Annotated in this window: 50 protein-coding genes and 1 other RNA gene (1 of these 51 running past the window's edge); 31 read left to right on the top strand and 20 right to left on the bottom strand. The window is 51.9% G+C overall.

Annotated features, from left to right (window positions below):
- Positions 1-74: 74 nt before the first annotated feature.
- The 3 genes from rplQ to carA all read left to right on the top strand — a co-directional run bounded on the left by rplQ (position 75) and on the right by carA (position 2,824).
- Entirely contained in the window at positions 75-563 is a 489-nt protein-coding gene (gene rplQ / locus ACTJIK_RS11145) for a 50S ribosomal protein L17 (RefSeq protein ID WP_440646437.1), read from the top strand.
- Positions 564-802: 239 nt separating this feature from the next.
- On the top strand, positions 803-1,609 hold the full coding sequence (locus ACTJIK_RS11150) for a hypothetical protein (RefSeq protein WP_440646438.1): 807 nt from the start codon (positions 803-805) through the stop codon (positions 1,607-1,609).
- Positions 1,610-1,705: 96 nt separating this feature from the next.
- A complete protein-coding gene (gene carA, locus ACTJIK_RS11155; protein WP_440646439.1) occupies positions 1,706-2,824 on the top strand; it encodes a glutamine-hydrolyzing carbamoyl-phosphate synthase small subunit in 1,119 nt (372 codons plus the stop codon).
- A gap of 825 nt (positions 2,825-3,649) precedes the next feature.
- On the opposite strand, the gene ACTJIK_RS11160 is transcribed toward carA, so the two are convergent.
- Together ACTJIK_RS11160 and ACTJIK_RS11165 are read right to left on the bottom strand one after the other, a co-directional pair.
- Positions 3,650-4,846: a pyridoxal phosphate-dependent aminotransferase gene (locus ACTJIK_RS11160; protein WP_440646440.1), complete on the bottom strand. Its 1,197-nt coding sequence runs from the start codon at positions 4,844-4,846 to the stop codon at positions 3,650-3,652.
- Between the two features lie 114 nt (positions 4,847-4,960).
- Positions 4,961-5,362 (bottom strand): DUF1573 domain-containing protein, encoded by a 402-nt coding sequence (locus ACTJIK_RS11165; RefSeq protein WP_440646441.1) that lies wholly within the window; start codon positions 5,360-5,362, stop codon positions 4,961-4,963.
- A 218-nt stretch (positions 5,363-5,580) separates the two neighbouring features.
- Between ACTJIK_RS11165 and ACTJIK_RS11170 the strand changes: the two genes are divergently transcribed.
- From ACTJIK_RS11170 to ACTJIK_RS11190, 5 genes are all read left to right on the top strand, one after another.
- Positions 5,581-7,956: an alpha-ketoacid dehydrogenase subunit alpha/beta gene (locus ACTJIK_RS11170; RefSeq protein WP_440646442.1), complete on the top strand. Its 2,376-nt coding sequence runs from the start codon at positions 5,581-5,583 to the stop codon at positions 7,954-7,956.
- Between the two features lie 104 nt (positions 7,957-8,060).
- The gene (locus ACTJIK_RS11175) at positions 8,061-8,996 is read left to right on the top strand and encodes a DnaJ C-terminal domain-containing protein (protein WP_440646443.1); all 936 of its coding nucleotides are present in this window, start codon (positions 8,061-8,063) and stop codon (positions 8,994-8,996) included.
- Between the two features lie 18 nt (positions 8,997-9,014).
- On the top strand, positions 9,015-9,359 hold the full coding sequence (locus ACTJIK_RS11180) for a hypothetical protein (protein WP_440646444.1): 345 nt from the start codon (positions 9,015-9,017) through the stop codon (positions 9,357-9,359).
- 599 nt (positions 9,360-9,958) lie between these two features.
- The gene (locus ACTJIK_RS11185) at positions 9,959-10,120 is read left to right on the top strand and encodes a hypothetical protein (protein ID WP_346318838.1); all 162 of its coding nucleotides are present in this window, start codon (positions 9,959-9,961) and stop codon (positions 10,118-10,120) included.
- 146 nt (positions 10,121-10,266) lie between these two features.
- A complete protein-coding gene (locus tag ACTJIK_RS11190) occupies positions 10,267-11,220 on the top strand; it encodes a D-2-hydroxyacid dehydrogenase (RefSeq protein ID WP_440646445.1) in 954 nt (317 codons plus the stop codon).
- A 62-nt stretch (positions 11,221-11,282) separates the two neighbouring features.
- On the opposite strand, the gene ACTJIK_RS11195 is transcribed toward ACTJIK_RS11190, so the two are convergent.
- A complete protein-coding gene (locus tag ACTJIK_RS11195) occupies positions 11,283-11,993 on the bottom strand; it encodes a YebC/PmpR family DNA-binding transcriptional regulator (RefSeq protein ID WP_440646446.1) in 711 nt (236 codons plus the stop codon).
- 142 nt (positions 11,994-12,135) lie between these two features.
- The gene (locus ACTJIK_RS11200) at positions 12,136-13,584 is read right to left on the bottom strand and encodes an amino acid permease (protein WP_440646447.1); all 1,449 of its coding nucleotides are present in this window, start codon (positions 13,582-13,584) and stop codon (positions 12,136-12,138) included.
- Positions 13,585-13,845: 261 nt separating this feature from the next.
- Between ACTJIK_RS11200 and ACTJIK_RS11205 the strand changes: the two genes are divergently transcribed.
- The 3 genes from ACTJIK_RS11205 (at position 13,846) to ACTJIK_RS11215 (ending at position 17,365) form a co-directional block, all read left to right on the top strand.
- Positions 13,846-15,228, top strand: a complete 1,383-nt coding sequence (locus ACTJIK_RS11205) for a dicarboxylate/amino acid:cation symporter (RefSeq protein ID WP_440646448.1) — start codon at positions 13,846-13,848, stop codon at positions 15,226-15,228.
- An 81-nt stretch (positions 15,229-15,309) separates the two neighbouring features.
- On the top strand, positions 15,310-16,011 hold the full coding sequence (locus tag ACTJIK_RS11210; RefSeq protein ID WP_440646449.1) for a DedA family protein: 702 nt from the start codon (positions 15,310-15,312) through the stop codon (positions 16,009-16,011).
- Between the two features lie 103 nt (positions 16,012-16,114).
- A complete protein-coding gene (locus ACTJIK_RS11215; protein ID WP_440646450.1) occupies positions 16,115-17,365 on the top strand; it encodes an MFS transporter in 1,251 nt (416 codons plus the stop codon).
- A 2-nt stretch (positions 17,366-17,367) separates the two neighbouring features.
- Here ACTJIK_RS11215 and ACTJIK_RS11220 read toward each other — a convergent pair whose 3' ends face one another.
- From ACTJIK_RS11220 to ACTJIK_RS11235, 4 genes are all read right to left on the bottom strand, one after another.
- Positions 17,368-17,832 carry a MarR family winged helix-turn-helix transcriptional regulator gene (locus ACTJIK_RS11220; RefSeq protein WP_440646451.1) on the bottom strand — a complete coding sequence of 155 codons (465 nt, stop codon included), beginning with the start codon at positions 17,830-17,832 and terminating at the stop codon, positions 17,368-17,370.
- Between the two features lie 79 nt (positions 17,833-17,911).
- Positions 17,912-18,493 (bottom strand): YceI family protein, encoded by a 582-nt coding sequence (locus ACTJIK_RS11225; RefSeq protein ID WP_440646452.1) that lies wholly within the window; start codon positions 18,491-18,493, stop codon positions 17,912-17,914.
- Between the two features lie 190 nt (positions 18,494-18,683).
- A complete protein-coding gene (gene mdh, locus ACTJIK_RS11230) occupies positions 18,684-19,622 on the bottom strand; it encodes a malate dehydrogenase (protein WP_440646453.1) in 939 nt (312 codons plus the stop codon).
- Positions 19,623-19,741: 119 nt separating this feature from the next.
- Positions 19,742-20,239, bottom strand: a complete 498-nt coding sequence (locus tag ACTJIK_RS11235; protein ID WP_440646454.1) for a peroxiredoxin family protein — start codon at positions 20,237-20,239, stop codon at positions 19,742-19,744.
- A 162-nt stretch (positions 20,240-20,401) separates the two neighbouring features.
- On the opposite strand from ACTJIK_RS11235, the gene efp reads away from it, so the two are divergent.
- The 3 genes from efp (at position 20,402) to accC (ending at position 22,928) form a co-directional block, all read left to right on the top strand.
- On the top strand, positions 20,402-20,968 hold the full coding sequence (efp, locus tag ACTJIK_RS11240) for an elongation factor P (protein ID WP_440646455.1): 567 nt from the start codon (positions 20,402-20,404) through the stop codon (positions 20,966-20,968).
- A gap of 60 nt (positions 20,969-21,028) precedes the next feature.
- Positions 21,029-21,514, top strand: a complete 486-nt coding sequence (gene accB, locus ACTJIK_RS11245; RefSeq protein WP_440646456.1) for an acetyl-CoA carboxylase biotin carboxyl carrier protein — start codon at positions 21,029-21,031, stop codon at positions 21,512-21,514.
- Between the two features lie 76 nt (positions 21,515-21,590).
- Positions 21,591-22,928: an acetyl-CoA carboxylase biotin carboxylase subunit gene (gene accC / locus ACTJIK_RS11250; RefSeq protein WP_440646457.1), complete on the top strand. Its 1,338-nt coding sequence runs from the start codon at positions 21,591-21,593 to the stop codon at positions 22,926-22,928.
- 281 nt (positions 22,929-23,209) lie between these two features.
- On the opposite strand, the gene ACTJIK_RS11255 is transcribed toward accC, so the two are convergent.
- The 3 genes from ACTJIK_RS11255 to ACTJIK_RS11265 all read right to left on the bottom strand — a co-directional run bounded on the left by ACTJIK_RS11255 (position 23,210) and on the right by ACTJIK_RS11265 (position 27,883).
- Entirely contained in the window at positions 23,210-23,860 is a 651-nt protein-coding gene (locus ACTJIK_RS11255) for a hypothetical protein (protein ID WP_440646458.1), read from the bottom strand.
- 176 nt (positions 23,861-24,036) lie between these two features.
- Positions 24,037-25,548 carry a TlpA family protein disulfide reductase gene (locus ACTJIK_RS11260; protein ID WP_440646459.1) on the bottom strand — a complete coding sequence of 504 codons (1,512 nt, stop codon included), beginning with the start codon at positions 25,546-25,548 and terminating at the stop codon, positions 24,037-24,039.
- 139 nt (positions 25,549-25,687) lie between these two features.
- Positions 25,688-27,883 carry a glutamine synthetase III family protein gene (locus ACTJIK_RS11265; RefSeq protein WP_440646460.1) on the bottom strand — a complete coding sequence of 732 codons (2,196 nt, stop codon included), beginning with the start codon at positions 27,881-27,883 and terminating at the stop codon, positions 25,688-25,690.
- Between the two features lie 259 nt (positions 27,884-28,142).
- Here ACTJIK_RS11265 and purL point away from each other — a divergent pair, with 259 nt between their 5' ends.
- On the top strand, positions 28,143-30,362 hold the full coding sequence (gene purL, locus ACTJIK_RS11270) for a phosphoribosylformylglycinamidine synthase subunit PurL (RefSeq protein ID WP_440646461.1): 2,220 nt from the start codon (positions 28,143-28,145) through the stop codon (positions 30,360-30,362).
- Between the two features lie 148 nt (positions 30,363-30,510).
- On the opposite strand, the gene ACTJIK_RS11275 is transcribed toward purL, so the two are convergent.
- From ACTJIK_RS11275 to ACTJIK_RS11285, 3 genes are all read right to left on the bottom strand, one after another.
- Positions 30,511-31,566 carry a PepSY-associated TM helix domain-containing protein gene (locus ACTJIK_RS11275; RefSeq protein WP_440646462.1) on the bottom strand — a complete coding sequence of 352 codons (1,056 nt, stop codon included), beginning with the start codon at positions 31,564-31,566 and terminating at the stop codon, positions 30,511-30,513.
- A gap of 2 nt (positions 31,567-31,568) precedes the next feature.
- Complete coding sequence (locus tag ACTJIK_RS11280) at positions 31,569-33,920, bottom strand: TonB-dependent receptor (protein ID WP_440646463.1); 2,352 nt, start codon at positions 33,918-33,920, stop codon at positions 31,569-31,571.
- A 618-nt stretch (positions 33,921-34,538) separates the two neighbouring features.
- A complete protein-coding gene (locus tag ACTJIK_RS11285) occupies positions 34,539-35,780 on the bottom strand; it encodes an aminotransferase class I/II-fold pyridoxal phosphate-dependent enzyme (protein WP_440646464.1) in 1,242 nt (413 codons plus the stop codon).
- Positions 35,781-35,916: 136 nt separating this feature from the next.
- Here ACTJIK_RS11285 and pafA point away from each other — a divergent pair, with 136 nt between their 5' ends.
- From pafA to ACTJIK_RS11310, 5 genes are all read left to right on the top strand, one after another.
- Entirely contained in the window at positions 35,917-37,593 is a 1,677-nt protein-coding gene (gene pafA, locus ACTJIK_RS11290; protein WP_440646465.1) for an alkaline phosphatase PafA, read from the top strand.
- 133 nt (positions 37,594-37,726) lie between these two features.
- Positions 37,727-38,500, top strand: a complete 774-nt coding sequence (locus tag ACTJIK_RS11295; protein WP_440646466.1) for an enoyl-CoA hydratase/isomerase family protein — start codon at positions 37,727-37,729, stop codon at positions 38,498-38,500.
- 58 nt (positions 38,501-38,558) lie between these two features.
- Positions 38,559-39,221 carry a hypothetical protein gene (locus ACTJIK_RS11300; protein ID WP_440646467.1) on the top strand — a complete coding sequence of 221 codons (663 nt, stop codon included), beginning with the start codon at positions 38,559-38,561 and terminating at the stop codon, positions 39,219-39,221.
- A 167-nt stretch (positions 39,222-39,388) separates the two neighbouring features.
- Positions 39,389-39,610, top strand: a complete 222-nt coding sequence (locus ACTJIK_RS11305; protein ID WP_440646468.1) for a hypothetical protein — start codon at positions 39,389-39,391, stop codon at positions 39,608-39,610.
- Positions 39,611-39,722: 112 nt separating this feature from the next.
- Positions 39,723-40,151 (top strand): DUF6169 family protein, encoded by a 429-nt coding sequence (locus ACTJIK_RS11310; RefSeq protein WP_440646469.1) that lies wholly within the window; start codon positions 39,723-39,725, stop codon positions 40,149-40,151.
- Positions 40,152-40,222: 71 nt separating this feature from the next.
- Here the strand turns inward: ACTJIK_RS11310 and ACTJIK_RS11315 are convergent, their stop codons facing one another.
- Positions 40,223-40,573: a hypothetical protein gene (locus ACTJIK_RS11315; protein ID WP_440646470.1), complete on the bottom strand. Its 351-nt coding sequence runs from the start codon at positions 40,571-40,573 to the stop codon at positions 40,223-40,225.
- Between the two features lie 195 nt (positions 40,574-40,768).
- Here ACTJIK_RS11315 and ACTJIK_RS11320 point away from each other — a divergent pair, with 195 nt between their 5' ends.
- The 3 genes from ACTJIK_RS11320 (at position 40,769) to ACTJIK_RS11330 (ending at position 43,907) form a co-directional block, all read left to right on the top strand.
- A complete protein-coding gene (locus ACTJIK_RS11320) occupies positions 40,769-42,199 on the top strand; it encodes a tetratricopeptide repeat protein (protein ID WP_440646471.1) in 1,431 nt (476 codons plus the stop codon).
- A gap of 162 nt (positions 42,200-42,361) precedes the next feature.
- Positions 42,362-43,126, top strand: coding sequence for a phosphosulfolactate synthase (locus tag ACTJIK_RS11325; RefSeq protein ID WP_440646472.1), 765 nt, complete (start codon positions 42,362-42,364; stop codon positions 43,124-43,126).
- 58 nt (positions 43,127-43,184) lie between these two features.
- On the top strand, positions 43,185-43,907 hold the full coding sequence (locus tag ACTJIK_RS11330) for a shikimate dehydrogenase family protein (RefSeq protein ID WP_440646473.1): 723 nt from the start codon (positions 43,185-43,187) through the stop codon (positions 43,905-43,907).
- A 3-nt stretch (positions 43,908-43,910) separates the two neighbouring features.
- On the opposite strand, the gene ACTJIK_RS11335 is transcribed toward ACTJIK_RS11330, so the two are convergent.
- The gene (locus tag ACTJIK_RS11335; RefSeq protein ID WP_440646474.1) at positions 43,911-44,711 is read right to left on the bottom strand and encodes a class I SAM-dependent methyltransferase; all 801 of its coding nucleotides are present in this window, start codon (positions 44,709-44,711) and stop codon (positions 43,911-43,913) included.
- Between the two features lie 170 nt (positions 44,712-44,881).
- On the opposite strand from ACTJIK_RS11335, the gene ACTJIK_RS11340 reads away from it, so the two are divergent.
- The 6 genes from ACTJIK_RS11340 to ACTJIK_RS11365 all read left to right on the top strand — a co-directional run bounded on the left by ACTJIK_RS11340 (position 44,882) and on the right by ACTJIK_RS11365 (position 50,544).
- Positions 44,882-45,589 carry a hypothetical protein gene (locus ACTJIK_RS11340; protein ID WP_440646475.1) on the top strand — a complete coding sequence of 236 codons (708 nt, stop codon included), beginning with the start codon at positions 44,882-44,884 and terminating at the stop codon, positions 45,587-45,589.
- A gap of 52 nt (positions 45,590-45,641) precedes the next feature.
- Positions 45,642-45,741, top strand: an RNA gene (gene ffs, locus ACTJIK_RS11345) — signal recognition particle sRNA small type.
- A gap of 138 nt (positions 45,742-45,879) precedes the next feature.
- The gene (gene fsa / locus ACTJIK_RS11350) at positions 45,880-46,530 is read left to right on the top strand and encodes a fructose-6-phosphate aldolase (RefSeq protein WP_440646476.1); all 651 of its coding nucleotides are present in this window, start codon (positions 45,880-45,882) and stop codon (positions 46,528-46,530) included.
- Positions 46,531-46,804: 274 nt separating this feature from the next.
- A complete protein-coding gene (gene glpK / locus ACTJIK_RS11355) occupies positions 46,805-48,301 on the top strand; it encodes a glycerol kinase GlpK (RefSeq protein WP_440646477.1) in 1,497 nt (498 codons plus the stop codon).
- Between the two features lie 27 nt (positions 48,302-48,328).
- Positions 48,329-49,036 carry an MIP/aquaporin family protein gene (locus tag ACTJIK_RS11360; protein WP_440646478.1) on the top strand — a complete coding sequence of 236 codons (708 nt, stop codon included), beginning with the start codon at positions 48,329-48,331 and terminating at the stop codon, positions 49,034-49,036.
- Positions 49,037-49,212: 176 nt separating this feature from the next.
- Entirely contained in the window at positions 49,213-50,544 is a 1,332-nt protein-coding gene (locus tag ACTJIK_RS11365; protein WP_440646479.1) for an NAD(P)/FAD-dependent oxidoreductase, read from the top strand.
- 84 nt (positions 50,545-50,628) lie between these two features.
- Here ACTJIK_RS11365 and ACTJIK_RS11370 read toward each other — a convergent pair whose 3' ends face one another.
- Complete coding sequence (locus ACTJIK_RS11370; protein ID WP_440646480.1) at positions 50,629-51,915, bottom strand: DUF5103 domain-containing protein; 1,287 nt, start codon at positions 51,913-51,915, stop codon at positions 50,629-50,631.
- A 42-nt stretch (positions 51,916-51,957) separates the two neighbouring features.
- Between ACTJIK_RS11370 and ACTJIK_RS11375 the strand changes: the two genes are divergently transcribed.
- Positions 51,958-53,178, top strand: a complete 1,221-nt coding sequence (locus tag ACTJIK_RS11375) for an ABC transporter permease (protein ID WP_440646481.1) — start codon at positions 51,958-51,960, stop codon at positions 53,176-53,178.
- Here the strand turns inward: ACTJIK_RS11375 and ACTJIK_RS11380 are convergent.
- Entirely contained in the window at positions 53,171-53,911 is a 741-nt protein-coding gene (locus ACTJIK_RS11380) for a TrmH family RNA methyltransferase (protein ID WP_440646482.1), read from the bottom strand. The two genes, ACTJIK_RS11375 and ACTJIK_RS11380, sit on opposite strands and share 8 nt — an antisense overlap.
- Before the next feature lie 85 nt (positions 53,912-53,996).
- Here ACTJIK_RS11380 and tamL point away from each other — a divergent pair, with 85 nt between their 5' ends.
- Positions 53,997-56,423, top strand: a complete 2,427-nt coding sequence (tamL, locus tag ACTJIK_RS11385) for a translocation and assembly module lipoprotein TamL (RefSeq protein WP_440646483.1) — start codon at positions 53,997-53,999, stop codon at positions 56,421-56,423.
- Here tamL and truB read toward each other — a convergent pair.
- Positions 56,411-57,112 carry a tRNA pseudouridine(55) synthase TruB gene (truB, locus tag ACTJIK_RS11390; protein WP_440646484.1) on the bottom strand — a complete coding sequence of 234 codons (702 nt, stop codon included), beginning with the start codon at positions 57,110-57,112 and terminating at the stop codon, positions 56,411-56,413. The two genes, tamL and truB, sit on opposite strands and share 13 nt — an antisense overlap.
- 122 nt (positions 57,113-57,234) lie before the next feature.
- Positions 57,235-57,671, bottom strand: the final stretch of a protein-coding gene (locus ACTJIK_RS11395) for an NAD(P)H-dependent flavin oxidoreductase (RefSeq protein ID WP_440646485.1). 550 nt of this gene lie beyond the right edge of the window; the window shows 437 of its 987 coding nt (coding positions 551-987); its start codon lies off the right edge, out of view; its stop codon occupies positions 57,235-57,237.

Raw genomic sequence — 57,671 nt, forward strand, 5'->3', positions numbered from 1 at the left:
TGCCGCGATCCGTATTTTAATAACAAGTACCTTGTAATTCCTGACACGGTGCAAGGGAACACAAAACAAATGTCATGCGTCACGGAGTAAAATTAAACAGGCTGAGCCGTACTTCCGCTCACCGTAAAAGCCTGATGAGCAACCTCGCCATCGAGCTGATCAGTCACAAACGTATTCAAACCACCCTGGCAAAAGCAAAAGCGCTGCGCGTTTACATCGAGCCGCTGCTGACCCGCGCCAAAGTTGATAACACGCACAACCGCCGTACCGTATTCAGCTACCTGCAGGATAAAGAATCCATCCAGGAACTGTTCGGTGCTATCAGCGAAAAGATCGCCAACCGTCCCGGCGGTTACACCCGCATCATCAAACTCGGTAAAAGGGTAGGTGACAACGCGGAAGTAGCCCTGATCGAACTGGTGGACTTCAACGAGATCTACGGTAAGACCGCAGCTGCTGATAAAGCGCCTGCCAAGAAAACCCGTCGTGCAGGTGGTGCCAAAAAGAAAGCAGACGAAGCTGCCCCGGCCGCTCCCGCTGCTGAAGAAAAAGCCGCTGAATAAGTTTATTCAAACGATACAGGAAAGGGATAAAGCGGAAGCTTTATCCCTTTTTTATTGATCCCGGCCGCAAGATGCACTGTTGCCGCAGGACTTTATTTAGTTTGCAGTAACACTTCCGCATTGAATTACAGGGCTTCCGGGAAAGAAGCACCGCTTTCCCCGTTTAAATGAGCTGCCGCTGCGTGAGATATATTAAAAAATCGTAATTTAGTGTCAGGCATGACCAACACCTATACCCTATGTACTACCTGAAATGCAGTCATTGCGCGGAAATGAGCGCCATAAAATCCGAATACATCACTTTCTGCGACCATTGCGGTAAAAAGTTCCCGCTCACATATGCCGACTGGAAAGCCCAGCACCCGGACGGTACGGTTGATATGTACCGGCAGGAGCAGGGGATACCTGAAGAAAAGTACCATGCCATGATGAAAAAACGCCATCGCAACCGCTTCGATCTGAAAGGCAAGGCGGCGCTGATCACGGGCGTCGTTGTGCTTATTGCCTGCGGCACCCTGAGCGCCTTTTATGGCCCCGAGCTGGTAAAGATGTTCCGCGAGCCGAAAGTAACGCAGGCTATGCTGGAGATGGAGAACTGGCGCACTTTCAGGGGCAACATCCTCCGCATCCAGAGCCCGCTGTCATTATCCCCGGTTACCGTGAGCGATGCGCCCAATATGCGCAAAAAGGCCTTTAAAGGCGGCAGTTATGCGGACGGGCTGGTGATCAGGATGGAAGAGGTGGTACATCTTTCGCAGTCGCATCTTGAGCTGGAGCCGGCGGCGAAGGAAATAATGACCGGGATGGAAAAAACGGCGGGTATATCCCGGTTCAGCTACCAGGCCCGGCAGCTGGACCTCGGCGGCCAGCGGGCACTGCAGCAGCAGGGCAGCTACATCCTCCAGCAAAATTCAGCCATGGAATTCACCAGCCTGGTAGTGGTAAACGGCGGATCGCGCGTGCAGCTGCTGGTGACGCACCCGGCGAACGATGAAAACGGCCGTAAGGTGGCTGAAAAGATCATGCGCTCCGTCCTCATGAATTAGATGTAAAAACCTGTTCAAAATTCATAATCTTGCCCTAACTTTGCACAGTTTTAACCGTCCCTTCCGGGGACATAAAAAAAGAAAGGGTAAGAAGAAATGCCGCAGACTACCAGATCCACACAGCCGGCCATGCTGTTGTTAGAAGATGGCACCATATTCCATGGCAAAGCGTTCGGGAAAGTAGGAACCGCAGCCGGGGAACTTTGTTTTAATACCGGGATGACCGGATACCAGGAGGTATTCACCGATCCTTCCTACAAAGGGCAGGTGCTGATCATGAACAACTGTTACGTGGGTAACTATGGTACCAAGAATGAGGATGTGGAGAGCAGCAGTGTGAAGATCAGCGGGCTGATCTGCAAGAACATCGCCCACAATTTTTCCCGAAAAATGGCTGATGAATCGCTGGCCCAGTTCCTTGAAGAAAATAACCTGGTAGCGATCCATGAAGTGGACACCCGCGCGCTGGTATCTCATATCCGCAGCAAAGGCGCCATGAACTGCATCATTTCCTCCGAAATACTGGACGAGAAAGAGTTGCAGGCGAAACTGAAAGAAGTTCCTTCCATGGAAGGGCTGGCGCTCTGCGCAGAAGTATCCACCAAAGAGCCGTACTACGTAGGCGATCCGAATGCGGAGATCCGTATCGCGGTGATGGACAACGGCGTGAAACGCAACATGCTGAAATGCCTGTCCGAAAAAGGAGCTTACCTGAAAGTACATCCCACAAAAACATCTTTCGAAGAGTGCGAAAGCTTTAAACCGCACGCATACTTTATTTCCAATGGTCCTGGCGACCCGGCGCCGCTCACTTACGCGGTAGATACGATTAAGAAGGTGCTGGAAGCTGAGCGCCCCCTGTTCGGCATCTGCCTGGGGCACCAGCTGCTGGCTATGGCCAACGGCATCCCGACCTATAAGATGCACCACGGCCACCGCGGACTGAACCACCCGGTGAAGAACCTGCTGACCGGCAAATGTGAGATCACTACGCAGAACCATGGTTTTGCAATTGATGCGAAAGCAGTTGCAGCATCTGACAATGTTGAGGTCACGCACGTGAACCTGAACGACCACTCGGTAGAAGGTATCCGGATCAAGGGCAAACCAGCGTTTTCCGTGCAATATCACCCGGAATCCACCCCGGGCCCGCACGATTCCCGCTACCTGTTCGATGATTTTTTTACGATGATCCGCGCGAACATGGCGAAATAAGAGACAAACACAAACAAATACATTTGAGAAAGGCTTCCGATGGGAGCCTTTTTTCATGCCCGGAAGCCGGAATACAAAGAAGTTTGAAGGGGGATTTTAAGCCTCGGAGAGGCTTTTAAACAACGAACGGTCCTGAGGAATCAGGACCGTGCATTTTAAAATTCCACGTTATGAAAACTAGCGAAAGGTACTATGCGGTTAAGCACAATACCCACCTTGTCTTTTCATTACATGACAATAATATGAAAAAAATGGCGAGTTGCTCTTGCAAAAAGGGGGTAAGTTTTCTTGAAATAGAGGAATTAAAATTGCAATCGGTTGGAAAATGAAATTAGTTGAGAAAGGGGTAAAAAAAATACGGCTCTGTGAACAGAGCCGTTTGCCTTTATAAATTCCACGTTATGAAAAACTGATACAAAAATATGTTGTTTGGCTAAAACGTTTTAGTTCGTCGCCGTATTTTTTACTTTGATTTGATAATGCAAAGGTCGTGTCATTTTCTCAATTGTCAAAATTCTACAAGTTAAATTTTTGCTAAGCAGGTTTAGATTTTTGTAGAACTTGTATATCGTTTTTTAAGCATCTATCATTTTCTCTTCCTTTGCGTCCCGATTACACAGTAAAAATAGCTATAAAAATCAAATTACAAAACTCTATTTCTAAAAATTCATGGCTTATGCCTCAAAAAAAGTCATATAGAAATATTTGTAATGCGAATTCGTTGTATTGACAAGCATTCCAGCCGTTAAAATTGAAAACATGATTTTTGTCAGGTTTTGAAAGGGTAATGTTTTTTTAACATTATTTTAAAACTTTTTACCGGGTTTATTGTAAGCGGCCGGGGTAAACTTCCAGCGCTTTTGCCAGGCATTCCATCGCTTTTGCGATATTTTCCCGGTTTAAGACGTATGCAAGCCTTACTTCCTGCTTCCCAAGGCCGGGCGTAGCGTAAAAACCGGTGGCGGGAGCCAGCATCACGGTCTGCCCTTCATGTGAAAAGGCCTCCAGCAGCCACTGGCAGAACTTATCCGTATCATCGATCGGGAGGCGCGCCATGGCGTAAAAAGCGCCGCCAGGATTGGGGCAAAACACGCCGGGGATCTTGTTCAGCAGGCCCACCAGCAGGTCGCGGCGGCTCTGGTATTCAGCCTTGATCTCGTCGAAATAATTATCAGGCAGGTCCACAGCGGCTTCCGCCGCAATCTGCGCGAAGCTGGGCGGGCTCAGCCTGGCTTGCGCGAACTTCATCACGGCATCCAGGATGGCCCTGTTGTGGGTTACCACCGCGCCGATCCTCGCGCCGCAGGCGCTGTACCTTTTGGAGATAGTGTCAAACACCACCACGTTATTATCCAGGCCGCTGAGGTTCAATGCGGAAATATTCTCCCCGTCGTACGAAAACTCGCGGTAAGCCTCGTCGGAAAACAGGAACAGGTTGTGTTTCAGGCAAATATCCCTGAGCACTTCCATTTCAGCGCGGCTGTAGAGGTAGCCGGTGGGATTGTTGGGGTTGCAGATCAGGATGGCTTTGGTCTTCGGCGTGATCAGCTTTTCAAAATCGCCGATAGGCGGCAGCGCAAAGCCGGATTCGATGCCGGAAGTAACCGGCACCACCTTCACTTCCGCTTCAACGGCAAAACCGTTGTAATTGGCGTAAAATGGCTCGGGAACGATCACTTCGTCGCCCGGGTCCAGGCAGGCCATAAAACCGAACAGGATGGCCTCGGAGCCGCCTGTGGTCACAATGATCTCGGTGTGGTCCACCGTGATGTCAAATTTCTTGTAATAACCGGTCAGCTTGCGGCGGTAACTTTCATTGCCGGCGCTGTGACTGTATTCAAGGATCTTGAAGTTGGAATTCCGTACCGCATCCAGCACGGGTTTGGGGGTTTCGATGTCTGGTTGGCCGATGTTAAGGTGGTAAACCGTAACTCCTTTCTTTTTAGCGGCTTCCGCGTAGGGAACCAGCTTGCGGATAGGAGAAGGCGGCATAAGCTGACCACGTTCGCTGATGTTAGGCATTTTGCTGTCTTTTTTTGCGTTGCAAAGTTAAGGGAATGAAATGTTCTATAACAAATAACAAAAAGGCCTCCCGATTATTGATCGGGAGGCCATTATGCAGAATTATTGCTTGATTTAATTCTCTACTGTACCGGTCAGGAACAGTTCTTTTTCCTGGTCTACCCCTTTGAGCTTTACATACACCGTTTTCATCGGTTTGCCCACCTGGTTGGCACTGTAGGTCGCGCTGATCACACCGGATTTACCAGGCAGGATCGGCTCAACGGTCCATTTAGGAACGGTGCAGCCGCAGCTGGGTTTCGCGGATTCGATCAACACGGGCTCTTTGGAGATATTGGTGAATTCAAAAGTTACGGTTACGGGTTTGTTGTACTTGGTTTTCCCGAAATCAACAGTTTCCTTTTTGAATTTCAGCTTGGCGTCCACTGCGTTAGCAGCGCCGCCGCCCTGAGCCTGTGCCCACACTGCGGTGGTTACCAGTAAAGTCGCAAATAGGGATACGATAAACTTTTTCATGTTTCAATTGGGTTTTAAAACGATTGGTTAAAACGTGACGTTCTTTCCAGTTTCCAAAATCAAATTTACGGCCAAAAATTGATCCGTACATATCAAGATATTAAAAATTTCTTAAAAATTAATTATTACGGGTTTCCGGGAGGCATTTACCCATTCATCAATTTCCCCTACATTTGTGCTTTAACACGGATGGCATGATCGAAAACAACGAATTAGCTATGAATTTGCAAAGCCAGTTATCATTTGAAGAGTTCCGGAAAGAGGTGCTGAATGATTTCCGACTGGCTTGCATCAGCAGGGAAGTAAGCCTGCTGGGCCGCCGGGAGGTACTCACCGGAAAGGCCAAATTCGGCATCTTTGGCGATGGAAAGGAAGTGGCGCAGATCGCGATGGCCAAATATTTCAAACCGGGCGACTTCCGTTCAGGTTATTACCGGGACCAGACCTTTGCCTTTGCCAGTGGCATTGCTACCGTGGAACAATTCTTTTCGCAGTTATATGCGGATCCCAGCATCGAGAACGACCCGTTTTCCGCAGGGCGGCAGATGAACTCGCATTTCGCCACGCCTAATATCAATGCCAACGGCGAATGGCTGAACCTCGCTTCCATGAAGAACACCGCGGCAGATATGGCGCCTACCGCTGCCCAGATGCCACGTGCGCTGGGCCTGGCGTATGCGTCCAAGCTCTTCCGTGAAGTGCCGGAACTGAAGGAATACCAGCATCTTTCCAGCGATGGCAACGAAGTTTGCTTCGCCACTATCGGCGACGCCTCTACGAGCGAAGGCCATTTCTGGGAAACCATCAATGCAGCCGGCGTTTTGCAGGTGCCGCTCGCCGTTTTTGTGTGGGACGATGGCTACGGCATTTCCGTTCCAAGAAAATATCAAACCACCAAAGGCTCTATCAGCGCGGCTTTGGAAGGGTTCCGCAAAACAGAGGGCAGCAACGGTTTCGAAATATATAATGTGAAGGGATGGGATTATGCAGGCATGTGCGAAGCTTTCGAAGAAGGCATCCGCAAAGCCCGCGAAACCCACGTGCCCGTGCTTTTCCACGTGGAAGAGATCACGCAGCCGCAGGGCCATTCCACTTCCGGCTCCCATGAACGTTATAAAAGCAAGGAACGCCTGGCATGGGAAAAAGAATTCGACTGTAACCTGAAAATGCGCCAGTGGCTGCTGGAAAACGCTCTGGCAGATGAAAAGATATTGCAGCAGATAGAGGCCGAAGCCAAAACCATTGCGCAGGACGGCCGTAAAAAAGCCTGGGAAAAATACATTGCGCCTATCAAAGACCAGGTGCATGCATTCCTCGGGCATTGCCAGGAGATCGTGGATGAAGGCCGCGGGGAAATCGGGTATGTGAACAGCGTAATGCAGGAACTGTCCGCCAACCGAGAGCCGCAGCGGAGAGATATCCTGAAAGGCGCCGCAGGCATACTTTTCCGACACCAGCGCAATTTCTCCGGCGCGCTGAATGAGTTACAGCTGTACTACGACAACCAGCTGCTGCTTGAAAAAGAAAATTATAATACCTATACATACGCCGCCGGTCCTAACTCCGCGCTGAACGTGGAAGAAGTGCCCGCTATTTACGCGGACGACGCACCTGTCATGAACGGCTACGAAGTGCTGAACAGGTATTTCGACCAGCTGTTCTCCCACCACCCGCTGGTATTCGCTTTCGGGGAAGATGTGGGTAAGATCGGCGATGTGAACCAGGGTTTTGCCGGGCTTCAGCAGAAACACGGCAAGCTGCGCATCGGCGATACCGGCATCCGTGAGCTCACCATCATGGGGCAGGGGATAGGCATGGCTTTGAGAGGCCTGCGCCCGATAGCGGAGATCCAGTACCTGGACTACCTGCTGTACGGCCTGCAACCCCTCAGCGACGATGTGGCTTCACTGCAATACCGAACCAAAGGCACACAGTTCTGCCCGATCATCGTGCGTACGCGCGGTCACAGGCTGGAAGGCATCTGGCATTCCGGTTCGCCCATGGGCATGATCATCAACTCCCTGCGCGGCATGCACGTATGTGTTCCCCGCAACATGGTACAGGCGGCGGGTATGTACAATACTTTATTAAAGGCGAACGAACCGGCTATCGTGATCGAATCGCTGAATGGTTACCGCCTGAAGGAAAAACTGCCGGAAAACCTCCAGCACTTCACCGTGCCCCTGGGCATCCCGGAAGTGCTGCACAGCGGGTCCGACATTACGATCGTTTCCTACGGTTCCACCCTGCGTATCATCGAAGAGGCAATGCACATCCTTGAAATACAGGGCATTTCCTGCGAACTGATAGATGTGCAGACCTTACTGCCGTTCGACATTGAGCATTCCATCCTCGATTCGCTGAAAAAAACAAACCGCATACTTTTTGTGGATGAAGATGTACCCGGCGGCGGAACAGCTTATATGTACCAGCAGGTAATGGAGGCCCAGGGCGGCTACCGCTGGCTGGACGTGGCTCCCCGCACGCTCGCGGCGCAACCGCACAGGCCGGCATACGGTACCGACGGGGATTATTTCTCCAAGCCGAATGTGGAAGACGTGGTAAAAGTTGTAATGGAAATGATCAGGGAGTAGCCTCCTGCATATATTTTTTATGATGGCAGCGCCCCCTGTATAACCTACAGGGGGCGTTATTTTTTTAACAAGCGCTTCAATCAGAATGTTATTATACAAGGCATATGGAATACAAGGATTATTATAAAATACTGGGCGTGGATAAAAAAGCCGGCGCTGCAGACATCAAGAAGGCGTACCGCAAGCTGGCCGTGAAATACCACCCGGACAAGAACCCGGACGACAAGCTGGCCGAAGAAAAGTTCAAGGAGCTGAATGAGGCATACGAAGTATTGGGCGATGAGGAGAAGCGGAAAAAATATGATGAATTCGGCGAGAACTGGAAATACTACGAACAGGCGGGCCAGAACGGCGGGGATTTTGACTGGAACCGCTGGAGGGCTTCGCAGGGCGGGCGGCAACAGCAGCAGCAATATGAAGATATGGAAGGGATGTTTGGCGACAGCGGGCAGTTCTCCGATTTCTTCGAGCATCTTTTCGGCGGCGGCTTTCGCAGCCGCGCGCAGCAGGGGAGGCCCAGAAGCCGCCGTGGCAGTGATCTTCAGGCTACCATGCAGGTAAGCCTGGAGGATGTTTATCTCGGCGCTACGCGGCAGATTGAAGTGAACGGCCAGAAGCTGAACCTGAAAATAAAACCCGGTACTTACAACGGGCAGGTATTGCGGCTGAAGGGAAAGGGCCGGCCGGGGCAGAACGGCGCCGAAGCGGGCGACCTGCTGATAGCGGTGGAGATAGCGCCGGACGCGCGGTATGAGCTGAAAGGGAAAGATATTTATATGGATGTTCCGCTGGACATGTATACCGCCGTATTGGGCGGGAAGCTGCAGGTGGCAGTGCCCGGAACCCCGCTGCAGTTAACGGTCCCGGCGGGTACAGACAGCGGGCGGCTTTTCCGCCTGAAGGGCAGGGGGCTTCCTGTGCCCGAGGGCAGTAAAGATGCGGCGGGCGACCTGTATGTAAAGGTGATGATCGCGGTGCCGAAGAACCTGAGCGACGAGGAGAAGGAGTTGTTTGCACGGCTGGCGGAGATGAGAAAGTAACCTGAAAATCTTACGCATATGTTACAGACCATCGATTACCTGGACGAGATCCTGGAGCGGCAGCACCGGGCGGCGGCTGAGATGGCGCCGGAGTTTTATGCAAGCGAGTTGCTGGAAGCGCTGGGATACTATCCTGGCGAGGCTTACGGGGCGATAGAAAGGGCGATGCGCGCTTGCGCTGCATTACACATCCCGGTGGAGTTGAATTTCAGGAGAACGTATTGTTGTAATGAAGGCGGGATGGAGGAGGATTGGTTATTAAGCGGGCTGGCGGGTTATTTCCTGGTGGTGAATTGCGACCCGCGGCACCCGGCTGTGGCGAGAGCGCAGTTGCTCCTGCTCAACAAACGTTATTCATTTTGATTTATATAAAATTGTATATCAATAAATTACTTGTTCATTCTTACTGTTGATGTTCATTCCCCGTTCATTGTACCGTCACACATCCGTGGGATACTGGAAAATGATAAATTGCAATTCATTAACAAATAACAAAATTGCTTAGACGGTTCAAATAGGCTGAAAACGGGGGCCGTTCTCTACGGGGCGGCCTTCCTTCAGTTTTCTTTTTCCTTTGAAACGGTGTATTTATTAACAACTATAGTAAAGCAGATTAACATTAACCATCATCCTTTGATAACTATTAATCATAACCTGGCACCTGGTTTTTAAAAATTTGTTTAACCATCATCCTTTGATTGCTGGCGGAAAGGGTCAGAAAAAACAGGTCCAGGTTTTTTTCCTCTCAGGTAGGTTTTCTCCACTTTAGTAATTCAGGCATGAGCGTGTGTTTGGTAATCCGTTTAGATATGCATACATGCAGACATCTGAGTGAAAAACAGCAACCAAAATAAAATGTAAATTGAATTATGGAAGCCAGATGTATCAGGTGCAGCACTATTGTACATTCTCACAAGAAGCTTTCTGAACTTAAATGTAAATGCGGCGGTCAGCTCCAAAGAATGCGTTTTATAAGGCTTATAGAAGGCACTCATCCGCTGGGTAAAGAACATAACCTGGAATTGAACGGCAAACTATGCTATGGCACCTACCGTTCGGTATTCGGCAACTTCGTGATCGATAAGGTCAACAATACTTTCCAACGCGTCAATTTACTGCGGTAATATCTTCGCATAACAGGCAGTCCCTGCGTTCCTCCGGAGGCTATTATTAACCAGGCTAACAACCAGCCGTCGCAGGAGGGGCGCAGGGTTTGCTGTGCTGTGCAAACGGAATTCATTACTTTTATCCCTTCACCATCTTCATTTCCATGAACATCACAGTACTGGACGGATTTACCCTCAACCCGGGAGACCTCAGCTGGGACGCGCTGAAAGCCCTGGGCAACGTAAAAGTGTTCGACAGAACGCCGCCTGAAATGGTGGCGGAGCGCGCAAAAGGAGCCAACATTGTGCTTACCAACAAAGCCATCGTCAGCGCAGAAACGATCAACATGTTACCTGAGCTGCAATATATCGGCGTTATCGCAACGGGGTATAACGTTGTTGATATCCGGGCGGCCACTGCGCGGAACATCACCGTTTCCAACGTACCGGCGTACAGCACGGCTTCCGTGGCGCAGCTCACTTTTGCGCTGCTGCTGGAACTTTGCCAGGGTGCTGGTTTGCATTCCGCCAGCGTACATAAAGGCGAATGGGCAGGCTCGGGCGATTTCAGCTACTGGAAAATGCCTTTAACGGAACTGCATGGTAAAACCCTCGCCATCATTGGCTTCGGGCAGATCGGGCAGGCAGTGGCCAGGATCGCTATGGCATTCGGAATGCAGGTGATCGCCAGCCATAAACATCCGGAAAGGGACAAAATGGAAGGAGTAACTTTCAAAGACCAGGCGACCTGTTTCAGGGAAGCGGATGTAGTTTCCCTGCATTGCCCGTTGAACGCGGAGAACAAAGGCTTTGTAAACGCAGCGCTGCTTTCCGCGATGAAACCTTCCGCATTCCTTATCAATACCAGCCGCGGGCCGCTCGTCAACGAACCGGACCTGGCGCAGGCGCTGAACAACGGCACGATCGCGGGCGCCGGCCTTGATGTGCTGACCGCCGAGCCGCCCCCTTCGGACAATCCGCTGCTCTCCGCCAAAAACTGCGTGATAACGCCGCATATTGCATGGGCCAGCAAAGAAGCCCGCAGCCGGCTGATGGACAAAGTGGTGTCGAACGTAAAGGCATTCCAGGAAGGAAAGCCAGTGAACATAGTGAAGTAAATGCCGCAAAATAGAAAGGCCGGAAAGCAATGCTCCCCGGCCTTTCCTGTATCTGGATCTTTTTATTTCAGGTTGTGGAACACCTGCTGCACGTCGTCGTCCTGCTCCAGGCGGTCTACCAGTTCCAGCACTTCCTTGGCCTGCTCTTCGTTCAGCTCCACTGTGGTGGCGGGAATGCGCTTCAGCTCCGCGGTGATCACGTTCAGCCCTTTTTCTTCCAGCGCCTTGGCCATGTTGCCAAATTCGGTGAAAGAAGCGCGGATGATGATATTGCCTTCACTGTCTTCGCCAATTTCTTCCAGGCCGAAATCGATCAGTTCCAACTCCAGTTCCTCCAGGTTCTGCCCTTCATTTTTTATTTTGAACTCACCGATACGGTTGAACATAAAAGCAACGGAGCCGCTGTTGCCCAGGCTGCCGCCCAGTTTATTAAAATGCATACGCACGTTGGCAACGGTGCGGGTGGTATTGTCCGTAGCGGTTTCCACCATCACGGCCACGCCATGCGGGGCATAACCTTCGTACACCACTTCTTCGTAATCCGTTTTGTCCTTACCCATGGCGCGCTTGATAGCGGCTTCCACGCGGTCTTTCGGCATGTTCACGCCCTTGGCGTTCTGGTAGCAGCGGCGCAGCGCGGGGTTATTCTCAGGGTCGGGGCCGCCGTTCTTTACCGCAATTGCAATCTCTTTACCGATACGGGTAAACTGTTTGGCCATGCGGTCCCAGCGGGCGAACATGGTATGTTTTCTTACTTCAAAAATACGTCCCATAAAATGTTGTAGTTATACTTCCCGGGTTCCACCGCGGAAAGACGGGTGCAAAAATATTAAATTCCGGGCATTTCCCTGCCCCCGGAAACAAAAATCCCGTCCCGGCTTGGCCAGGACGGGAGGAATATAATATAACCGGGAGTTATAAATTGTTTCCCAGTTTGCTTTTGTTTTTGCTGTAGGTGAAGTACACCACCAGGCCGATGCCCATCCATACGGCCAGGCGGATCCAGGTGTCCAGCGGGAGGGAGGCCATCAGGGCGATACATACGATCACGCCGAGGATCGGCAGAAGGGGCACCCAGGGCACTTTGAATGCTCTCGGCAGCTCCGGGTTGGTCTTTCTCATCACAATCACCCCGATACATACCAGTACGAATGCGAAGAGGGTACCGATGCTCACCATTTCACCCACGATCCTAACCGGCACAAATGCGGCAAACAGGCTCACGAACAACATGAACAGCAGGTTGGATTTGTACGGGGTACGGTATTTGGCGTGAACCTGGGAGAATACTTTCGGCAGCAGGCCGTCCAGCGACATGGAGTAGAACACACGGCTCTGGCCCATGAGCATCACCAGTATCACAGAGGTATACCCTGCCAGGATGGCGAGGATGATCGCCTGCTGCAGCCAGTGGTAAGGCGTTTTGGCGATAGCGATGGCAACGGGAGCAGCGCTGTCTTTAAATTCTGTATAGTTGGCGAGGCCTGTCATTACGTGCGCGAACAGCACGTAAAGAATGGTGCAGACTGCCAGTGAGCCAAGAATACCGATGGGCATATCTTTCTTCGGGTTGCGGGCTTCCTGCGCCGCGGTAGACACAGCGTCGAAACCGATGAAGGCGAAGAATACCACGGCAGCGCCGCGGAACACGCCGGATATGCCGAAGTGGCCGAAAGCGCCTGTATTGGCGGGGATATAAGGATCGTAGTTGGCAGGGTTCACATGCGTCCAGCCGACTGCAATGAAAACCAGCACCACGGCTACTTTCAGCGCAACAAGCAAACCGTTCATGAAAGCGGATTCTTTGGTGCCGCGGATCAGTACGAGAGACAGAAATGCAATGATAAGTACAGCGGGGAAGTTCATGATACCATTCACCACGGAGCCGTCCATCAGTGTGACCGTTTCAAACGGCGAGCACGTTAGCTGAGCGGGCAGGTGAATGTTCATGGAATGAAGGAACTTGACAAGATACTGGCTCCAGCTGATGGATACCGTAGCTGCGCCGAGAGCGTATTCCAGCACAAGGTCCCAGCCGATGATCCATGCGAGGAACTCTCCCATGGTGGCGTAGGAATAGGTGTAGGCGCTTCCCGCGATAGGGATCATGGAAGCAAATTCTGCATAACAAAGTCCTGCAAAAGCACAGCCTATGGCGCCGATCACGAAAGAAAGCGTAACGGCGGGGCCTGCGTTGTTGGCGGCAGCAAGACCAGTCAAAGAAAATAACCCGGCGCCGATGATGGCGCCAATTCCCAAAGCAACTAGGTTGGCAGCGGATAGAGATCTTTTTAAGCCCTTTTCACTTTCGTCGGCTTCAGCCATTAACTGGCCGATGGGCTTTTTCACAAAGAGTCTATTCATACAGTGATGTTGTGGTTGATACTAGCTTGTTTAGATTTTTTTAACAGATCGTCAAATATAGTATGTAAAATGATAAAGCCGTATTTTTATTTTACTAATGCCTTCTTTAGGGGCTAACGCCCGGCGGCTCAACGCATTGAGGCCATCCGTCAACATTTGTGTGAACTTTCCGGCGATAACCTTATTTTTGGGCAATTTTTTACCCGTGGGGGGCCAGGGCTGGTTTCCTCATGTCCGACAAAAACTAAATCACCTCTTTCAATGAACAAGAAACTGGCAGCCATTATTGCGTTGATCACTTTTACTATCGTTTCGGGTATGCATACCCTTGACCACCTAGGATGGCTGACCATTTCACCTGTTGTGCTGATGGTGTTCCGCTGGATAGCGGTGGCTACCGTGATCTGGTTCGCCGTTACCAAAAAATCCCTTACTACCTGGATACTTGTGAGCATGGTGATAGGCGCGGAGCTGGGGCACGATTACCCGGCCATAGCCGTGAACTTCCAGGTGCTGAGCAAGGTTTTCCTTCAACTCATCAAAACCGTGATCGCGCCGCTGCTCTTCGCCACGCTGGTGGTGGGCATCGCCGGCCACTCGGATATCAAGCAGGTGGGCCGCATGGGCTGGAAGTCGCTTGTATACTTTGAGATCGTTACCACCATTGCATTGTTCATCGGCCTGGCCGCGATCAATATCAGCCAGGCGGGCGTTGGCATCAAAATGCCGCCGGACGCCCTGCATGAAAAACTCCCGGAAACCAAACCGCAAACCTGGCAGGAAGTAGTGCTGCACGTGTTCCCTGAGAATATCGCGAAATCTGTTTATCATGGGGACATCCTGCCCATCGTGGTGTTCAGCGTGATCTTCGGCATTTCGCTGCTGCTTGTGAAAGAGAAGTTCCGCGGGCCGATGCTGGGCTTCTGTGAAAGTTTGTCTGAAGTGATGTTCAAGTTCACCAACATCGTAATGTACTTCGCCCCGATAGGCGTGGGCGCCGCCATCGCCTATACGGTGGGCCACGGCGGCCTTTCCGTGCTGGGCAACCTCCTGCAATTACTGATCACTTTATATGTGGCGCTGGCGGTATTTATCCTGGTGGTGTTCGTGCCGGTGGCTTTGATCATCAGGCTGCCCATTGGCCGGTTCATCAGGGAAATATCCGAACCGGTGTCCATCGCCTTTGCCACCACCAGTTCCGAATCCGCCCTTCCCAAAGCCATGGAAGCCATGGAAAGAATGGGCGTTCCCCGGAAGGTGATCGCTTTTGTAATGCCCACGGGCTACAGCTTCAATCTCGACGGCTCCACCCTGTACCTCGCGCTGGCTTCCGTATTCGTGGCGCAGGCCGCGGGCCAGCCCCTGAGCATTTCCCAGCAGATCATTATGGTGTTCACCCTGATGCTGACCAGTAAAGGGGTAGCGGGCGTTCCCCGTGCCACGCTGGTGATCATCCTGGGTACCATCGCCAGTTTCCACCTGCCTGCCTGGCCGGTTTTCCTCATCCTGGGGATAGACGAGCTGATGGATATGGCCCGCACGTCGGTGAACGTGATCGGCAACTGTCTTGCCACCGCGGTGATCGGCAGATGGGAAGGCGAGGTGGATTTCCAGAAGCTGCCCGCCCCTGAAACGAAAGCCTAGCGCCCCTTTCAGGTAAAATATTAACTTCCCGTTGACATTAAAAAGCTTATTTTTGGCCGCTCTAACTATATAAACATCAGCATGGATCAGATTATTGAATTTTTTAAGCATTTAGTTGACCCGAAGTGGATCATTGAGCATGGCGGATTGTATCTGATTTTAGGGATCGTGTTTGCAGAAACCGGCCTTTTCATTGGATTTTTTCTGCCAGGGGATTCTTTGCTTTTCGTAGCGGGCATTTATGTGGAAGAACTGGCCGCGCACTTTTTTAACGTGCCTTATATAGTGATCATAGCAATGATCGCTTTGACCGGTATCATTGGGAATATGGTCGGGTATTGGTTCGGCAGAAAATCCGGTCCCCTTTTGTTTAAAAGAAAAGACACTTTCCTCTTCAAAAAGAAACACCTCTGGCAGGCCAAAGAGTTTTATGACAAATATGGCGGCGGCGCCATCTTCGTTTCCCGCTTTCTCCCCGTTGTTCGTACGTTTGCGCCAATCGTGGCCGGCATCGTTAACATGGAAAGGAAAAAATTCATGTTCTGGAACATAGTCGGCTCTATCTCCTGGGTGTTTTCCATGATGCTGGCGGGGCATTTCCTGAATAAAGCGATCCCCACGCTGAAGGATCACCTGGAATGGATCATCCTCATTATCATCGTGATCACGACCGCGCCGGTGGCTATCAAGTTCATTTTCGGGAAGTCGCCTATCCACAAGCATTTCGACGAATTCGGGAACCCGATTGAGCATCCGCCGGTTGAAGAAGAAATAAAATCATAAATTGTTTTGATATTTGCTTTGATATTTAAAGAGACGCAGCTATTTTGCGTCTCTTTCCTTTTTGGGAAGTTCCTTATATCAACCTTATAAATTCACGTCGTTTATGAATTCCGCCAATAAACCGGTCAGGCTGCTGAATGCCGCTGTGATCGTAGCTTCCCTGGGTTATTTCGTAGATATTTACGATCTCCTTCTTTTCGGCATTATCCGCATTAAAAGCCTGCAATCCCTGAATGTGTCCGGCGAGGACATAGACCGGGTGGGCATGTGGCTGATCAATATCCAGATGGTGGGCATGCTGATCGGCGGCATCATCTGGGGTGTGCTGGGCGACAAAAAAGGCCGTCTCTCCGTACTTTTTGGTTCCATATTGCTTTATTCGGTGGCGAATGTGGCCAATGGCATGGTGGGCGGCGAACATGCGATCGCCTGGTATATGGTCTGGCGTTTTCTCGCGGGCCTGGGCCTGGCGGGAGAACTGGGCGCGGGTATCACCCTGGTGTCTGAAGTGCTGCCCAAAGAAAAACGTGGCCTGGGCACGATGATCGTGGCGAGCGTAGGTATTTCCGGGGCTGTGGTAGCGTATTTCGTATCGGAATATTTCGGGGACAACTGGAGAGTTTGTTATTACATCGGTGGCGGGCTGGGCCTGGCCTTGCTGATCCTGCGCATCAGCGTGGTGGAATCGGGGATGTTCAACAATATCAAGGACGCCAGCAACGTGAGCAGGGGCAATTATTTATCTTTTTTCACCAATAAGGAAAGGTTTTTCCGTTACCTCAAATGCATTATGATCGGCCTGCCAACCTGGTATGTGGTGGGCATCCTCATGACCTTCTCCAATGCTTTTGCAAAAGAGATGGGCGTACAGGGGCCAATCGACCCGGGTAAAGCGATCATGATCTGCTACGCCGCGCTCACTTTCGGCGATTTCGCCAGCGGCTACCTGAGCCAGCTGATGCGGAGCCGGAAAAAAGTGCTGTATATTTTTTATGCGCTGGTGCTGGCGAGTGTGGTATGGTATTTTAACGCTTACGGTTACACGGTAACCGGCTTCTATACTATTTGCGGGGTAATGGGCTTCAGCGTGGGCTTCTGGGCAATATTCGTAACGGTGGCCGCTGAGCAGTTCGGCACCAACCTCAGGGCCACGGCCGCCACTACGGCTCCCAACTATGCAAGGGGGCTGCTGCCGGTTATTTCGATTCTTTTCGGCGGCCTGCAAAGCGCCGGTCTTTCATACCTGCAAAGCGGCCTCATTACCGGCCTGCTCTGCATCCTGCTGGCTTTCGTATTTGCGTTCACCATGGAGGAAACGTTCGGGAAAGACCTGGATTACGTGGAGGAAGTATAAGGTCAGGGGTAGGTGCTCAGCATCTTGTCCAGCAGCTTGTTCAGCTGCGCCACCTCCTTCTCCGTCAGGGCGTTTTTCAGCATGTCTTCCAGCACGATGATCTCATCGTCTATAACCCTGAGCAGCTGCAGGCCTTTGGGGGATATCTTCACGTCCACCGCCCGGCGGTCTGCCTCGCAGCTTTTCCGTTCCACCAGCTCGGCTTTCCTCAGGCGTTCCACCAGGCGGCTCACATCGCTCATCTTGTCCAGCATCCTTTCCTTTAAAGTGTTGATGCTGGCTGATTTGGGATGCTGACCGCGAAGGATGCGCAGTATATTGAACTGCTGCATGGTGATATCGTACTTTTTGAAGAACAGTTGATGCTTCGAAATGATCCAGTTTCCCACAAAAATGAGGCTGACAAGGCTTCTATGGTGTTCACTGGTAAAACTTTTATTGGCTATCAATTTTTCAATATTGGACATATGCGGCAAAAAATATTACGCAAAATTAACTGATAAGGGGATATAAAACGTAATCGCTAACGCTTTCATCCTGTATGTGTTACTGTTTGATGAATTCAAGTTTAAGTTCAATGTTCACCATCTTGTCCACCACCATGCCGCCTGCTTCTGTCATTTTATCCCACCTGAGGTTATAGTCGAACCGGTTGATATAGGTATTGGCTTTGAAGCCCGCTCTCAGCTTGCCATCGGCATCTTTTGCGGTTCCGCCGTGGGTGACGTTGAATTTCACATTCCTGGTTACATCGCGTATGGTCAGGTCGCCCTCCAGCAGGTATTTCCCTTCGGTGATCCGGTTGAAGGCCGTGCTTTTAAAGGTCATCCTGGGGTATTTTTCCGCATGCAGGAAATCGCCGGATTTCAGATGGTTGTCCCTGGGTTCGTTGCCCGTGCTGATACTGGATACGTCCACGCTGAAAGTGACCGCGGCATCGGAAAAATCCGGCTTTGCGGCCTTTAGCTCCCCTTCGAAATTCTTAAAGTTGCCTTCCACTTCGGAGATCACGAGATGGGTAACGGAGAAAGACACTGAGGAGTGATCCCGGTCAACCTTCCATATAGCGGCCTGTGCGCCGGCAAAAAGCGGGCTGTGCAGCAGCAAGGCAAACAGTAGCTTTTTCATGATATGGTTTTTTGGGATGAAACGTATGACAGTGTAATTCCTCTCTAATAATATGGTTCACAGTCTGATAGGCCCCTGTTAAAGTAAAGTTACGGAATATCGGCTGTTATAACAGCAAATGGCTGGTTAACCCGGAAAACAAAAAAGCATCCCGTTTTGCGGGATGCTTTATACCTTGAAACTTCCGGGATTAAGCGGGAGTTTTCATATTGTCCAGCACGTCCATCACTTCCTTCACGTGTTTGGCGGAAGTTTCCAGCAGCGCTTTTTCTTCGTTGTTCAGGTCCAGCTCGATGATCTTTTCGATACCGCCTTTACCCAGTACCACGGGCACGCCGAGGTAGATGTCCTTCAGACCGTATTCGCCGGTGAGCCATGCGCATACGGGGAAGATGCGTTTTTCATCTTTTACGATGGCTTCTACCATCTGGGCTGCAGCTGCGCCGGGAGCATACCAGGCGGAAGTGCCCAGCAGGTTCACGATCTCTCCGCCGCCCACTTTGGTGCGCTGAATGATGGCGTCCAGCTTGTCTGCCGCCACCAGCTCAGTAACAGGAATGCCTGAAACGGTGGTGTAACGGGGCAGGGGTACCATGGTGTCGCCGTGGCCGCCCATGAGGATGGCCTGGATGTCTTTGGGGGAGCAACCGATCTCATCGGCCAGGAATGCGCGGTAGCGCGCGGTATCCAGGATGCCGGCCATGCCGAATACCTTGCTGCTGTCTTTTTTGGCAGTGAGGTAAGCGCAGTAGGTCATTACGTCCAGCGGGTTGGACACAACGATGATGATCGCGTTGGGAGAATATTTGGTAACGTTCTCTGTAACAGATTTAACGATGTTGGCGTTGGTAGAAATCAGGTCGTCGCGGCTCATGCCCGGTTTGCGGGGCAGGCCGGAGGTGATCACCACTACATCGCTGTCGGCCGTTTTGGTATAGTCATTGGTTACACCGGTCACTTTGGTGCTGTAGTAATCAATGGGGGCTTGCTGCCAGGTATCCAGGGCCTTTCCTTCTGCAGTGCCTTCCTTGATGTCAAGCAAAACAACCTCCTGCAGAAAATCTCTGTGGGCCAGCACGTTAGCGCAGGTTGCGCCCACATTTCCAGCTCCTACAACAGTAACTTTCATCGTATCTGAGTATTTTAAAAAGGTGAAGAATTATTTGGGAAACAAAAATAGGGTATCGGATCGTTAATTTCGGCGGAAAGTGCTAAAATTTCCCGATCCGCGGCCTGCCTATGGAAAATTTACAAGTGCTTTAACAATGTGTCCAGTTTAACGGTACCTTCGTACCCTGCCTGGAACCGGTGTTTTTTGTCGTAGGTATAACAGCCGGGGAAGTTTTTCAGGTTGTAATAATAAAGGATCTGCCGCGTGGGCTCGGCCGCCATGATGATATTCGGGTATTTCCCGATATTGTATTGGTCGTACCAGGCCTTCATACGGTCCAGCTTAAATGGCGTAACCATTAGGAGCGTGGTTTTCCCGAACTTATCGATGTTCTTCAGGATGTCTTCCGTCATGTGGGCGCAATGATCACATTCCACGCTGAACAAAAAGAGGAGGACGGGTTTATTTTTGGGAAGATCGTTCTTGGTAAAGGATTGGCCGCTGTAAAGCTGCATCGGAAGGGGTGAAATGATGGAATATTGCTTAAAAGGCGGGATATTTGCCGGATCGTTCGTAATGGATTGGGCTTTGAGCAATGCAGGAAGCAATAAAAACAAGCAGAGCCATTTTCTCATATTCATATTTTTTAATTGTTAAAGTGATATACTGACCGTATATGTTTTGCCAAAACTATACCGCTTTTGTGGGAATTCCGGTAAGTTTTGTTTGTTCATATGCGAAAATTTTTACTTTTGCAATCCTAATGTAAATTTTTAACTTTAAATCAGTGACCTTTTATGGCTACCACCGCAGATATCAGAACAGGATTAATCATTAAGCTGGATAACAGCTTGTATTCTGTTGTAGAGTTTGGTCAGAACAAAACCGCCCGTGCAGCCGCGAAGGTATGGGCAAAATTGAAGGGCGTTGACAATACCCGTTCCATCGAGCATACCTGGAACTCCGGTGATACCATTTACCCGGTGCGCGTGGAAAAAAAGCCGTTCCAGTTCCTTTATAAGGACGACAGCGGATATAACTTCATGGATAAAGAAACCTTTGAGCAGATCGTAGTGGCAGAATCGCTGGTGGATGCGCCGCAATTCCTGAAAGACGGCGACGAGGTGGCTATTTCCATCAATACAGAGACTGAACTGCCTATGGGCGTTGAGCTGCCTGATAAAATTGTGCTGAAAGTAACTTATTCCGAGCCCGGCATGAAGGGCGATACCGCAACCCGTACCCTCAAACCTGCAACTGTTGAAGGCGGCGCTACTGTGATGGTTCCCCTGTTCGTGAATGAAGGCGAATTGATCCGCGTCAACACCAAGACCGGCGAATACATCGAGAGAGTAAAAGAATAACCATATACTTACATTTCTTTCATTAGCGAACCAGCATTACTAAAACCAAAAACTGTCTACATGGACTTTAAACAGATTCAGGAGCTGATAAAAATGATCAACAAATCAAACATCAGCGAACTGAGCATTGAACAGGACAAGTTTAAGATTACAATAAAGCAAAAGGAAAGCGAAGTACAGCAGATCGTAACAGTACCGGCGGTAACGGCGGTTCAACCCGTGCAAATGGCTCCCCAGCCTGTAGCTGCCGCTCCTGCGCCTGCTGCTGCCGCACCTGCCGCTGCAGCGTCTGCGCCGGCTGCCACCAACCTCATCACCATCAAATCTCCCATGATCGGTACTTTTTACCGCAGCGCCGGGCCTGATAAGCCGGCATTTGTAAGCGTGGGCGATGATGTGGCTCCCGGTAAAGTGGTTTGCATTATTGAAGCCATGAAACTGTTCAATGAAATCGAGAGCGAGGTGGGCGGAAAGATCGTGAAAGTGCTGGTAGACGATGCGTCGCCCGTGGAATACGACCAGCCCCTGTTCCTGGTAGAACCGTAAACTCTTTAGCGGTGAAAGGTTGTAAGGTTGCTTGCAACCTTTTCCTTTTTTTCGATTTTTAACCTATAAGAAAAACATGTTCAAAAAGATACTCATCGCCAACCGAGGCGAGATTGCCCTGAGGATCATCCGTACCTGCAAAGAGATGGGGATCAAAACAGTGGCAGTGTATTCGACCGCTGATAAAGACAGCCTGCACGTCAGGTTTGCGGATGAAGCCGTGTGCATTGGAAAACCACAGAGCAGCGATTCTTACCTGAATATACCACATCTCATGGCCGCAGCGGAAATCACCAATGCGGACGCTATCCATCCCGGTTACGGCTTCCTGGCCGAAAACGCCCGTTTCGCGGAGATCTGCGGCGAGCACGGCATCAAGTTCATTGGCCCCACCCCGGAAATGATCCGCAAAATGGGGGATAAGATGACTGCCAAGGAAACCATGATCGCAGCGGGTGTACCCGTTATTCCCGGCTCCGAAGGCCTGCTGGAAAGCGTGGAACAGGCCAAAACCCTTGCAAGGGAAATGGGCCTGCCTGTGATCATGAAAGCTACTGCCGGCGGCGGCGGTAAAGGCATGCGCGTGGTGTGGGACGAGAGCGAGATCGAGAACGCCTATACCATGGCCAAAACGGAAGCCAAAGCGGCTTTCAGCAACGACGGCATCTACATGGAAAAATTCGTGGAAGAGCCCCGTCACATAGAGATACAGATCGCAGGCGACCAATACGGCAAAGTATGCCACCTCAGCGAGCGCGACTGCTCCATCCAGCGCCGCCACCAGAAGCTGGTGGAAGAATCGCCTTCCCCCTTCATGACGCCAGAGCTGCGTGAAAAGATGGGCGAAGCCGCCATCAAGGCCGCCAGCGCCATCAATTACGAAAGCGTGGGCACCATCGAGTTCCTGGTAGACAAGCACCGGAATTTTTACTTCATGGAAATGAACACCCGTATCCAGGTGGAGCACGGTGTGACCGAGGAAGTGATCAATTTCGACCTGATCAAGGAACAGATCAAGATCGCGGCAGGCATTCCTATTTCCGGGAAAAATTACACCCCGCAGATGCACGCCATCGAGTGCCGCATCAACGCGGAGGATCCGTATAACGATTTCCGCCCGTCTCCGGGCAAGATCACGGTGCTGCATACACCGGGCGGCCACGGCGTAAGGGTGGATTCCCATATCTATGCCGGTTACGTGATCCCGCCGTACTACGATTCCATGGTGTCCAAAGTGATCGCCGTGGCGCAAACCCGCGAAGAAGCCATCAACACTATGGAAAGGGCGCTGAGCGAATTCGTGATCGAAGGTGTGAAAACAACCATTCCGTTCCACCAGCAGCTGATGCAGGATGAGAATTTCAGGAAAGGGAATTTCACCACTAAATTCACTGAAACCTTTAAACTGCAATAACAACGGCAGTTTGAACGATACTAAAAAAGGCTTCTGCGTTTTGCAGGAGCCTTTTTTGTCTGGTTACCATGCGGGCCTGTATTTACGCTTGTTCCAGCGTATGTGCAATTGGATGAAAATACCCGGTAACCGACACGTTATTACCCATACAAAAAACAGGCCACCCGGAGGTAGCCTGCTCTCTTAAACCTTAAAACCTTTTCAAAATAAAATGTCAGATATGTATTGTATGCTGATGAAAAGTATGCCGCATGAACCATGTGCGGCACCAGTTCAGTTCATCACTGGTTAGTGGCGGGCGCCTTTTTCTTTCTTTCCTTCATGCCGTCCCTGAAGCCTTTCATCCGTTCTTTTTCCCAGGCTTCGTATTTGCTGTAGTTGTCGTCGCCCAGGGTGGATTTGATCTTCTGCTGTCTTTCGTCTTTCAGCGCTTTCATTTTAGACCTTTTTTCGTCCTTATCCAGCCCTTTCAGCGCCATGGCCTTGGTCATGTATTCCTTGTTGATGGCTTTCAGTTCTTCGCCCTGGCTGTCCGTAAGGCCCAGTTCCTTCACGGGCACTTCGTGTATACGTTTGCCTTTTTTGCCGTCGCGGTGTTTGTAATGGTCCGCCCGGACTGTAGCCTGTTCGCGGTTCTGCTGCCATTTGGCATATTGTTCCGCGTCCAGCACTTCTTTGATCTTACCGCTGCGCTCGGCCTGCAGGGCATCCAGCTTTGCTTTCTGCTGTTCTTTGCTCAGGTCCCTGTTCTTCCGCACTTCCTGCGTGCCCTGCATGTAGGATTTATTGATATCCTGTAAAGCCTGCGATTGTTTTTCATTCAACTTCAGGTCTGCATTCGGCCTGATCTTCCCTTTCGTTCTCACGGAATCCTGCGCGTAACCGGTATGAACGGCTGTTGCGAGGATCATCAGCAATAAGATTTTCTTCATGGTTATCCTGTTTTGCAATTATAGACTGTTTAGATCGCAGAAAGTTTAACCGAAGTTATGAGCGGTTCACAGCATCCCGGCGTTTCCTGATTTTAATCAGCCATGGCAGAGCATTTATGGGGATTTTGCCCATTCACCCGGCAAGGAAGCATATGGGATAACCGGTGATCGGCCGTTCATAGCAGATCGCTGATGACTTTCACCGCAGCATCAGGTTCACTGGGCCGTGGCGCCTGGTTGGTGACGTATTTCCCATCTTTATCGATAATGATATACGTGGGATAGCCACGGTACAGGTATTTTTTCTCAAGAATGGATTGCTGAGCCGGGGGAAGGTTGTAGTGAACAACATTATCGCCGATAAGTTTATGCTGTTTGATGGCGCTTTTCCAAGCCGTTTCCTGGGAATGGTTGGCAAGGTATACAAATACCACATCCTTTCCTTTCAGACGTTGTTTGAAGGCTGGCACATATTTGAACTGTTCACGGCACGGGGAGCACCAAGTGCCCCAGATGTCCATGTAGATCACTTTGCCTTTGAACTGGCCAGTGATATGGGCAAGCATTTCTTCGGCCGTGGTAAATTCGGGTATGGAGGTGATCAGGCGGGTATCTTTCAGCAGGGCGTCGTCCTGGCTGAGTTTTATCAGCGCATTGTTCTTTTCGAGTATGGCCGAACGCAGGTAAGGGTTTTTTACTTTGCTTTCAAATGCGGCGATATCAGCGGTTTCCAACGGATTAAAAGATTCCAGTGCCCTGTTTGCATCCCATGCGGAGGATAATTCCATTTCCAACGGGTTTTTGGTAAAAAGAGCAAAAACGGAATCCACGTTTCGCGTTTTGGCTTTGGAGGCAAGGGTGGAGGCATAGGATCTCATATCGCGGAGCATCGTCATGTAACCATCGCAGAGGTAGGCGTTGGGATAAGCGATGGTGCGAATGGAATCCAGCGTCTCCAGGTACCCTGGGCTGAAAGCATCCTTTTTCAGTTCGCGGAGCTTGTAGGAATATTGCGACAGGGCGGCGGCGGCCTCGTAATATAAATCGGCCTCCAGGAATTGCCTGGTACGCGGCTCCAGGGTATGTTTCAGGGAATAATCATTCAGCAGGCGCAACTCCTTTTTCATTTTTGCCACAACGCTGTCCCTGTAAACCAGGTCGGAGCCGGTTTTTTCGCGCAGGTCGTAGTAACCTTGATCCACCTGGCCGCGAAGCACGCGATTAAACAGCATTACCTGCGTATGCAGGTTCGCGTTAGCACCTTCAAAACGGGTGCTTGTTTTGCGGCTGTACCATTCCCGGCGGCCTTCATTGGTATCGAGGGCACTGTCTTCCCCTTTATATTCATCGAGGTCCGCGTAAAGCCGGATGGTTTCGCCAGGCACACCCACATTGGCTTCGGTAATCCGGTCCCAATCCAGGTAAAGAACACCCGCAACGGGGAAAGGTATTGTAATGCTGAATTTCCCATTGGCGCTTATGGGGGCGGCGTAATTTTTCTGATACGAACTGACCCCGTCGGGGACGGCAACGGTAAATTCGTTTCCGGGCAGATGGCTATAATGATCATACCGGCCGGTAATGGTAAGGGAATCTTTTCTGAACTCCATCCGGCCGGAGCTTTTCTGCTGGGCGGAACATAACAGGGCACAGATACTGAAGGCAAGGGTGCTGAGGGATTTTAACATAGAATGCGTTTATGTTCCCCCAATATAGGCAATATTTTTACGAATTATTCGTAAATAGGAAAAAATTCGTAGTTTCGGTAAAAAAAGAACCCCCGGTAAATACCGGGGGCCATCATACACCAAAACAATCTTACGGTTTTTATCGCAAGAAAAGCAGCTCTCTGTATTTGGGGAGACCCCAGATCTTGTCATCAACCAGGAACTCCAGTTTGTCGGAGTGGTAACGGATCACGTCGAAGTACGGCTGTTTGATCTTCTCACAGTAATCGATCGCTTTCTGACGGCTGTCTTCCAGCTTGTTAGCCACTTTACGTGCTTCGATCATCGCCTGTACATTCTCACTGATGACATTTATGTGTTCAGATATTTTCGTTGCAATCTGGAGTTGGGCTTTGTAAGCGCCTTCTCCGAAACCTGCGTCTTTCAGACCTTTGATATTAACCAGCAGTTCGTTCTGATACTTGATTGCTGCGGGCAATACGTGGTTGGTAGCCAGGTCGCCGATCACGCGTGCTTCGATCTGCACTTTTTTCACGTAGTCTTCCAGCAGGATCTCATGACGTGCGTGCAGTTCTTTTTCGTTGTACACACCGGTGCTTACGTACAGGTCGGTTGATTTTTTAGTAACCATTGCGTCCAGGGCCGTAGGGGTGGTCTTTACGTTGGGCAGGCCGCGTTTTTCGGCTTCTTTTTCCCATTCTTCGCTGTAACCGTCGCCTTCGAAGAGGATCTTCTCGGAATCAACAATGTACTTGCGGAGGGTTTGCATGATGGCGATCTCTTTTTTCTCGCCTTTTTCGATCAGGCCGTCCACTTCAACTTTGAAGCCAGCCAGGGTTTTAGCCATGATGGTGTTCAGCACGGTCATAGCGGAAGCGCAGTTTGCGGAAGAACCTACGGCGCGGAACTCGAACTTGTTGCCGGTGAAGGCGAAGGGAGAAGTACGGTTACGGTCGGTATTGTCCAGCAGCAGCTCCGGAATGTGGCGGTGCAGGTCCAGTTTCAGGATGGCTTCGTCCTGTTCGTCGAATTTGTTATTTACACGGCTCTTCACTTCCTGGAGTACTTCAGAAAGGTATTTACCGGTGAATACGGAGATGATTGCGGGAGGAGCTTCGTTTGCACCCAGGCGGAAGTCGTTGCTAGGGGAAGCGATAGCTGCGCGCAGCAGGTCAGCGTAATCGTGAACGGCTTTGATGGTGTTCACGAAGAAGGTGAGGAACATCAGGTTGGTCTTCGGCGTTTTGCCGGGAGCCAGCAGGTTCACGCCGGTGTCTGTAGCGAGAGACCAGTTGTTGTGTTTACCTGAACCGTTGATGCCTGCGAAAGGTTTTTCGTGGAGCAGTACTTTCAGCTTGTGGCGTTTGGCAACTTTGCTCATCACGTCCATCAGCAGGGAGTTGTGGTCCACCGCGATGTTCACTTCTTCGAAGATGGGAGCGCACTCGAACTGAGCGGGAGCCACCTCGTTGTGACGGGTCCTTAAAGGAATACCCAGCTTGTAGGATTCTTCTTCGAAGTCGCGCATGAAAGCGTATACACGCTCAGGAATGGCGCCGAAGTAGTGGTCTTCCAGCTGCTGGCCTTTTGCAGGAGCGTGGCCAACCACGGTACGGCCTGCGAGAACCAGGTCAGGACGGGCGTTAGCCAGACCTTCGTCTATCATAAAGTACTCCTGTTCCCAACCAAGGGTAGCAGTTACTTTGGTTACGTTCTTGTCGAAATAGTTGCATACGTCTACCGCAGCTTTGTCCAGCGCAGACAGTGCTTTCAGCAGCGGAGCCTTATAGTCCAGCGATTCGCCGGTGTAAGCCACGAAGATGGTGGGGATGCAAAGTGTTCTGCCTGTACCCTGTTCGATGATGAACGCAGGGGAGGAGGGATCCCATGCAGTGTAGCCGCGGGCTTCAAAAGTAGCGCGGATACCGCCGTTAGGGAAAGAGGAAGCATCGGGCTCCTGCTGAACCAGCGCGTCACCGTCAAAGGTTTCGATGCTGGAACCATCACCTTTGATGGTGAAGAAGGAGTCATGTTTTTCAGCGGTAGTACCGGTAAGGGGCTGGAACCAGTGTGTATAGTGGGTTACACCTTTCTTCATAGCCCATGATTTCAAACCGGAAGCGATCTGATCGGCCATCTTGCGCTCGATCTTATTACCACCTTTAATAGAGTTCATCAGGCTCTTGTAAGCCTCATCACTCAGGTTTTCCCGCATTGCTTTGCCGGTAAAAACATTGCTGCCGAACACGTCTGTGATCTTACCATTCAGTTCGGGCTTTACTTTGAAGTCCACGCCGGTCAGATTCTCCAGCGCTTGAAAGCGTAACGATTGCATGATGTGAAAAATTTTAGTACAAAAGAACGCCTCTTTGGGTTAAAATGCAAGTTGTTTCATCTTTTTTAACCAAAAAATTGCATTTCTCGTCTAAAAACCCTATATTTTTAATTTTTGGCCAAATATTCGGCATCCTGATCCTCCAAAACTGATATATTAAAAATAACATTATACGTATAAGGGCATTAAACTTCTCTTTGTTGTCAATTGCAGGAAATCTATGTAGTTTTGCATCTTCTTTTTAAACCTTCATCAATTCATGCAAACCACAGTAGAAACCGCCGAACAGTTAGGACTTACAGCAGACGAATTTGAACGCATAAAATCCATCCTGGGCCGCACCCCGAACTTCACCGAACTGAGCATGTACTCCGTGATGTGGAGCGAGCACTGCAGCTACAAGAATTCCATCGTATGGCTGAAGAGCCTCCCCCGGGAAGGCGGCAGGCTGCTGGTAAAAGCCGGTGAGGAAAACGCCGGCCTCGTGGATATTGGTGACGGATGGGCCTGTGTTTTCAAGATCGAATCCCATAACCACCCCTCCGCACTGGAACCCTTCCAGGGCGCAGCCACCGGGGTAGGCGGCATCCACCGCGACATCTTTACCATGGGCGCACGCCCCATCGCAGCACTCAACTCTCTGCGTTTCGGTAATGTTAATGATAAAAAGAACCAGCACCTCCTCAAAGGCGTGGTAGACGGCATCGGCCACTACGGCAACTGCTTTGGCGTACCCACCGTGGGCGGTGAAGTATATTTTGAAGACTGCTACGGCACCAACCCCCTCGTAAACGCTATGAGCGTGGGCGTGCTGAAAGTAGGCACCATGGTTTCCGCTACCTCCTACGGTCCCGGCAACCCCGTATTTATTGTAGGCTCCGCTACCGGGAAAGACGGTATCGGCGGCGCCTCATTCGCTTCGGCGGACATTACCGAGGAAAGCGCCAAAGACCTCCCCGCCGTACAGGTGGGCGACCCCTTCCAGGAGAAAAAGCTCCTCGAAGCCTGCCTGGAAGTCGTGAAAACCGGCGCCCTCGTAGGTATGCAGGATATGGGCGCTGCCGGTATCACCTGCTCCACCGCCGAAATGAGCGCCAAAGGCGAGCACGGTATGAACATCCACCTGGATAAAGTGCCTACCCGCCAGCAGAACATGAAAGGTTGGGAAATGCTGCTTTCCGAAAGCCAGGAACGCATGCTCATCGTAATCCACAAAGGCCGCGAGAAAGAAGTGCTGGACATTTTCGATAAATGGGACCTGCATTGCGTGCAGATCGGCGAAGTGACCAAAGAACCCATCCTCCGCTTTTATATGAACGGCGCGCTGGAAGCGGAAGTGCCCGCGGAAAGCCTCGTGCTGGGCGGCGGCGCTCCCCAGTACCACCGCGCTTACGTGGAACCTAAGTATTTTGAAAAGATCAAGGCTTACGATATCCAGAACATCCCTGACATTACCAATGCCAGGTCTGTAGCGGAAAAGATCGCACAGCTGCCGAACATTGCTTCCAAACGCTGGGTATACACGCAGTACGACAGCATGGTAGGCACCGCCAACGCCAGCACCAACGCCCCCAGCGACGCGTCTATCGTGGTCGTGAAAGGCACCCGCAAGGCGCTGGCCGTTACCACGGACTGCAACAGCCGCTACGTACACGCTGATCCGCATACCGGCGGGCAGATCGCGGTGGCAGAAGCAGCGCGCAACATCGTGTGCAGCGGCGGCGAACCGGTGGCTATCACCAACTGCCTCAACTTCGGCAATCCTTACGATCCGGAAGTATATTACCAGTTCGTTCACGCCGTTCAGGGCATGGGCGAAGCCTGCCGCAAGTTCAACACCCCGGTGACCGGGGGTAACGTAAGCTTCTACAACCAGAGCCCCGACGGCCCGGTATATCCTACCCCCACCATCGGTATGCTCGGCGTGCTGGACAGCATGGACCAGCGCATGACCCTCGATTTCAAACAGGCCGGCGACCTCATCTACCTGGTGGGCCGCAGCTACAACGATATCAGCAGCTCAGAATACCTCCATAAGCTGATCGGCGTGGAATTCAGCCCCGCCCCTCATTTTAACATGGAAGAAGAACTGCAACTGCAGCATGCCATTACAAAACTGATCGGCGCAGGGCTTATCCAGTCCGCGCACGACGTCAGCGAAGGCGGCCTCTTTACCACCCTGCTCGAAAGCGCCCAGGTACGCGGGTTTGGCTTCGATGTGCATACCAATAAACACTTCCGTAAAGACGCATACCTGTTCGGCGAATCGCAGAGCCGTGTAGTGGTGAGCGTGAGCCCGGCAGACAAAGAGAAGTTCGAAGCCCTGCTGCACGGCCTGGTGGATGCTTCCGACCATTCCGTTCGTTACGAGCTGATCGGTACCGTGAAAGGCGAGAACCTGGTAGTGGATGGCGAAAACTGGGGCGCGGTAAGCGAGTGGAAAAACAAATACGACACTGCGCTGGAAAATCATCTTTGATCTTCAGCACAACGCATAGAAAAAGACCGCCCGTAAGGCGGTCTTTTTTATTGATACTATTTTAGCAATGCCGTAGATAAGAGATGCGTATAGGATAGGTGAAGGAGAGGTATAGGAGAGCTTAAAGGACAGCGCCGGTAAAATAACATTACCTTCTCGCCAGGAACTTCCTCCGCCACCAGATCAGTATGCCTGACAGGGCGAGCAACCCCGGCGCCAGGCCCAGCAGGGTCCACAGGATCTTCAGCGGGATGCCGCCAAAGTTCCCGAAATGGAGCTGTAATACGCTGGCATTCAGCTTCTGTGAAATATTTGACGACTTAAAATCCAGTTTTTTCACCATCGAACCGTCTTCCGGCTGAAGGGTGACCGTGCTGGCGTATTCGCCGAAAAGAGGCGCTTCGCCGGCGTTGCCCAGGAACAGCACCGGGGCGCCTTCCGCCCGCGGCGGACGGATGCCCATGATCGTAATGCCCGGTATTTCGGCGCGGGCGGCGGTGAGCAGGCGGTCGTAATCGATAGGCTGCTGCACGGCCACGGAAGGTGCTTTTTTGCCCACCCGCGCGCCTACTACCTTCCATTGTATCAGGATGCCGGTGATGACCATCAGCAGGTTGAACACCAATGCCCATACCCCGACCACCCGGTGAAGGTTGCGCCAGCGCCTGCGGCGGTGTTTCCATTCTATCTTATCGCGGAAGGAAAGCACCTTGCCGAGGTGTTTGCGGTAAACATACAGCCCGGTTGCCAGGGACACGAGCATGATAAAAGACACGCAAAGGATGATTACAGACCCATTGCGGCCGCTTAGCAGGGTGAAGTGGAGGTAGAGCAGGAAACCGGTGAAGTAGCCTTTGTTGCCCCTCCTGTGCAGTACTTTGCCGGTATAAGGGTCCAGGTAAACATACACTTTATCTTCAGCTGAATATTCCGCCCGCATGATCAGGCTTTCGTCCGGAGCCTGGGGCAGGCGGATAAAGGTGAGGTAGGGCCTGCCGGGATTGGCGGCCAATCCTTTTTCGTACAGTGTGTTCAGGGGCAGGGGCGTACCGCCGGGCTGCACCTGGTAAGCTTTTTTATTGAGCGCATGGTCAATTTCGTCGCTGAACACCAGTATGCTGCCCGTAAAACTCAAAAGCAGGAGAAAAACCCCTGCTATCAAGCCCGTGATTCGGTGAATCCGGAATATTTGTTTGGTGAGCACTATCAGAATTTATAACTGTAATTCAGGTTGATGCGGGCGCCGGTGCCTTTTACATAGTTCTCGTTGCGCGCGTTCCACTGCGAAGTTACGGTATAGTAATCAGCGTTGAAAAGGTTTTCCACACCAAGGCCCAGGCTGCTGTGCTGGTCCAGCCGCATGCTGCCCAGGAAACTGAAGGTGGTGAAGCCTTCCACAGGACCGGTACCGTAGGAGTACAGGCCATTAACCCTTTCAAAGCGTTCGCGTTTGCCGGAATGCAGCATCTGCAGGCGGAGGTTCAGCCTTTCGATGGGCGCATAACGGAGGTAGGCGGTCACTTTGGGAGGAGCGATGCGGTCGCTGCCGAGGTATTTATCGTTCGCGTCGCCGAACTTGCCATTGTCGTCAATATCCTGTTTGCCTTCCACATAAGAGTAGGAAGCGCCTGCGCCCAGGTTGCGCAATATTGTAGCGTCTGCCGCGATCTCGAAGCCGTACACTTTTTCAGGTGCGCGCTGTATCTCGAACTTGCCGTTCTTTTCGAGGAAGGAAGAGCCGAGCTTGGAAGTGCTGATGTAATAGCTGCCTTCCAGCTGGATGGGGCCGAGGGTGCTGTTGAAACCTGCTTCGTAGTTGTTGGCGATCACGGCTTCGGTTTTCAGCAGCGAAACGGTGTTTTCCCTTGCTGCGCGCAGGATGCGGCCCAGCTCCATAATGGAAAAGCTCTGGGAATAGCTGATGAAGGGTTTGAAGAACCTGAATTTATTGTAACGGAGGCCCGCGTTGTATACGAGCGCGTTGTAGCTGAGGTCGCCGCCGGTTACGCTTACGCCGCCTTCGGTAAATTCCCCGGTTACGCGGTTCAGCTGCTTAACGGTGGTGTAATCGGGAATGCCGATGTTGATATTCTCGAAACGCGCGCCTGCCTTGAACACGAAGTCTTTTAAGAAGCTGAGCTTCACCTGCGCGTAGGGCGCGTAGTTCTTCATGTCCATCTCGGGCACCCAGGTGCGGCCGTCTACCAGGCTTTGTGCGGTTACATCGTTCATATAGTCCAGCCCGTAAACGAGGGAGAGGTCATAATTAGCCGAAATGTGCACCGGGCTGCTGAAGTTCACGCGTACGCCCTGTTTCCGGGAAGTGATCTGCGACTGGCCGCCGAATTCGAAGGTCGGCCCCCAGCTGTACACGGTTTTGAAACGCTGCATGTAAACGTTCACATCCAGGTCCGTACCGCCGATGATGCCTTCGCTGCTCCAGTGCAGGCTGGCGTTGTGGTTGTAGGGTGTGCCTTCGGGGTCGCCGGGGCGTTTGCCGATGACGCCGGTGGCGGCAGAATCCAGGTATTTGCCGGGTTTCAGGATATAATCGCTGCGCTGCTGGCTGCCGAAGAAGTTGTACATCAGTTCCAGGCGGTTGCGCCGGTCGATGTCGTACCCGATCTTTGCAAACCCGTTCCAGATCTGCGATTCGCCGAGGCTGTACTCGGGGGAGTTCACCACACCGTTGGCGTCCTTATATACGCCGGTCTGTTCATAATGACCGGATACCACGAAGTCCCATTTCTTATAAGCTCCTGAAAGCAGCTGGCCCGCGGAAAAGCCGCCGGTATGCTGGGCTTCCACCAGCTGGGTGTTGGCGCCGATAGTGGTTTCGCCGTGGATGCCGGTTTTATTTTTATCGCCTTTTTTGGTGATGTAGTTGATCAGGCCGCCGTCTGCCCCGTTGCCATAAATAGCGGTGGCGCCTTTGATCACTTCAATGCGCTCGATGGCGGAAGGGTCGATGGTGCGCATGTCTCTGCCGCCGTTGCGCAGCGGGGTGGATTGCGGGATGCCGTCTACCATCACCAGCACGTTGCGCCCGCGCAGGGTCTGCCCCGTGTTGCCGGTGGTGTTGTCGTTAATGGCCAGGCCAGGCACCGTGTTGGCCAGGATGGCGGTAATATTATTATTAATGCCTTTCTGTGCTTCCACTTCACGGGGCCCTACGATGGTCACGGAAGAAGGCACTTCGTCCAGGGTTTCTTTTTTACGGCTGGCCGATACGATCACTTCCTGCAGGTCTGCGGAAGATTTCATGGTCACATCCTGTACGGTGGTATCCCCCGAAAGGGTAACAGCCTGCTCAGTAGTGGTGAAGCCTACGCCTGAAAAACGCAGGGTATGGGAACCGGCGGGAGCGGCCAGTACATAGGCGCCGTTGGCGCCTGCCACTGTACCTTTTTTGATGCCGGGAATGCTGATATTGGCAAATGGAACGGCCTGGCCCTGTTCGTTGCGCACTGTTCCTTTAACAACGCCATGGGGCGCCTGTTGTGCGAAAGAATGAAGGAAACCCGCTGCCAGTATGGCGATTGTTAATATTACTCTCATTGAAATTGTTAAGAAATCCGGCGCAAAGGTACCCTGTGTGTGATTACGTACATTTACGCAAAGCGGAAAATGAATGATCGGATCGGGAAGAGTCGCCATGGCGGCGGGGCCGTGGATGTTACAACCTGCAATTACTTTAACAGCGTGTTAACAAAATACCACGTTAGTGTGACGGTATTGCCGTAGAACTACGTTATTTTTGAATAACACTTAAAGCACAATTTCAAGTTCGGGAAGCGGAAGGGAGCTACTTCAATACTCAGGATTTCCATTAACTTATAGATACAAACTGACTGATCATAAATAATTCAATGGGTAACATATATGTGTATATCCATATTTCTATGATGGCCCAAACTTTTTAATTACCATGTCCTACTGAACGATCGATTCTTAAGATCATGTATTACACCTAGTGAAAGAACGATTTGTTTGCCGGGGCTGACTAACCATCAGCCCCCTTTTTTGCCCGCAGGTGAAGGATGGTTTACCGGCTTTTCCTCTTCCATTTAGCCGCCGTTGCGTCGCACACTTCAGCTTTTTATCTTCTTCCGGCAATAAAAAAGAGCGCCGGTAAAGGCGCTCCTTCTATTATTCTACTGTACTTACTTGCTGTGTTTATACCATCGGGATCTCCGCTACCGCATACGTTTTCTGGTCCAGCTTCTGCTTGGTTTCGGTGAACGCATTGAGCGTCAGCTCGATATCCTCGTCGGAGTGGGCCGCCGTGGGTATCAGGCGGTAAATGATCTGCCCTTTCGGGATCACAGGGTATACCACGATGGAGCAGAAGATATTGTAATTCTCGCGGAGGTCAAGGCACATGGCGGTGGCTTCGGGAATGTCGCCCTGCAGGTAGATGGGGGTAACAGGGGAGTTGGTACGCCCGATGTTGAACCCTCTGTCGCGCAGGCCCTGCTGGAGTTTGTTCACATTGCTCCAGAGTTTTTCTTTCAGCTGAGGCTGCTGGCGCATCAGCTGTACGCGTTTCAGGTGGCCGATCACGAGCGGTAAAGGAATGGATTTCGCGAATATCTGCGAACGCATGTTGTAGCGCAGGTAATTGATGATCGCCTTGTCGCCGCTCATGAATGCGCCGATGGAAGCGCCGGATTTAGCGAAGGTGTTGAACAGCAGGTCGATCTCGTCCTGCACGCCCTGCTCTTCGCCGGTGCCTGCGCCGGTTTTGCCCATGGTGCCGAAGCCGTGCGCATCGTCTACCATCAGGCGGAACTCGTACTGCTCTTTCAGCGCTGCGATCTCTCTCAGCTTACCCTGGTCGCCGGCCATGCCGAATACGCCTTCGGTGATCACGAGAATGCCGCCGCCGCTGGTTTTGGTATATTCAACCGCACGCTTCAGCTGCTTTTCGCAGTCTTCGATGTCGTTGTGCTTGAATACATACCGGTGCCCCTGGTGCAGGCGCAGGCCGTCCACGATGGAAGCATGGCATTCCGCATCGTACACGATCACGTCGCGGCGGTTGCAGATAGCGTCGATGGCGCTCATAATGCCTTGGTAACCATAGTTCAGGAGGGTCGTGTCTTCCTTGCCCATGTAGTCGCTGAGCTCTTTTTCCAGCTGCTCGTGGAAATTAGTGTTCCCGCTCATCATGCGCGCGCCCATGGGTGCGGCAAGACCGTGTTCGGCAGCCGCCCTGGCATCTGTAGCCCTCACCTCGGGGTGATTGGCCAGGCCCAGGTAGTTGTTAAGGCTCCATACGATCTTTTCTTTACCCCGGAACTTCATCCTGGGACCAATTTCGCCTTCCAGCTTAGGGAAAGCAAAGTAACCGTGGGCTCTGTCTGAATGCTCCCCGATAGGGCCCCTGTGCTTCAGCAGTTTCTCGAATATATCCATATGATTATTAAAATGAAATTAAAATTCGTCCACAAAGGTATTAAAATATTATTTTTTGTAAACTTAGGCTACTTTTACGGACATTTTTTTCCACGTTCAGAACGGAGCTATATAAAGGAACAAATTAAAGAGCAATATGAGCCGAATTAAAATTCTGGCCGTCGTACTGATGATGACGGCGCCGGCGGCATTTGGCCAGAAGGCCACTTCGCCTACGACCGGTTTTCCGCCCAACTATGGAAAGAAAGCGCAAAAAGAAGTGCCCCGCCCGAAGCTTGTGGTGGGGATGGTGGTAGACCAGATGAGATGGGATTTCCTCTACCGTTATTACGACCGTTACACCAACGATGGCTTCAAACGCCTTGTGAACGAAGGCTTTTCCTGCGAAAACACCATGATCCCTTATACGCCGACCATAACCGCATGCGGCCATACCTGCGCCTATACCGGCTCAGTGCCCGCCATTCACGGTATTATCGGCAACAACTGGTATAGCCGCGTGCTGAACCGCAGCGTATATTGCACCGAAGATACCCTGGCCGTGGCCGTTGGCGGCAGCGAGGCCGCAGGCCGCATGAGCCCCCGCAACATGCTTACCACCACCATTACGGACGAATTGCGCCTTGCCACCAATTTCCGCAGCAAAGTGGTGGGCGTGGCCATCAAAGACCGCGGCGCCATCCTGCCCGCAGGCCACAGCGCCAACGCCGCTTATTGGTTCGACGGTACCACGGGCAATTTTATGACCAGCAATTATTACATGACCAGCCTGCCCGCGTGGGCGCAGGCCTTCAACAGGCTGGGCCTGCCGGCAAAATACCTGAGCCAGCCCTGGAATACGCTCTATCCCATTGATACATACAAACAAAGCACTGCAGACGACAAGCCGTACGAAGGCCGCTTCAGGGGGCAGCAGAACTCTGCTTTCCCGCATGAGCTGGCCGGCACTATGGGCAACAGCTTCGGCCTGCTTTCTTCCACCCCCTTCGGCAACACCTTCACCCTGGAATTCGCCAAACAGGCGCTGGAAGGCCATGAGCTGGGCAAAGGCCCCGTTACGGACTTCCTGGCCGTGAGCCTTTCCTCTCCCGACTACGTAGGCCACCAGCATGGCCCCAATTCCATAGAGATAGAAGATACCTACCTCCGGCTCGACAAGGACCTGGGTGAGTTCTTCAAGTACCTGGACAAAAAAATAGGCAAAGGCAACTGGCTGTTTTTCATCACGGCAGACCATGGCGTGGCGCATGTACCGGGCTTCCTCGAAGAGAACAGGCTGCCCAACGGCCTTTGGGACGACGCGGCGATGATGAAATCACTCAATGCCGCAGTTGAAAAAGAATTCGGCTTCAAAAAAGCGATCGTATCCTCATACAACTACCAGTTCACCCTCGATATAGAAGGGCTCGAAAAAGCAGGTAAGCTTGATGCTGTGAAAAAGCTGATCCTGAAAGAATCCCTGAAAACGCCCGGCATCGCTAACGTGGTAGACCTTCACCAGCTTGGTTCCGCAACCTTGCCCGAGCCGCAGAAATTTATGATGACCAACGGCTACAACGCACAGCGCAGCGGCGACATCATGGTGATACTGCAGCCCGGATGGCTGGATGGCGGCAAAACCGGCACCACCCACGGGTTATGGAATCCTTACGATGCGCACATCCCGCTGGTGTGGATGGGCTGGGGCGTAAAACCCGGCAAAACCAACCGCACCACGCATATGACGGACATTGCGCCTACCGTTGCGGCTATGCTGCGCATCCAGATGTCCAGCGGCAATGTGGGCAGCGTGATCGAAGAAGTAACAAAATAAACATTGCACCGCAGCCCGGTCTTTCAGCTAAATAATTGATTCAGAAAAGCCTCTGTTACGACAGAGGCTTTTTGTTTTCAGTATGTTATACATGTGTTATATTCGTTAAAAATAATTCGCTTACATTTGGATCATGCCTGGTATCACGTATCATATTGCAGACAGGATTGCCACCATTACCCTTAACCGCCCGGAGAAAAGGAACGCATTGAACGGAGAAGTGGTAAGGGAGCTGCGCGAAGCGTTTGCCGCCGCTGCGGCGGACGCGGATGTGAAAGTGGTGGTGCTTGCAGGAAATGGAAAAGCCTTTTGCGCCGGGGCGGATCTTGATTATCTCCGGCAATTGCAGGCCAACAATTTCGAAGCCAACCTGGCAGACAGCCGGGAGCTGATGCTGCTGATGCAGGAGATATACAGCATGGAAAAAGTAGTGATCGCCCGGATAGAGGGAGACGCGATTGCAGGCGGCTGCGGCCTGGCTACCATCGCGGATCTGAGCTATGCTGTTCCTGAAGCGCGTTTCGGATACAGCGAAGTAAGGATCGGGTTTGTGCCTGCGCTCGTGAGCGTATTCCTCGTAAGGAAAATAGGAGAGGGCCGCGCCCGCGACCTGTTGCTGACCGGCAGGCTGGTAACCGCTGAAAAAGCGGCGGTCTTTGGCCTGATCAACGAGGTAGTGCCTGCGGACAAGATCGGGGATTATGTACAGCAGGTGGCGCTCAGCCTGTGCAGCGACGCATCCGCCAATTCATTGGATCAAACTAAAAAACTGATAAGCGCCGCGCTGGAAAACCCGCTTACACAAGCGTTGGAATCAGCCGCCCGCATTAACGCGGAAACAAGGCAGCATCCCGACTGCCGGAAGGGCATCGGGGCATTTTTGGATAAGCTAAAGCCAGACTGGTAAAGGGTTTTAACCTTTGGCACAGATTTTTCACTTACACCTATGTATTAACTCAAAGCATATGCTGAAATTGTCTCAATTCTGGGTATTGCTCACCGCCTGTATTACAGGCATGGCAACCCCGCTGCTGGCACAAAGGACCATCTCCGACGCAAGGATCGAATACAAGCTGGAACTTCCGCCCGAGCAGCTGCAGATGGAAGCCATGTTTGCCGGCAGCTCCATGATCCAGTACATCAGGGGGAACCTGAGCCGGATAGACATGAACTTCAACATCGTGAACTACATCTACCTCATCAATGCACAAACGGAAGGTCTTATTACGCTGATGGATAATCATGGCGACAAATACCTGATCCGCACGGACAAAAAATCGTATGAGGAAGACATGAAACGTTTTCAGACCACCACCTTCACCGACCAGTCTGAAACGCGCGAGATAGCCGGTTTCAAATGCCGTAAGGCGATCGGTAAAATGCAGGACGGCAGTACGTTCGACGTGTATTATACTTTAGACATCATCCCGGAGAACCGTTATTACAACCGGCGTTTCCTGAACCTGAAGGGTATTCCCCTGGAATATGAGATCGTGATGAAATCAGGTTCAAAGATGAAAGCGATCGCAACGAAAGTGGATTTGAGCCCGGTGCCGATGTCGGTATTTGATGTGCCGAAAGGTTACCGGGAGATCACCGCTGATGAGTTGAAAAAGATCAGGGGTTAAACGATATTTTCATCATGAAACTGAAGGCCGCAGTATGACACTGTGGCCTTCTTTATTTTTTGATAATCAGTTAGTTATGTTGTTTTTGATTTAAATTTGTAAAGGGAGATAAAATAGTGATTGCGATTGAAATCCTCCTGTATGTTTAATCTTAAAAATTGAAAATTATGGAAGAAAAAACGAAAGAAAAAAACGGTAGCCCGGAAGAAAGACCGTCTCTGCTGTTTCTCTGGTGTAAAAGGATGCTCAAGGCAAAAAAGGAAATAGCCGAGCATCTTGACAATGGAGGTGATTTCGCTGATTTACACGGCCGGTATCCTTTTGTTAAGCCCTTTACAGAGGAGCATTTCAACAGGCGAATAGCGATCAAGTACGGAAAAAGAAATTGATGTCTTAACCTTAAAAACTGGTAGTTTGTTTACCCCGTATCCTCTTAGAAAAACGGAGTCATTTTATTATGAGTTTATCACTGATCACGGAATAAAGTATAGAGTTTATTTTTTGAAAAATGATTCTCTATTTGAAAATGACCCGGTAGTTGGGCAATATATTTACGCCCTCAATATCAACGTGATGTCCGGAAAGACCACGCGAAGCGGCTTTGATCCACGTATTGCCGACACTGTTTTTGAAATAATTACGGATTTTCTGGATGTAAAGCGGAAGGCATTCGTTTACATCTGCGACTCATCTGATTCACGAGAGCTGGCGCGTAAACGCAAGTTCGATCTTTGGTTCGCCAAATACAGCAAGGATTTGTTTGCGAAATGTGAATATGAAATGGTCTTCGGGGAGGAAAAAATTCACAGCGCTATGATTGTGCCACTGGATAATAAAATTTGGCCCAACTATATGGTCGTCTATCACCAGCTAACCCGCAAGATGGAGGGAAGCAAGGAGGGAGAAAAAGAAGGCGCAGAGACAAGCTGACAATTTCACACCAAAACAAAAAAGGCTGCCAACCGGCAGCCTTTCTCATAAAAATCTCTTTCAAATTCAACCTAACCTTTCCGGAACGGTAATCTCACCTGCAGGTGATGATATTGCATGTCCACCTGCGGGGCAGGAGACTGTACCTTTACGGAATAAGGAAGGATATAGGTAACATTGCCCTTCCTGTAAGTCATTACCGACTTTACGCTCACGGCATTGTCAGAGCTCAGTTTAAAAGTATTGTTCAGAAAACCATTTGCCTTAAATCCTGCATCAAGGCTCAAATTGGTCTTCGGCATGGCGGTAAGCCGGTATTTGACCTCGGTTTTCTTGCCCAGTTTGTCTTCATTGCTGTCCAAATTACCGCCCAGGTCACTGGCATGTACACGGAGCGCCACTGTTGAAAGTGCCACCACCATGAGACAACTCAGTGATAATGATTGGATTATGTAATTTAGCTTGTTCATCTTACTGCAAATATACGAAAAAATTATCTATCATAACGGAATCTTAATGCAAGATAGCCAGTTATCTTAAAAAAATGTTAAAAACTACATAAGCGGTAAGTGCTCCGGTGTTTGGTGACAGCATCAAAATCCCATATATTTACATTAATGAATCACGATTTCCCATCATTTAACGAGTTTAACGAGGATTTTGAAGATTTGAGGGACCTGCTTCAGCAATTTGAAAATCTAAAGGAAGGACGCTCCCACGCCTTTCTGGACGAGGATTCTTTTGAACAGATCATCGATTATTACGATGAGCACGATGAGCTCAACAACGCCCTCCAGGCCGTGGAAATAGCCATCGAGCAATTCCCCTTCTCCTCGGCACTTCTCCTTAAAAAATCCGCTTTACTGATCGAAACCAAAAAATACCGTGAAGCCCTTGCGCTGCTCGAAAAAGCCGCCTTGCTGGACAGTAACGATATTAACCTCTATATCCTCAAAACAGACGTGTACCTGGCCATGAACCAGCACGAAAAAGCCGCCGCCCTCCTCGAAGAACAGATCGGGGTGTTCGACGGCGAAGACCGTACAGACCTGCTGCTGGAGCTGGCGGACGTGTACGACGACTGGGAGGAATTCGAAAAAGTGTTCGACTGCCTGAAACTCCTGCTGGAATACGATCCCAACAACGAGGAAGCCCTTCACAAGATCTGCTTCTGGACCGAATTTACCGGCCGCAACGAGGAAAGTATCCGGCTGCATACCAATATCATCAACGAGCACCCCTACAATCAGCTCGCCTGGTTCAACCTGGGAACGGCCTACCAGGGCCTCAAGCTCTACGAAAAAGCCATAGATGCTTACCAGTACGCTGTCGTGATCGACGAAAAGTTCGATTACGCCTACCGCAATATGGGAGACGCCTATATCCACCTGCGCAAATACAACGAAGCCATCGAAGTGCTCCAGAAACACCTGGAGATCGCCAAGCCGGAAGACGTCATTTATGAAGCCATTGGCCATTGCTACGAAAAAATGCGCAAGTTCACCCAGGCCCGTTACTACTACCGCAAGGCATCGCACCTCAGCCCGCACGACGACAAGCTGTACCTGAAGATCGCCAAAGCCTACATGACGGAAGAAAGCTGGGAAAACGCCATCAAGTCCCTCCAGTCCGCCCTGCGCATCAACAAACACAGCGCGGAATATAATATCACCCTCGGCCAGTGTTACCTGCAGCTGGGCATGGATAAAGAAGCCCTTGTGCAGTTCCTCAGCGCCGTACGCCTCAGGCCCAACAGCGCCCAGGCCTGGAAAGAGTTCATCCGGGGCCTTTACGCCGCCGGCCATGTGGAAGAGGCCCTTACCCAGCTGGAAGCTGCGGAGGCCAAAATCGGCCGGAAACCGGTGTTCCTGTTCTACAAGGCCGCCATCCTGCTGGCGATCGGCAAAACCAAGGAAGGACTGCTGCAACTGGAAACCGCCCTGCAACTGCATCCCAGGCAGGTTAAAAAAATGGTCGAGCTGGACCCCTCCATTTTGCAGCATACCGCGGTGGTAGAGCTTATTGCAAGGTACAGGCGTAAGCGTTAAGTCATTTTTTGCTCCTCCTATCGGTTTACTTCTTATTTTTGCGGCGGTTTTTTAATTTGGGGCACCAAATGAAAACCGGAAAAAACCAATCAATACAGGTAGGCATAGCTTTGTATATAAGTTGGTAGGAAATGACCATTAAGAAGAATAAAATCGTGAAAAATGAATTTTAATCTGACGCAAATTCCTGAAAGAACCAGCAAGCCCCGTAGCCACGGCCTGACCATGGTGATGGACAAAGGGCTGAGTGTTGAAGAAGCGAAGAACTTTTTATCTGCGGCAGCGCCGCATGTAGACATCGTTAAGCTGGGATTCGGAACGTCGTTCGTAACGCCTAACCTGCGCACAAAGATCGAACTGTACCAGGCAGCCAACATTCCCGTTTATTTCGGCGGAACCCTTTTCGAGGCGTTCCTCATCCGGAACCAGTTTGATGAATACGTAAAAGTGATCAAAGACTATGGTATTTCCATGATGGAAGTATCGGACGGATCCATCACTATACCGCACGCTGAAAAATGCGGCTACATCGAAAAACTGACCCAGCACGGGATCGTGCTGAGCGAAGTGGGTTCCAAAGATGCGGAGCACATCATTCCTCCCTACAAATGGATCGAACTGATGCGCGCGGAGCTTGAAGCCGGCGCCACTTACGTAATTGCAGAAGCCCGCGAAGGAGGCAACGTTGGCATCTACCGCGGTTCCGGTGAAGTACGCGAAGGGCTGGTACAGGAAATCCTGACCCAGATACCCTCCGAAAAGATCATCTGGGAAGCGCCCCAAAAAGACCAGCAACTGTATTTCCTGGAGCTGGTAGGCTGCAACGCTAACCTCGGCAACCTCGCACCGCATGAAGTGATTCCCCTGGAAGCCATGCGTGTAGGGCTTCGTGGAGATACCTTCCACCTTTTCCTCGACAAAGAATAATTCATTATACAGGATTGCCGGCTCCCGGCAATCCTTTCATTTTGTAATCAGATCCAACGTGCGTTTATTCGGCCTCATTGGTTTCCCGCTCTCTCATTCCTTCAGCAAAGGTTTTTTTGCGGAGAAATTCCGTCTTGAAGGCATCGAAGGCTGCGTTTACGAGAACTTTCCCATTCCTTCCATCGAAGAGTTTCCCGGCTTATGGTCACAATATACAGAGCTGGAAGGCCTCAACGTGACCATTCCCTACAAACAGGCCGTGATCCCTTACCTGGACGAACTGAGCGATGCCGCGAAAGCCATCGGTGCGGTGAACTGCATCCGTAAAAGGAACGGTAAACTCACCGGCAATAACACGGACGTGACCGGCTTCAGCCGCTCCCTGCAGCCGCTGCTGCAACCCCATCATACCAAAGCGCTCATACTGGGAACAGGGGGCGCGGCCAAAGCGGTGAAATATTCGCTTGGGCAGCTCGGCATTGGATACACGGAAGTGAGCCGCAGCGGCCCGGTGCCTTACGAAGCGCTGGATGAGGCTATCATGCGGGAACATACGCTCATCGTGAACACCACGCCGCTGGGCATGTATCCCAACGAGATCGATGCGCCGCCCATTCCATACGAGTTCGCCGGTGCGCAGCATCTTTTCTACGACCTGATCTATAACCCCGCCGAAACGCAGTTTATGAAATATGGCGCCGCACAGGGCGCCGCGGTGAAGAACGGCCACGAAATGCTGGTGTTGCAGGCCGAGGCGAGCTGGGAGATATGGAATGCGTAAGCATCATTTCCCGGACTTTATCATATAATACATACAGGTCGTAAAGAAATTCCGCACGAACGGGATTCCCTTCATCCAGCCAAATTGTTCCCTGGGCTTGAGTTTGAACTTGTATTTATAAATAGGGTTGATCAGGTAATATTTCTTCTGCGTGATCTCATACCCGGTTTCTTTCGCGATCTTCTCGAACCTTTCAATAGAAATGCCTGTATCCACCAGTTCCATCAATTCCTGGATGGTGCCTTCGCTTTCGCCGGCCGCTTTCAGCAGGCCACGGTAAAGCGGGCGCGGTAACAGGTGAATGTAAGGCAGGAAGCTGAGCACCTTGCTCTGGCAGATCTGCTGGTGGCCGCCGTGCGGCATATACCAGGGCGGGAAGCCGAAATACACCTGCCCGTGAGGGCTGAGCAGCTGTTTCAGGTAGGAGATGAGCTTATGCTGGTCCGGAATATGCTCAATGGCATCTTTGAGGATAATAATATCAAAGGCATGCTGAAACTCGCCGAAGAAATCGACGTCATAGATATTTTTAGCGATCAGGCGCAGCTGGCCGTTGTCCACATAATTCCCAAGAAAACCTTTCGCCAGCTCGATTCGTTCGGGCCAGAGGTCTACCCCCACGCAAGCGCAGCCCTGTTCAAGAAACGGGGTAAGCACGCCGCCTTCGCCGCAGCCGATCTCCATCACGCGGAGGCCCCGCAGCTCCGGGAACTCCCGGGCAATGAAGGGGAGCACATAATTCCTTGAATTCTCTACCTGCTGCTGGTAGCGCAGGGTGGCGTCTGTATGTTGCGGTAATGACATGCGTTGTTACTAAAATTCCGTGAAAATAGAATTTTTTTTCAAGTGTCACTATCCGGAACGCCGCATTTCACCGAAAGATACCATTCATGGCCGGTAAGCGCCTCCGTTACAAAATCCGCCTGCATCGTTTGCATTCCTTATTTTTGGAATGGTTTTAGCCCATCAACAACATGCTGAGAACGATTTTCCTTTTATTACTGACGTTTCCCGCCGCCGCGCAGCAAAAGCAGGTGGCGTACATCACCGCCACGTATGATTCCGGCTCGGTAGCCGAACTGTACAGCACCACGCCCATCGGGCTGGAGGTGACGTATGCGGATAGCAGCAAACGCAGAACAGCCGGGCTTTTGAAAGGAGATATCCGCTGGAGCCAGGTGAAGGTGGAATCGCCTTCCGGCGAGGTTAATAATGGCGTGCTCCGCTTCAACCGCAACGCCATCCGCCCGGACAATTACCGCATGCGCCTGCTGGTGACGCTGGCAGAGCAGCCCGGCAAACAGCATGACGTATACCTACAGCTGCCGTACCTTACTGCCATCCGTTTCCATCATTATGCAGACAGCCTGAAGCGGGGCATTCATTTCTACCTGAACGTGGAAGGCATTTACAACAGCGGCCGCATTTACCCGCTGGACACATCCCGCGTGCGGCTGTTTGCCGATAAGGGGAAAATAATAGGGCAGGACCTGCTGATACCGCAGGAAGACAGCATCACGCGCCGCATTGCCGTGAAAGCAGTGTACCGCGGCAATGCAGACATCAACGCCGCGTCCGAAATCCCCGTAAAACAGCTGCCGGACGATGAATCGCTGATCATCCAGGATGCGCGGGACCTTTACAAAAAACCTTCAAAGAAGAAAAAAAGCAACAACCGCTGAAAAACGGCCCTGGAATATTTGCAAATTACTTCGCATTGAATTACCTTTGCAACGGCAAGTCTTATACGACCAGCTCCTGCTGAACTCCCCCAGGACAGGAATGTAGCAAGGGTAGGCGGTTGTAGCGGTGCGATATAAGTAACTTGCCATTTTTTTTTCCCTTTATGGCAGTTTTGCTCTCCTTATAATTTCCGAAATTAGTTTGTTGGTTTGTTTGAAATTGCCCGGAATATTTCGGAGAAGGGCGCCCATGATCTTTATAAAAACAACAAGCATAAAATCATTTCAATATGAAATTCTTTATTGATACAGCAAACCTGGCGCAGATCCAGGAGGCGCACGACCTGGGTATTCTTGACGGGGTTACCACCAACCCTTCCCTGATGGCGAAAGAAGGGATCAAAGGCGAAGCGGCTGTTCTGAAACATTACGAAACCATCTGCGAAATGGTGGAAGGCGATGTGAGCGCGGAAGTGCTGTCTACCGACTTCAACTCCATCGTGGAAGAAGGTAAGAAACTGGCCGCCATTCACCCGAACATCGTGGTGAAAGTGCCGATGATCAAAGACGGTGTGAAGGCCATCAAATGGTTCACCGAAAACGGCATCCGTACCAACTGTACACTCGTATTTTCCGCCGGTCAGGCCATTCTGGCTGCCAAAGCCGGCGCTGCATATGTATCTCCTTTCATCGGCCGTATAGACGACGCCAACTGGGACGGCGTTGAGCTGATTGCCCAGATCGCGCAGATCTACAGCATCCAGGGCTTCAAAACCGAGATCCTGGCCGCTTCCATCCGCAATGCCCTGCACATCGTGAAATGTGCCGAAGTAGGCGCGGATGTTTGCACCTGCCCCCTGGATTCTATCCTGGGCCTGCTGAAGCACCCGCTGACAGACATCGGCCTGGCGAAGTTCCTGGAAGATGCAAAGAAGATGTAATCCTGAGCATTTAATTTTTCATGTATAAAGGGTCCGTTCCACCGAACGGACCCTTTTTTATACCCTCCGCTTTCATATCCTTTCGCTGCTTAAAAAGATAGCATCCCGCCTGGTGCGGCCTTTAGCAGCTTTCTCCGAATGTTAATCCCTGCATTTCTCCCCTTCCACGAATTTTTTTTTACTTTTAATTTATTACTAGTATCTTACTACCTCGTAAACCAAGGTACCACGTTTAACTATACTTAAATCACATTAAATAGCCAGAACACTTTCGATGGAAGCAAAATTCATTATGGCCCTGGACCAGGGAACCACCAGCTCCCGCGCCATTATCTTCGACCGGGCGGGAAACATTGTAGCTGTAGCGCAGAAAGAATTTAACCAGATTTATCCCCAGCCGGGATGGGTGGAGCATGACCCTAACGAGATATGGTCCACACAGGCAGGAGTAGCCGCGGAAGTGATCGTAAAAGCCGGCACCACCGGCGACCAGATCGCGGCCATGGGCATTACCAACCAGCGCGAAACCACTATCGTGTGGGACCGTGCCACCGGCAAGCCGCTCTACAATGCCATCGTTTGGCAGGACCGCCGTACCGCGGCCTATTGCGACGAGCTGAGGGCTAAAGGGCATGCGGACGATATCCGTTCCAAAACCGGCCTGATCGTGGACGCCTATTTTTCCGGCACTAAAGTGAAATGGATCCTCGACAACGTGGAAGGCGCCCGCAAAAAGGCGGAAGCCGGCGAGCTGGCCTTCGGAACCGTGGATTCGTGGCTGATCTGGAATTTCACCAAAGGAAAACTGCATGTCACCGACGTGAGCAATGCCTCCCGCACCATGCTGTATAATATTCATAAACAGGAATGGGACAACAGCCTGCTGGAGCTGATGGATATCCCGGCCTCCATGCTGCCGGAGGTTCGCGCCTCCAGCGAGGTGTACGGCCATACCGAAGCCACGCTCACGCCGTTCGAGATACCCATTGCAGGCATCGCCGGCGACCAGCAGGCGGCGCTTTTCGGGCAAATGTGCATCGAGCCCGGCATGGTAAAGAACACTTATGGTACCGGTTGCTTCATGATGCTGAACACCGGCGAAAAAGCCATCACTTCCAAAAACAACCTGCTGACCACCATTGCATGGCGCATCGGTAACACAACGCATTATGCGCTGGAAGGCAGCATCTTTATCGGCGGCGCCGTAGTGCAGTGGCTGCGCGACGGCCTGGGCATCATCCGCCATTCCGCCGATGTGGAGCCGCTGGCCGCACAGGTAGCGGATACGGACGGAGTATACCTCGTGCCAGCATTCGCCGGTCTTGGAGCGCCCCACTGGAACCCATACGCCCGCGGTACCATCGTGGGCATGACGCGCGGTACCAAAGACGCGCATATTGCGCGCGCCGCGCTGGACAGCATCGCATACCAGACCATGGACGTGCTGAAAGCCATGGAAGCGGACGCCGGGATGAATATCCAGGAGCTGCGGGTAGACGGCGGGGCTACCGCCAACAACCTGCTGATGCAGTTCCAGGCAGACATACTGGAAACCCAGGTGGTTCGGCCCAAAGTGACCGAAACCACGGCCCTCGGCGCTGCGTACCTGGCAGGGCTGGCTACCGGCTTCTGGGACAGTGTGGACACTATCCGTAAGCAATGGCAGGAAGACGCAAGGTTCACACCTGCGATGCCTGATGAAAAAAGAACCTCGCTCACCAAAAACTGGGAGCGTGCCGTGAAGGCTGCCAAAGTATGGGCTGAACAATAATCCTTTAAAAGTAAATACTGACCAACTATGTCAATTTTCCTGGCAGAACTTATTGGAACCGCCCTGCTGATCATACTGGGCGACGGTGTGGTGGCCAACTGTGTGCTCAACAAAAGCAAGGGGCAGAACGGCGGCTGGATCGTGATCACCATGGGCTGGGCCATGGCCGTTTTTGTAGGCGTATTTGCCGTGGGGGCCTATAGCGGCGCCCACCTGAATTCCGCGGTGACCCTCGCGCTGGCGGTTACAGGGGCTGTTCCCTGGGACCAGGTGCCCGTGTACATAGCCGCCCAGATGCTGGGCGCTTTCCTGGGCGCCTGCATCGTATACGCCAGTTATAAGCAGCATTTCGACGTAACGGACGATGCGAACGGCAAGCTGGCCGTTTTCTGCACCGCTCCCGCCATCCGCAGCACCATACCAAACCTGGTAACGGAGATTGTGGGGACTTTTGTACTCATTTTCGGGGTGTTTTACATCGCGAAAGGAGATGTAGGCCTGGGCGCGGTGGATGCGCTGCCGGTTGCGTTACTGGTATTGGCTATCGGTTTATCGCTTGGCGGCCCTACCGGTTATGCCATTAACCCTGCCCGCGACCTGGGGCCGCGTATCGCTCACGCCATCCTGCCCATCAAAGGTAAGCGCGACAGCGACTGGGGTTATGCCTGGATTCCCATTGCAGGGCCGGTTATCGGCGCTTTGCTGGCAGCTGCGCTGCATATGGCATTGAAATAAAATATTACAATTGGCAATATGCCCTGGGCGCTCTTTTAGAGCGCCCTTTTTTTATTTAACGAAGCTTTATTTTCAAATCTTTCATTTTTTACTGAAAGTATTGTACTTTTGAGAAATATTTCCGATGGTATGGCATTTGTGGCCAGGATGTTGTACTATCCTAAAACACACAAGTCATGATACAACCGAACATTCCGGACACAGACCTTCCCCGGGTCGTAATCGTTGGCGGCGGATTTGCTGGCATTAACCTTGCGAAGTCCCTGAGAGGGGCTCCCTTGCAGGTAGTGCTGCTGGACAGGAACAACTATCACCTTTTTCAGCCCCTTTTGTACCAGGTAGCCACGGCAGGCCTGGAGCCGGATAGCATTGCATTTCCGCTCAGGGGCATTTTCAAACGCCAGAAGAACTTCGTTTTCCGCATGGCGGAAGTAAAGAACATCAACCGGGAGCAGAACACGCTGGAAACCAATATCGGAGATATCCGGTATAACTACCTCGTGCTTGCAACCGGCAGCAATACCAACTTTTTCGGCAATAAGCTGATCGAAGAGCACGCCATTGGCATGAAATCGCTGATCGAAGCGGTGCAGATCAGGAACTACGTGCTGAAACAATTCGAAGAATCGCTCCTGCTGAAGAATGAAGCGGATATCCGCCCTAAGCTCAATTTCGTGATGGTAGGTGGCGGGCCCACGGGAGTGGAGCTGGCGGGCGCTTTCGCGGAGCTGCGCAAGTACGTTCTTCCTAAAGATTACCCCGAACTGCCGCTTCACCTGATGAACATCTACCTGGTGGAAGCCGGTCCGCGTGTGCTGGCCGGCATGTCTGAAGCAACCAGCCGTAAAACGCTGGCCAGCCTGGAACATATCGGGGTGAAAGTGTTGCTTAATATTGCTGTGAAGGATTACGACGGCCAAAAGTTGCTGCTGAGCAACGGCGATGTGATAGAAACCCAGTCCTTGTTATGGTCTGCCGGCGTGAAAGGCATGGCACTCCCCGGTTTGCCGGAAGATTCCCTGTTGCCCAACGGCCGCGTGAACGTGAACGATGTGAACCTGGTGAACGGCGCGGCCAATATTTATGCGATAGGAGACATTGCGCAGATGCTGAACGATGAACGTTTCCCGAAAGGTTATCCCATGGTGGCGCAGGTGGCCATGCAGCAGGGCCGGAACCTGGGCAAAAACCTGAAAGCCGGCCTGGAAAACAGGAGCCTGAAACCCTTCAAATACAAGGATCTCGGTAGCCTGGCTACGATCGGCCGCAACAGGGCAGTTGCCGAACTCCCGGGCATCCGCCTCAGCGGCTATATTGCATGGATAGTCTGGATGGTGGTGCACCTGATGAGTTTATTAGGTTTCCGCAATAAGCTGGTGGTGTTCATCAACTGGAGTTACCGTTACCTCACTTACGACCGGGGCACCCGCATCATCATCAAACGCGGCGCGGCCAACATTGTGAAGCTGCGGCAAAGCGTTTATGCGATAGACCCGTTAACTCCTTAGCTCTCCTGAAACGTGTTGAAACAGGAACTGCATGCGTAAGTGCATGCAGTTCTCAAAAATATTTGCAGGAAATTTTATTGCCTGTTACCGCATCCTGTTGATGAGCGAGTTCAGCCGCAACTGCCCCACCAGCTCGTCGTGGCGGCCGCCGAGGGCTTTATAGTATACGAGCACGGTATAAGCATTCTCCGTTTCCCACCAGTTGCCTTCCGTCAGTTCGGTGCTGAATTGATTGTTGGCCTTGTCTACCAGGCCGTACACATAATTGTAATATCCCTGTTTCAGGAATAAAGCGCCTTCATAGGCCTGCTTTTCACCGTTCCAGGTCATCTTATTCAGGTCGCTCAGCTCGTAATCGGTGAACTGGCCGAAGATGTACATATCATAGCCCGCAAAGGGTTCTTTCGTGGGGAATGAAAAATCCACCCGTGCATAGTCACCCTCAAAATTCGGATCATAATCTTCTATGGTAGCGGGATAGAACATGCCGTTGATGTCTTTGAGGAACTGGTACACCTGGTTGTCGCGCGAGAAATCGGGCATTACATGCACATCAGTGCCGTTGCGCCGGTAGTCCGTTTTTGCGACTCTTTCCGTTTGCAGGCGGAAGCTGCGGAGGTCCACCCACCGCCATTCTTTCATGGCGGGGAAGATGCAGTCCTGCTCCGCATTGTATTCTATCACATCGCCTTTAATGAACATGGGTTTGATGCCGGTGATGGCATTATCCCAGCGGAAGTTCTGCATGATCACCACCTTCAGCTGGTCGAAGGGGTTCTGGATGTTGAGCCCTTTGGTGTTCACCTGCACGTTCAGTTTCTGGCTGTTCCTGAAAAGTTTGGGATTGGTGGGCTGGGATATCCAGCCGGTAACGCCGGCCCTGTTATTGATCACCATCAGCCTGCGGGTGAAGGCGAGACGGGTGGTATCCCCGTCCAGGTAAACTTTCAGGATATAATTGCCGGCCCTGGTAGGCTGGCAGCTCTGGTTGGGGATGCTTACTTTATAGTGCACGTATTTTTGCAGGGCGATGCTGGAAAAGCGGTAGTCCCTGATCTGGTTCTCCGAAAAGCCGCGCAGGTATTCGATGGTATTGAGCTGGGCGGGCGTCCAGTCTGCATTGCAGAGCACCAGCGTATAATAATAGGTCCGCACTTCGTTGATCATGTCATCAAAATGCAGCTCAAGCGTTTCGCCGCTGTTCAGCGCAATAATGGGGAGCCCCAGGTAGTCTCCGGGCGGGGTGAACTTGACCGTTCTGATGTTCTGGTGATAAATATGATCCGGGGTTATTTTGTTTTCCTGGGCCTTTACGCCGGAAAAAACGAACATCGTCATAACGGTGAAGCATACAAGTGCAACTGTCCTCATAAGTGTAATTTACAATGAATTTCTAAATTGTTAAATTGCATCATGCGCGTATCCATGTTTATTGCAGGAAGGATTGCCTTCAACCGGTTTTCGTCCTTTACCAAGTTCATCATCAATATCGCCATGATCGCCACCGCTTTCAGCGTGGCGGTTATGATACTCGCTACCGCAATGATCAACGGCTTCCAGCAGGTGATCTCAGAAAAGATCTTCAGCTTCTGGGGCCACATGCACGTTACCCAGTACCAGATGAACGCCGGCCCGCTGGCAGAACAGGTGCCGTTCCCGCAGGATTCCTCCTTCCGCAGGCAAATGCTGGCCCTGCCGGACGTGACCGCCGTCAATGAATTTGCCACCAAATCGGTGATCGTCAAAAAAGGCCGGGAAACGGAAGGGATGATCTTTAAAGGCATCAGCCCCGGCGCAAAGCTGGAATTTCTCCAGGAAGGCCGCCCCATCCGGTTTACAGACAGCGGCTACGCTCCTGAAGTGATCATATCCGCCAATACTGCGGCGCTTTTGCAGCTGAGGCTGAACGATGCCGTGATCGTATATTTCGTGCGGGGCGACGGGTTGCCGCCGCGCGCCCGTAAGCTCAGCGTTTGCGGTATCTACAAGACCGGCATCGAGGAATATGATAAAACCTACCTGGTGGGGGATATCAACCTCATCCGCCGGCTGAACGACTGGGCCCCGGACGACATCGGTGGCTACGAGATATTCCTGAAAGATTACCGGCGTATAGACAGCGCCCGCAGCGGCATCGGGGAGCTGCTGCCCAATGAGCTGGCCCTTCGCAGCATGCAGGAAGTGTACCCCAATATCTTCGACTGGCTGGGCCTTCAGAATAAAAACGAGATCATTATCCTGGTCATTATGGTGATCGTGGCGGTGATCAACATGATCACGGCTATCCTGATACTGATACTGGAGCGCACCAATATGGTGGGCATCCTGAAAGCCCTGGGCATGCGCAACGGGGCCATCCAGGGGATATTCATCTACCAGGCGGCCTACATCACGCTGGCCGGCGTCATTATCGGGAATGTGCTGGGTATCGGGCTGGCGCTGCTGCAGCAGTACACCGGCTTTCTGAAGCTGCCGGAGGAATCCTATTACATGTCCGTGGCGCCCATCGCGATCCAGTGGTGGAAAGTGGCGCTGATCAACGGGGGCACCCTGCTGATATGCGTGCTGATACTGATCATACCGAGCCTGCTGATCCGGAACATCCTGCCGGTGAAGGCGATCCAGTTTAAATAAGCAGCCTGCCGCAGATTATACCGGCGGCCACGGCAGCGTTCAAAGATTCAGCCTGGCCTGTGCGGGGGATGGTAATGTGATGGCTGCTCCGTTTCAGCGTTTCCTCGCTAAGGCCGCGGGATTCGTTGCCGATAAGGATGATGCCTTCGCGGATGGTTTTGGTGTGAACGATATTGTCGCCATGAAGGGTGGCGGCATAGGAAGGGATCTCCGGATATTTGTCCAGCAGCTCCGCGATGCCGTGAACGATCACGGGTATACGCATAATGCTGCCCATAGTGGCCTGGATGGTTTTGGCGTTGTAGGCGTCCGCGCTGTCCGGGGAGCAAACGATCTGCCGGATACCAAACCAGTCGGCTATACGAATAATGGTGCCCATATTACCCGGGTCCTGGATGGTTTCGAGGGCGAGGGTGATACCGCCTTCGGGCTGAAGGGCAGGGGCTTTGGGAATGTTTACCAGGGCGAGGGCGCGGTTGGGGGTGGAAAGGGAAGAAAGTTGCTTGAGCACGGTCTCGTCCACTTCCTGTATATCAACGGCGGCGGCACTTTCAGCCAGCTCCCGGTGATCCAGCAGCCAGTCGCGCGTGGCGTACACGGCCTTTACATCCCGGTGGTCATGCAGCAGCTCCTGCACGATCTTGTCTCCCTCAGCCACAAACTGGCCAAATTTTTGACGGTATTTTTTGTGCTGTAATGAGACAATATATTTAATTTGCGCCTTTGATAACATGGGGTCAAACCTACAAGAATTCCGGCATTCAGCCAACAACCCCTGTGTTCCGGCGCTGACGCATACCCGTTAATTCAATGAACAAGTGAAGAAAAAGACATACCCATCATACTTGAATGTGCCGGGAGCGGTAGTGTTGCTGATGGTATGCCTGTTGCTGAGCGCCTGTTCCAACACCCGCTACCTTCAGAAGGACCAGAGCCTGCTGACCAAAACCGGGGTGGAGATCACGGGGAAGCTGCCTTCCACTGAAAAAACAGACCTGAAGAACGATCTCAATTCCCGTTCGCTGATGCTGCAGCAGCCTAACCAGAAAGTGCTGGGCACCCGCCTGAAAGTATGGCTCTACAATCAAAAGAACTACGAGAAAAAAAGCAACTGGTTCTGGAACCTCGCGCTCAGCGAGCGTAACCTCCAGGCGCCGGTGATATATGATTCGCTCAAAACGAAGGAGTCGGTGGACCGGATGGTTTCCTACCTCAACAACCAGGGTTATTTCTACGCTACCGTCGGGTATAAAGAACAGGTCAAAGGGCAGAAAGCTTCCGTTACCTACGAGGTGAACACGGGTAAGAATTTCGTGATCAAAAAGATCACCTACGATATTCCCGATACCGCGATCGCGCGCGTGGTAAAGGAGGGTGAACGGTTTTCGCTGCTGCATGTGAATGCGCCCTATAAAGCGTCTGACCTGAGCAGCGAGCGCGAACGCCTCATGCGCCTGATCCGCGACGCGGGCTATTACAAATTCAACCGCGACCTTATCAATTTTACGGTAGACACGCTGAATAAATCCCTTTTCGTGGATCCGCTGAACCCTTTCGAGGTAATGCCTTCCGTGCTGAGCGCCGATCAGAAGCCCACGCTGGATGTGGAAGTGACGATCAAGAACCCGGAAGATTCCGCCAATGACCTTACCAAGCTGTTCTACATCAACAAGATCTATGTGTTCCCGGACATCCTTTTGCAGGAAAGCGTGAACGATTCCACGTTCAGCACCACCAACAGCCGCTTCCTGACCATCAAATACCACCAGAACATCATCCGGCCGCGGGTGCTGACGCGCGCTATACAACTCCGGCCCAACGCCCGTTATTCCACCGAGGAATATAATAACACGGTGAACCGCCTGTTCGACCTCAACATCTGGCAATTTGTGAATGTGCAGTATAGAGATGTGAAAGACACCGTGCAGAAGCTGGACGCCTACATCCAGCTGACGCCCCGCAAAAAGCAGGAACTGAGCGCGAACATAGACCTGACCACCGGCAGCCAGTACTTCCTGGGCAGCAGCGTGTCGCTGGGTTACCGCCACTTCAACCTCAACCGCGCGGCGAACGAGCTGCACATCACGCTGAACGGCGGCCTTGAAGTGATCAGGAATGAAGAGAACAAATTTGAAATGCAGGCGCAGGAATACGGCATCAATGCGGATCTTGTTTTCCCGCGGTTCATCCTGCCTTTCCGTGTGCGGCAGAATAACCGGTCCACTTCAAAAACGAGGCTCTCGGCGGGTTTCAACAACCTGCGCCGTATCGATAAGTTCAATATCCGCACTGTGAATGCGGCCTGGGGTTATGAGTGGAGGGAATCCATTTACAAAAGCTGGAACCTGAAACCTTTTGTCCTGAATTACGTAGGCGTATCGCTGAACCCGACCTTCAAGTCGGAGGTGGTGGACCAGAACCCTTACCTGCAGCGCAGCTTCGAGCCCGCGTTTATCGGGGGCGAAGCCGTTACCTATACTTTCAGCAACAACGATCTTTTCCATAAAAAGCAGAATACATTTTTCAGGGCGACCGTGGAAGAATCTGGCCTGTGGCTGGAAGGCGTGAACAGTTTGGTGAACGGCGTAACCGGCGGCAGGGAAAACCTGGAAACGCTTGCGAAAGTGACCATCTCCCAGTTTGTAAGGCTGGAAACCGATTACCGCCATTACTGGAACTACCCGAAGTCTGCCGTGGCTACGCGCGCCTACGCCGGCGTGGGTATTCCTTACGGCAAGAGCGATGTACTGCCTTATGTGCGCCAATTCACCGCAGGCGGGCCCAACAGCATCAGGGCATGGCGGTTGCGCACCCTGGGCCCCGGCTCTTTCGTGGACACTACGGAAACCGCTCAGCTGTTCCCCGACCAGACGGGCGACATGAAGCTGGAAGGCAACGTGGAGTACCGCTTCGACCTGCTGCGGCTCTTCGGTGGCAGCATGTACCTGAAGGGCGCTACCTTCCTGGACCTCGGCAATATCTGGATGCTGAAGAAAGATACCCTGCGCGCGGGCGCAGAATTCCAGTTCAAGAACCTGTACAGGCAAATGGCGATCGGCACCGGTGCGGGCCTGCGCCTCGATTTCAGTTATTTCGTGATCAGGCTGGACTGGGGCATACCGCTGAAAAAACCATATCCCACACAGAATAAAAGCGGCTGGTACATCGGCGAATGGATGCTGGGCGATAGCCGCTGGCGCCGCGATAATATTATCTGGAATATTGCGATCGGCTATCCTTTCTGAGGATCGGCCTGTTCCTGCGCTTTCTTATACCGTTCAATAAATTCATTTACATCCATGGCGTCTTCCAGCCTGAACTCCCCGATGCGGGTACGGCAGAGGCTGCTCAGGTATGCGCCACAGCCAACGGCCGCGCCGAAATCGTGTGCGAGTGAACGGATGTAGGTGCCTGTGCTGCATTGCACCCTGAAATGCACCACCGGCAATTCCACCGCTGTGATCTCGAATGCATGTATCACGATGGAACGCGGTTCCACTTTCACTTCCACGCCTTTGCGTGCCAGGTGGTAGATAGGTTTGCCGTTCTGCTTGATGGCGGAATGGATGGGCGGCAGCTGCTGGAGCGGGCCGGTGAACTGGCTGGCGATGGCCTGGAGCGCGGCTTTGTCCAGCTGGGGCACGGGCTGGTGGTCCTGCGGTTCGGACTCGAGGTCGTAAGTGGGGGTAACAGCGCCGAGGGTAAAGGTGCCGGTGTATTCTTTTTCCTGCGCCTGGTATTCATTGATCTTTTTGGTCATTTTACCGGTGCAGCATATGAGGAGGCCGGTGGCCAGCGGGTCCAGCGTGCCGGCGTGGCCTATTTTGGCTTTGGTGGTGTTGCGGATCTTGCGCACCACGTCGAAGGAGGTCCATGTTAAAGGCTTGTTGATCAGCAGCACGGCGCCTTCCTGGAAATTTTGTGTTTCGGGCATTTTGCAAAGATAATGTGTATTTGCACGGCAGCGAAAATTTGGCTGAAGTGTGCGACGCAGCGGCGGCTGAGAAGAGGCCTCAAAGCCGGCTTCATCATTTCCTTTCCGCAGGAATGATCACATTATCTGAAAGCCTGTAAAGTTTCGTCGTATTCTTCCATCAGGCGGGCAACGATATCTTCCACAGACCCGATGTCGTTCACCAGTTCCACGCTTTGGCCGGCGCTCCACAGCTGGTGGTAGTTGTTGGGTTTTACGGCTTTTTCCAGGAGCTTCATGCCTTTCATCTGCACCATCATCTTGAAATACTTGCGGGTGCGCGGGTTGCGGCCCAGCCATTTTTCCCAGCCGGTCTGCTTGTAACCCATCTTTTGCGCGGCGGGGGTGTTGATGATGTTGCAGGGCGTGCCGGAGAGGCGTTCCGTGAGCACGATGTCTTCCATGCCGTGCTCCAGGATGGCCTGTTTGTAATCCTCGCTCACGCTGGCTTCGCGGCTGGCTATGAAGCGGGTGCCGACGCTGACGGCGTCTGCCCCCAGTACCATGGCGCTGGCCATTT

Source organism: Chitinophaga sp. 22620, assembly GCF_052044405.1.
Classification (GTDB): domain Bacteria; phylum Bacteroidota; class Bacteroidia; order Chitinophagales; family Chitinophagaceae; genus Chitinophaga.

Excerpts from the sequence above, each read along its gene's own strand:
- rplQ (WP_440646437.1), top strand. The coding sequence starts at position 75 with ATGCGTCACGGAGTAAAATTAAACAGGCTGAGCCGTACTTCCGCTCAC.
- ACTJIK_RS11150 (WP_440646438.1), top strand. The coding sequence starts at position 803 with ATGTACTACCTGAAATGCAGTCATTGCGCGGAAATGAGCGCCATAAAA.
- carA (WP_440646439.1), top strand. The coding sequence starts at position 1,706 with ATGCCGCAGACTACCAGATCCACACAGCCGGCCATGCTGTTGTTAGAA.
- ACTJIK_RS11160 (WP_440646440.1), bottom strand. The coding sequence starts at position 4,846 with ATGCCTAACATCAGCGAACGTGGTCAGCTTATGCCGCCTTCTCCTATC.
- ACTJIK_RS11165 (WP_440646441.1), bottom strand. The coding sequence starts at position 5,362 with ATGAAAAAGTTTATCGTATCCCTATTTGCGACTTTACTGGTAACCACC.
- ACTJIK_RS11170 (WP_440646442.1), top strand. The coding sequence starts at position 5,581 with ATGAATTTGCAAAGCCAGTTATCATTTGAAGAGTTCCGGAAAGAGGTG.
- ACTJIK_RS11175 (WP_440646443.1), top strand. The coding sequence starts at position 8,061 with ATGGAATACAAGGATTATTATAAAATACTGGGCGTGGATAAAAAAGCC.
- ACTJIK_RS11180 (WP_440646444.1), top strand. The coding sequence starts at position 9,015 with ATGTTACAGACCATCGATTACCTGGACGAGATCCTGGAGCGGCAGCAC.
- ACTJIK_RS11185 (WP_346318838.1), top strand. The coding sequence starts at position 9,959 with ATGCGTTTTATAAGGCTTATAGAAGGCACTCATCCGCTGGGTAAAGAA.
- ACTJIK_RS11190 (WP_440646445.1), top strand. The coding sequence starts at position 10,267 with ATGAACATCACAGTACTGGACGGATTTACCCTCAACCCGGGAGACCTC.
- ACTJIK_RS11195 (WP_440646446.1), bottom strand. The coding sequence starts at position 11,993 with ATGGGACGTATTTTTGAAGTAAGAAAACATACCATGTTCGCCCGCTGG.
- ACTJIK_RS11200 (WP_440646447.1), bottom strand. The coding sequence starts at position 13,584 with ATGAATAGACTCTTTGTGAAAAAGCCCATCGGCCAGTTAATGGCTGAA.
- ACTJIK_RS11205 (WP_440646448.1), top strand. The coding sequence starts at position 13,846 with ATGAACAAGAAACTGGCAGCCATTATTGCGTTGATCACTTTTACTATC.
- ACTJIK_RS11210 (WP_440646449.1), top strand. The coding sequence starts at position 15,310 with ATGGATCAGATTATTGAATTTTTTAAGCATTTAGTTGACCCGAAGTGG.
- ACTJIK_RS11215 (WP_440646450.1), top strand. The coding sequence starts at position 16,115 with ATGAATTCCGCCAATAAACCGGTCAGGCTGCTGAATGCCGCTGTGATC.
- ACTJIK_RS11220 (WP_440646451.1), bottom strand. The coding sequence starts at position 17,832 with ATGTCCAATATTGAAAAATTGATAGCCAATAAAAGTTTTACCAGTGAA.
- ACTJIK_RS11225 (WP_440646452.1), bottom strand. The coding sequence starts at position 18,493 with ATGAAAAAGCTACTGTTTGCCTTGCTGCTGCACAGCCCGCTTTTTGCC.
- mdh (WP_440646453.1), bottom strand. The coding sequence starts at position 19,622 with ATGAAAGTTACTGTTGTAGGAGCTGGAAATGTGGGCGCAACCTGCGCT.
- ACTJIK_RS11235 (WP_440646454.1), bottom strand. The coding sequence starts at position 20,239 with ATGAGAAAATGGCTCTGCTTGTTTTTATTGCTTCCTGCATTGCTCAAA.
- efp (WP_440646455.1), top strand. The coding sequence starts at position 20,402 with ATGGCTACCACCGCAGATATCAGAACAGGATTAATCATTAAGCTGGAT.
- accB (WP_440646456.1), top strand. The coding sequence starts at position 21,029 with ATGGACTTTAAACAGATTCAGGAGCTGATAAAAATGATCAACAAATCA.
- accC (WP_440646457.1), top strand. The coding sequence starts at position 21,591 with ATGTTCAAAAAGATACTCATCGCCAACCGAGGCGAGATTGCCCTGAGG.
- ACTJIK_RS11255 (WP_440646458.1), bottom strand. The coding sequence starts at position 23,860 with ATGAAGAAAATCTTATTGCTGATGATCCTCGCAACAGCCGTTCATACC.
- ACTJIK_RS11260 (WP_440646459.1), bottom strand. The coding sequence starts at position 25,548 with ATGTTAAAATCCCTCAGCACCCTTGCCTTCAGTATCTGTGCCCTGTTA.
- ACTJIK_RS11265 (WP_440646460.1), bottom strand. The coding sequence starts at position 27,883 with ATGCAATCGTTACGCTTTCAAGCGCTGGAGAATCTGACCGGCGTGGAC.
- purL (WP_440646461.1), top strand. The coding sequence starts at position 28,143 with ATGCAAACCACAGTAGAAACCGCCGAACAGTTAGGACTTACAGCAGAC.
- ACTJIK_RS11280 (WP_440646463.1), bottom strand. The coding sequence starts at position 33,920 with ATGAGAGTAATATTAACAATCGCCATACTGGCAGCGGGTTTCCTTCAT.
- ACTJIK_RS11285 (WP_440646464.1), bottom strand. The coding sequence starts at position 35,780 with ATGGATATATTCGAGAAACTGCTGAAGCACAGGGGCCCTATCGGGGAG.
- pafA (WP_440646465.1), top strand. The coding sequence starts at position 35,917 with ATGAGCCGAATTAAAATTCTGGCCGTCGTACTGATGATGACGGCGCCG.
- ACTJIK_RS11295 (WP_440646466.1), top strand. The coding sequence starts at position 37,727 with ATGCCTGGTATCACGTATCATATTGCAGACAGGATTGCCACCATTACC.
- ACTJIK_RS11300 (WP_440646467.1), top strand. The coding sequence starts at position 38,559 with ATGCTGAAATTGTCTCAATTCTGGGTATTGCTCACCGCCTGTATTACA.
- ACTJIK_RS11305 (WP_440646468.1), top strand. The coding sequence starts at position 39,389 with ATGGAAGAAAAAACGAAAGAAAAAAACGGTAGCCCGGAAGAAAGACCG.
- ACTJIK_RS11315 (WP_440646470.1), bottom strand. The coding sequence starts at position 40,573 with ATGGTGGTGGCACTTTCAACAGTGGCGCTCCGTGTACATGCCAGTGAC.
- ACTJIK_RS11320 (WP_440646471.1), top strand. The coding sequence starts at position 40,769 with ATGAATCACGATTTCCCATCATTTAACGAGTTTAACGAGGATTTTGAA.
- ACTJIK_RS11325 (WP_440646472.1), top strand. The coding sequence starts at position 42,362 with ATGAATTTTAATCTGACGCAAATTCCTGAAAGAACCAGCAAGCCCCGT.
- ACTJIK_RS11335 (WP_440646474.1), bottom strand. The coding sequence starts at position 44,711 with ATGTCATTACCGCAACATACAGACGCCACCCTGCGCTACCAGCAGCAG.
- ACTJIK_RS11340 (WP_440646475.1), top strand. The coding sequence starts at position 44,882 with ATGCTGAGAACGATTTTCCTTTTATTACTGACGTTTCCCGCCGCCGCG.
- fsa (WP_440646476.1), top strand. The coding sequence starts at position 45,880 with ATGAAATTCTTTATTGATACAGCAAACCTGGCGCAGATCCAGGAGGCG.
- glpK (WP_440646477.1), top strand. The coding sequence starts at position 46,805 with ATGGAAGCAAAATTCATTATGGCCCTGGACCAGGGAACCACCAGCTCC.
- ACTJIK_RS11360 (WP_440646478.1), top strand. The coding sequence starts at position 48,329 with ATGTCAATTTTCCTGGCAGAACTTATTGGAACCGCCCTGCTGATCATA.
- ACTJIK_RS11365 (WP_440646479.1), top strand. The coding sequence starts at position 49,213 with ATGATACAACCGAACATTCCGGACACAGACCTTCCCCGGGTCGTAATC.
- ACTJIK_RS11370 (WP_440646480.1), bottom strand. The coding sequence starts at position 51,915 with ATGAGGACAGTTGCACTTGTATGCTTCACCGTTATGACGATGTTCGTT.
- ACTJIK_RS11375 (WP_440646481.1), top strand. The coding sequence starts at position 51,958 with ATGCGCGTATCCATGTTTATTGCAGGAAGGATTGCCTTCAACCGGTTT.
- ACTJIK_RS11380 (WP_440646482.1), bottom strand. The coding sequence starts at position 53,911 with ATGTTATCAAAGGCGCAAATTAAATATATTGTCTCATTACAGCACAAA.
- truB (WP_440646484.1), bottom strand. The coding sequence starts at position 57,112 with ATGCCCGAAACACAAAATTTCCAGGAAGGCGCCGTGCTGCTGATCAAC.